This is a genomic window from Actinomycetota bacterium, assembly GCA_013152275.1.
Classification (GTDB): domain Bacteria; phylum Actinomycetota; class Acidimicrobiia; order Spongiisociales; family UBA4744; genus BMS3Bbin01.
In genome coordinates this window covers 6161-58197 of the sequence record JAADGS010000021.1, presented here as the reverse complement: position 1 = coordinate 58197, position 52037 = coordinate 6161, and the positions used below count along the sequence as shown (strand labels likewise).

Sequence of the window (52037 nt, the reverse complement as noted above, 5' to 3'; positions counted from 1 at the left end):
TTGAGACCCTGCTCGGGCCAGGCGAGTCGGGTCCGGAGGCGCTTCGCAACGCCCTGAGTTCACTCGCCAGAGAGCTGTTCGAACGCGCCAACGGCGGACGTTCAGACCCCAGCCCGATCCTCCAGCGAGCCTGGGAGGCGGAAGGTCGCGTCCAGACTCCACCGGATCCACTGCAGGCATTCCTCGACACGCCTGCTGAGAGACGTCAACTCGTCCTGCCCGAAGACCTGCCCGCCGGCGCCGTGGAGGCACTCGACCTCGTCGAGTTTCGGGCGCTCGCCATCGTTCCGCCTGGCTTTGTCCGCGACCACCGGGCGGTGGGCTTTCGCACGCCTGCAGGGTTCATCGGCCCGTATTCCTTGGGCGAGAAGTTCCCTTTCGTCGATATCAACGCCGTACGTCCTCGTCACGGAACCCTGCAACTGATCGCCTGGGACAGCGAACCTGCCGACGACTCCCACCTTCCGGCTGCAGCACGGTTTATCGACGTCCCGAAGCTCGCCCAAGCGGTGTCGTCACTCGCGCAAGGCCAAGCACTCATCATCGACATCGACCAAGGAACGGTCAACGTGGCATCGGACGCTGCAGCAGACGGCATCGTCACGAATCTCCTGAAGTAGAGGTCGTCGGCGATGTCCACAGGGGCCACGTCGATGAGTGCGTGCCAAGCCGGTCGGTGCGATCAGATTCGACGGTCCGAGTTCCACAACATCCGGAGCACCAACGGGCGCATCGTAGGTCGCGGACTACAGACTGGCGCTCGTACTGCCGCTATCTGGGTGAAGATCCCAACCGGACGGAATGCAGCCACGCATGATCACACCGACCGAAGCCTCACCGACCCACCCCGCAGCATCCTCAACCCGACCACTCGGCGCTCCCCGCTCGAGGTCTGACAGTGTTGGGATCGGACTTGGTTGTTCCTGACTGAACCGGTCCGGGTTCATCGGAGACCGATGTTCCCCGGGTTTGGTGGAGTCGGGATAGTTGAATCGGCAGTGCTCGATCCGGACGACCGAATCGAAGGGCCGGCCGTAGAGGGCGAAGAGCTGGTCGTGGTGGGAGGGCGGAGCCGTCCGAAGGTGACGTTCTCTCGGTGTGACCCTGGGGACCTTCCGCATCCACGACTTGAGACACATCGCTGTCGCGTTGATGGTCGCAGCGGGCGCTCATCCTGAGCACATCAACCGTCACCTCGGCCACAGGTCGGTCGCCGTCACCATGGACCTGTACGGTCGCCTGTTCCCCTCGGAGGTGGCCACTATCGTGAAGCGTCTCGATCAGATGCTGCGCGATTCTCAGACGGACAAACGACGGACAGAACCGCTCGAATTGGCCTCGTGGAGCGGTCATGAACCCCCTGGCACCTGACCAGGGGGTATTCGGGTGGGCCCGGCAGGGCTCGAACCTGCGACCTACGGATTATGAGTCCGCTGCTCTGACCAGCTGAGCTACGGGCCCCGGTACTGATTGTATGGCACACTTGAGCAGCTTGAGCCAAGGAAAGGTTCAACTGCGCGCGACACATTGTCGATAGCACGGTAACTGCATGTCGCCGGGGAAGGAACGAATGTGCAGGAGGTAGAAACCACGCAGCCACCGGAACCGCCTTCGTGGGAGCGGCGGCTTGCCTCGCGCCTCGAGGAGGCAGAGCGGGCCGACCGGGCCAAGTCGCGGTTCCTTGCGGACGTCAGCCACGAAATCCGTACGCAACTCGCCGGAATCATCGGGATGACCCAGCTCACCCTCGAGACGAAACTGACTCCCGAACAGCGTGAATACCTCGGATTGTCGGCGTCGTCGGCCAACGCCCTGTTGACGCTCGTGAACGATCTCTTGGACTTGTCGAAGATCGAGGCGGGAAAACTCGAGATCGAGACGGTGCCGTTCAATCTCTCCGATCTTCTCAACGACATCGCGGCGCTCTCCGCGGCCCAAGCCGAAGACCAAGGCATCGGTTTCGAACTCGAGGTTGGTGAGGACGTTCCGGAGGTGATCACCGGAGACCCCGGCCGTATTCGCCAGATCCTGCTCAACCTGATCGGCAACGCGCTGAAGTTCACTCGGGATGGCGCCGTCTCCGTGGCGGTGTCCACGGATGCTTCGGCCGACGCGGATCTTGCGCTTCATCTGCGGGTCAGCGACAGCGGTCCTGGTATTCCTGCGGAGCAGCTGGGTTCGATCTTCGAGGCATATGAGCAGGCCGGCGACGAGACGGCGGTGCGCAACAACGGCACAGGTCTCGGGTTGGCGATATGCCGCCGGCTCGTGGAACTCATGGGCGGCCGTATCTGGGCGGACAGCAAACTCGGACAGGGCTCCGACTTCCATGTGATCGTGCCGATCGGCGTGTACAAAGGTGCAGTGAGCATCAGCGAGGGGGGACGCTCCGAGCTGGAGGATCTTCCGGCGCTGGTGATCGCCAAGAACAAGTTCGTGCGCGAAGGGTACGTGGATGCGATCGGTGCCATCGGGCTTTCTCCGGTCGGTGTGGAGAACGCGACAGAAGCCGTCGGTGCACTGGGAACTGCGGCTGCAACGGACCATCCATTCGCTCTGGCCGTCGTGTCATTGAACGGTGACTCGCTCGAGTTCGCAGCCAAGCTTCGACAGAGAGCGGATCTGGAGCAGATGCACATCGTCGTCGTCACCTCCGTCGGGCAGCGGGGTGACGCCGTTCGGTGTCGTGACCTGAACATCGCGGGTTACCTGACGAGACCGTTGACCGACGACGTGATGCAAGGAGCGATTCGGGCCGTGTTGACCGGGCCGTCCCCGGTCGACCTCTCGACGCTGGTCACCAAGCACTGGCTTCGAGAGCGACGTCGCCATCTCAGCCTGTTGGTGGTTGACGACAGCGCAACACATCGGATGGTGGCCAAACGTATCCTCGAGCGTCGTGGTCATCGTGTCGATGTCGTCGACTGTGGACTCGATGCTCTCAAAGCAGCGGGCGAGCACCGCTTCGACGTCATCCTTCTGGATCTGTGGCTTCCCGACATCGGGGGCATGGAAGTTGCGGCCGAGATTCGCCAGGGCGAATCCGCTCGAACGAGGGTCCCGATCATCGGCATGGCAGCCGAAGGCGCCGGCGACGTTGCAGACCAGGTGCTGCGGGCAGGGATGGATGCGTTCGTCGCGAAGCCGTTCCAGGTCGCCGAGCTGTTGCGGACGATCGAGTCTGCAGTGGAGGACGAGGTGCCGGTCACGACGAGTTGACCACGGCGGCCGGCATCGGCTCGGCGGAATGGCGCTCCTGTCTCGGCGGCGGCTTCGGACTCGATAGAGTCGAATGGCCCTTGTCGCGGTGGCCTGCGACTGATATGTAGTACGCACGGTTTGGCACCCCGAGAGGCAGCGGCGCGGAGACCGGATGCGCAATCCGATGCTTGGTCGTTCGGGGTGCCGCCTTGTGTCAGGAGCCGCGTTCGGCTGCACCGTCGAGGCACTCGACAACCTGCGCATCGGTCGTCTGCCGAAAGTCCTCGTAGCACTGGCCGACCGCTCTGAACCATCGGGGGACTTCGAGGCACACGATCTCGTCGACTTCTCCCCTGAGATCGTGGACCGTATCAGGTGCACCCACCGGTACCGCAAGCACGATTCGCCCTGCGCCACGGGCGCGCAGCACCCTCGCAGCCGCCTTGGCGGTGATACCGGTTGCGAGGCCATCGTCGATCAGCAGCACCGTCTTCCCTGCAACCGGGAGTGGTGGGTTGCCACGACGGTACCGCGCCTCCCGACGTCGAAGCTCTGCTCGTTCCGCCTCTCTGACGGCGTCGAGTTCGGCCTGGGTGATGCCGAGCATGCCGATGAGGTCCGGGTTGAGCACTTCGATGTCGTCCTCGCCGATCGCTCCGATACCCAGCTCGGGCTGGCCCGGCGCGCCGAGCTTGCGGACGACGAGGACATCGAGCGGAGCGCCGATCGCCGCCGACACTTCGGAGGCGACGACGACACCTCCTCTGGGGAGGCCGATGACCACCGTTTGGGGACCCGCGAAGTTCCTCAAGCTCTCTGCGAGGCGCCGACCTGCGTCATTGCGATCTCGAAAGATCATGTGCGTAGCTTTCTCGCGTTCGCGGCGGTGTATCGGGATCATTCTGATCGTAAACCGTCTGCTAGCTTCCTGGCAAGACAGGGAGGGAACTGTGTGCGTGCTCGTCTGTGAGGGCCTTCGCAAGTCTTTCGATGGCCTCGTGGCCGTGGACGACGTGAGTATTCGGGTCGCGCGGGGCGAGACCTACGGGCTGCTCGGTCCGAACGGTGCAGGTAAGACGACCACGATCTCGATGATTGCCGGGTTGCTCTCGAGCGATGCGGGGTCGGTGACCGTCGCCGGGCAACCGGTGACGACACGAAGCGTCAAGGCAAGGGCCGCGATCGGTCTGGTCCCGCAAGAGGTTGCCGTCTATCCGGATCTCACCGCCAGGGAGAACATCCGCTTCTTCGGCAGGTTGTACGGGCTGTCCTCGTCTCACCTCGCGTCCAGAACCGATGAAGTGCTGGAGATCATCGGCCTTTCCGAGCGGGCGGACGACCGCGTCGAAGAGTACTCGGGAGGCATGAAACGGCGCCTGAACATCGGGATCGGCCTGTTGCACGAGCCGCAACTCCTCATCCTCGACGAGCCCACCGTCGGCGTCGATCCGCAGAGTCGCAATGCGATTCTCGAAAACGTCGAGCTTCTCGGCCGTGAGGGCATGGCGGTCATCTACACGACCCACTACATCGAGGAGGCCGAGCGCCTGTGCGACCGCGTGGGAATCATCGACGCAGGGAAGCTGGTCGCAGAAGGAACCCGACATGAGCTGGTCGGTCTGGTCGGCAGCAACGATCGGATTCGTTTGCGGGCCTCGGGGGATCTCGACGCCGCCATCGGAAGGGTTCGTCGTATCGAAACCGTCCGGGAGGTGGGGCGCGTCGACGACGGCATCGACATCATCGTCGAAGACGCGGGTGAGGTCATCACCGAGGTCCTGTCGGTCGTGACCGGGTCGGGCGTCACCGTGGCGACCGTCGAGATCGACGAGCCGAACCTCGAAGACGTGTTCCTGCACCTCACCGGCAAGGCTCTGCGGGACTGATGCGTCCTGCATTGCTCATCGCGGGCAAGGATCTTCGCAGGCGCTTGCGCGATCGCTCCGCCTACATCGTCGGGATCATCGCTCCCCTGGGGCTGGCAGCCATCTTCAGCTTCGTCTTCAACCCGATCGCATCGACACACTTCGCTGCGACCTTTGGTGTCGTGGACCAGGACGGAGGGGAGATCGCCGCCGCATTCACGGACCAGGTACTCGCCGGTTTCGCCGCCGGGCAGGAGGGGATCAGGATCGTGTCGGTCGGGTCCGTCGACGAAGCACGCCGGCGGGTGGAGGTTGGAGGCGATTCCCTCTCCAATTCCGAGGATGGCATCAGCGCCGCCTTCGTGATTCCCGCCGGATTCTCTGCCGCGGTGCAGCATGGCGAAGCCACAACGCTCGAAGTCATCGGCAGTCGAGCCTCATGGACCGCCACCTCGATCGCCGAGGCACTCGCGACCCGCTTCGCGGATGAGGTGACCGCCGTCAACCTCGAGATTCGGACCTATCGGGTAGCCGGCGGATCGATCGGTCCGGGCACGGTCGCCGCGGCAATGGGGTATCCCGCGCCGGTCACGGTCGGCAGCGTGCCGGCCGCAACCCGCCGGCTCGATGGGGCGACTTCGATGACGGTGGGGATGGCGGTCCTGTTCTTGTTCTACGTCACTCAGCTTGGCGTCCTGGGGCTGTTGGAGGAGCGTCATGACGGAACGCTCGACCGCCTGCTGGTCGCCCCGATCGGGAGAGGCTCGATTCTCGGTGGCAAGGCGATCGTGGCGTACGTTCTCGGCGTCGTGAGCATGACCGTTCTCGTGGTCGCCTCCACGTATCTGCTTGGAGCGCACTGGGGGAACCCCGTCGGAGTGGCGATCCTCGTCCTCACCGTGACGTTCTCGGCGGTCGGGATCATGGCCGTCGTGTCGGGCATCGCCAAGACCGACGAACAGGCCCATGCGTACACGGCAATCGTCGCCATCGCGTTGGCCATTCTCGGTGGGTCCTTCTTCCCGGTGGCGCAGGTCGGCGGTCTCCTGGCCGTCGTGAGCCGGTTTACGCCGCACGCATGGTTCTTGCAGGGGCTGGGTGACCTGGCCGCAGGTCACGTCTCCGACGTGCTGCCGGCTGCAGCCGTCCTGATGGGGTTCGGCGTGGCGTCGGGCGCACTCGCATGGGTGCTGTTGCGCAAGGTCGTGAACCGATGAAGGTGTGGACGATTGCCGGAACGAATGTGCTCCGCATGATGCGGGATCGCCGCTCATTCTTCTTCATCTTCGTCCTTCCACTTCTGCTCACCCTGGTGCTCGGGGCCGTGTTCGGTGGCAGTTTCTTGCCTCGTCTCGGTGTCGTCGGCGGTGATGACGGTCCGCTCGCCCGGTCGCTGATGGCCGATCTGCAGAACCAGGCCACCATCCGCGTCACGTCCTATGCGGACCTCGACCAACTCCTCCTGGCCGTCGAGCGTGGAGAAGTGGAAGCCGGCCTCGAAATACCGAAGGACTACGACGAGAGGGTCAGAGACGGCGTCGAGCTCGGTTTCATCGCTCGATCCTTGCAGGAAGAGGCCGTACTTCGAACCATCGTGGGGAGCGTCGTCGCCGAACAGAACAGGGTGCTGCGAGCGGCCAGGTTCGTTGAAGCTCAGGGTCTGGCCGATTTCAATGTTGCGCTCTCCATAGCGAGGGCCGAGCAAGCCGGCCTGGCAGGTATCTCCGTCGGCACGTCGTTGGTGGGAGAGCCGGTCTCATTCACTCAGGTCGGACGCTTCGATCTGGGCGCGCACTCCCAGTTGATCCTGTTCATGTTCCTCACCTCCCTCGCCGGGTCTGCCGCACTGATCCGCTCACGAATGTTGGGCGTCAGCCGTCGCATGGTGGCGACGCCAACACCGATACGAACCATTGTTGCCGGGGAAGCCATGGGAAGGTTCGGGGTCGCGATGGTGCAGGGTCTGTTCATCGTTCTCGGCACGTGGCTGATATTCGGCGTCGATTGGGGAGACCCGCTGGGAACCGGCGCCGTCCTCGTCATGTTCTCGCTCGTCAGCGCCGGTGCCGCGATGCTGATAGGGTCGCTGTTTCGCAACGATGCGCAGGCCGGCGGAATCGGTGTGCTGCTTGGGCTCGGATTCGGGGCGCTCGGAGGATGCATGGTTCCCTTGCAGGTATTCCAGATCTTCTCGCCGGGATTGTTCACGGCGGCCCACATCACTCCGCACGCGTGGGCTCTGGAGGCGTTCATCGAGATGGTGCAGCGGGGAGGAGGACTTGTCGACATCCTCCCCGAGCTGGCGATTCTCGGCGGGTACGCCGCGGTGTTCCTCACTCTTGCCTCGTGGGCGCTGCACCGGTCGTTGACGCGTCCGTGAGCCGGAAGCGACGCCGAAACACGCTTCACGCTCGACCGTCGACCACGTCCTCGTCGAGAGCGATGTGCGCCAGGTTCTCCAACGACAGCGATCCGGTTCGGTAGTACGCCGAGTGGGCGTTCCACAGCGGGCCTTCACCGGTCGCGAATACCTTGGCGCCGAACATCGGACCGTGCGGGTCGGTACCGAAAACCAGGTCGGTCGAACAGCGGGGCGAAGGATCCATGCAGTCTGGGCGAGCAAGCCGGATCGGGTCGAACAGTGTGAGGCCGGACCACACCGTCGTGGAGGGAGGAAGACCCAGCTCCGCGACGTTGTCGGCCCCGACACCAGGACTGCCTATGAACACCAGTTCGTCCGGAACGAGCAGACCTTGCCGGGCTGCGAGCCCAGCGACGAGTGATCCGTAGGAGTGAGCGATGACCGTCGTATGGACCGGACCGAGCCGTCTGACGAAGTCTCCGAGGGCGGCTGCGCCCCGACGGGCAGGTCCGCGCGAGATTGCGCCCACAATCGTGTCGGGAGGGTCATAGCCCAGCCAGGCCACAACTGCCGTGTCCGTGTCGCCGAGACGCTCCGCAAGGCGGAGCGCATCGACACGCAGGGTTCGCTCATACGACGAAAGGCCATTCCCCATGCCCGGGACGAGAACGACGACGTGTCGAGCCGTCTTCAGATCGCCGATCACTTCGACGATGCGCCCATCTCCGGACGGGTCGAAGAACAGCAGATTCCGGTCTGCCCATGCCCTTCGATCGGCGACGGCACGATCCAGTCGGGCAACCGCCCGGGTCAAGCTCGATCGGAGGCTCTGCAGCGGCTCCCCAGGCACCCATCGAAGGAATCCGTTCAAGAGATCGAGATGCGTCGACAGAAGGGTTCGCCTCTCCTCGAGCTTCGAGAGGTCCGCGAGCACAAGGTCCCTGGGCGGGTCCGGTGCCGAGATCGTCGGTCCCCACGTCTCCGGGACGGGGCAGGCGTTGCCCATGTCGACGGCGTCGGCGCGTAGGCGCAATCTGGCGGCCTCTTCGCCCCACCAGTTCGTCGACGCCCGGGCTCTTGCAGCCGTCACCGTCGTTCCCCCCACCGTGCGCAGCAGCGTGACGGCCGCTGCCATCTGCGCGGAGAGTTCTCTCTCCAAGGTCTCCATGTGTGCCGCCGTCCGGCGTGCGACGGTCGGGTCGATGAGACGAACCATGCACGCCGAGGGTACGGCGTGGGAGCGTCGGTGAGAAGGGGGTGGCCGGCGCCGGCACCGTCAGGTCGAAGACTTGGTGCGGAACTTGGCGATCGCGTAAATCGGGCACCAGCCGACCACTCCTGTGATCAGGGGGACGAAACCGATGATCTTGAGGAAGATACCCCATCCTCCGGTGACGACATTTGCCCACCCCAGATAGAGGAGCACCCCACCCAGCACGACACGGGCGACCCGGTCCCAGCTTGCTTCGTTGATCTTCATGATTGCCTCCTTTCAACTGGTATGTCGCGACTGGAGGCAGATCGGTCACATTTCGAGAAGCCGGCGGAGGCGCTCGCGCGTTTCGTCGGTGAGGTGCATTCTTCCGTGCTCGCGATAGAGCCGGTTGATGTGCTCGAGGTCGTCAACGACGATCCGACAGTCGTTGCACGTGGCGAGGTGCTCCAGTGCAGCATCTCTCTCCTCCTTGCTCACCTGCCCGTCGAGGAGTTCAGGAAGGAGGGCGTCGAGGTCGTCGCAGTTCATCACAGGTATCCCTTCAGCCTGGAGCGGAGCGCCTTTCGCGCTCTCGCGAGGCGCATCTTCACCGAGGACGCGGAGATCTCGAGTGCCTGCGCAACCTCTTGTGTGGAGAGCCCTTCGATCTCGCGCAGGACGAAAGCCGCTCCGAGTGGGGGAGTCAGCGCGGAAATCGCCCGGTCCATGGCGACGAGGAGTTCGCGCGAGATCACAGTCCGCTCAACGTCGTCGGTCGCGTGTCCGACCAGATCGATCATATCCGCCGGATCCGTCGGCAGATCTCTCCGCTTCCTCTGCTGCGCGATTGCACTGCGATACGCTATCCGATACAGCCATCCGGCGATCGGGCCCTCTTCGCGGTAGGAGGCGATGCCTCGAAGGACCGAAAGGAACGTCTCTTGGACGACGTCTTCCGCGAGATGTCGATCACCGAGGAGGCGGTACCCGAGTGTGAAGACACCATCCGCGTAGCGGTCGAAGAGATCGAGAATCGTGGCGGACGGGCCGTCGCTCATCGCACGAGGTCCGCCCGGCGAACGGCCGGCGAATCTCCCCGGCATCGGGTGGTGGCATCAACGACACGATGCTCTTGAGGGTCTGGAGAGTCGTTGCCGGATGCCGAGCATCGAAACGACGTCACTAGAACCCTGCCCGCCGACCAGTGGCGAGGGCCGCGATGGAATCGATCTTGGCCAGCACATCCTGGATCTCTGAAGCGAAGGTTCGGCGCTTCGCCTCACAGTCCGGATCATCGATATCGAGGAGACCCCTGTTCCCGGCGAGTTTGAAGGCCGAGGTGAAGAGCACCTGCGAGATCGACTCGTCGGTGTGGATGCGCTGCTGGAGCCGATACTGTCTTCCGAGCGCCAGGCACTCGCCCATGAACTTCTTCTCGTTGATCTCGACATACGGCGGATGCAGGACGAGAGCATCGGCTACGACCTGGTATGCCTCGAGATACGGCCGAAGAACCCAGTAGCTGGTGAGCGGCCGCAGGTCTCGGAGCAAGGTGCGGATCTCCTCTGCTCCCTGCAGAACGCGCTTGGGCCAGCGAGGGTCCTGGTGAAGCAGCTCGTTCCAGACTTGCTGGCGGAACTCGTCTTTGTCCGCGAAGAAGAACTCGAACTTCAACAGGTCTCTGAGTCGCATCACCTCGTCCCAGAAGGCTTCCGGACCGGCCACCTGGGCGTTCGCGGCGGTGAGGAGTGCGAGCTCGGCGATGGCCGCGTTGACGAAGAAATGAACGATCGTGTTGCGGTAGTAGGCAGCAGTGAGACGCTGCTCGGAACCGATCATGTACACGGTCTCGGGTCCGGCGTCGAACGTGGCGACGATGCCCTGGTCGTCGAGGCGCTGCAGGATCGATTCGATCTGTTCGGCGTTCTTGCACTCCACGCGTTCGGTGATCGGGATGTCGCGCGAACGGATGTATTCGCACAGTTCGGAGATCTCCTCTCGGAGCTGATCCAACGTGAATGCCCGATCTTCTGCGGTCAGGAGGGCGATTGTGAGCAGCGCGGTCGGGGTGACGGGTGTGACGTCGTTGATCCGCGTCGACACCTCGAACGCGATCTTTTGAACGTCGATGGGAGCGATCGCCGCTCCTTGCTCGAGATAGTCGGACAGGGCGAGCGGTTCGCCGAAACGCAGGTGGATGTCGCCGTACCGTCGGCCCAACGAATGGATGGTGCGGATCAACCATCCGAAGCTCTCGCGTTCCTTGCGTTCGCCGCGCTGTTCCGCGGCGTACGCGCTCACATCCTGGATATGGTCGTACGTGATCGAAAGCGGGATGAGGAAGACGTCCTCACTCTTTCCTCTTCTGAACGCATCGGCGACGTAGGTCAACATCCCGTAACGAGGGGGAAGCAGCTTTCCGGATCGGGAACGTCCCCCTTCCAGGTACCACTCGAGTGGGAACCGCTTCTCGATCAGATAGTCGAGGTAGCTCTGCAGGACGAACTTGTAGAGGTTGTTCTTCTTGAACGTGCGGCGGATGAAGAACACGCCGGTCCGCCTGATGATCGGCCCGAGGGGAAAGAAGTTCAAGTTGATGCCGCCCGCGGTGTGATTGGGAGGCGCGTCGTTCTCCCACAAGACGTACTGCAGCGCCAGGTGGTCGAGATTGGACTTGTGTGACGGAAGGAAGACGAGGGGATACCGCTGCCCGATCGACAGGACATTCGCGAGGTCTCCGGGTGAGTACAGGATCGCCCGATAGCCGCGGCGGTACAACCACCGGATCGCGTTGGCGACGAGGTCGATGAGGTATGGGCTGTGGGAAGCGGCGATCTCCTTGAGGTATCTGGATGCTCTCGTCATGGCGGCATCGGGAGATCGGTTCTCGGCTTCGGCGATGGCACGAACCTGCTCGACGAACGACGGGTCGGCGAGGATATCTCGGCGAACGAACCGTGGGACCTTGTAACGGTTTCCTCGCAGACGCCGTTCGGCACGTTCGAGAGCCAGTTGGGCGCGGCGGTGCACGAAGGCGACGAAGTCGCCGTCGGTGCCTTCGGCCTCCCAGCTTCGGTGGAGTGAGGAGGCGGTCGCCGGCTCGCCGACGACCACCCAGCAGCGGTCGGGGCTGTAACGAACGATGGCGAGCTGGCGAAGCGGATCCGGGACACGGGGATCCCTGAGCCGGAACAGGTCGACAAACGAAACCGACCGCCGGCCGTGGTGGTGAGGCGCCAGCCACGCGACACGCAGCGGGACGAACAGGGGATCGTCGGCGAGGAAGTCGCCGAGCCTGTGCTTGTCCGGACAGGGCCGCCGTGGCTTACGGGACGGAGGGATGCAGACAACCTCGTACCGAACGCCGGGCACGCGATTGCGGTCGATCCATCCGTGAAGGAGGCGCTGCTCGACGATGCTGGAGGCGTCGACGAGGAAGACCAGCGGACGACCGTTTCCTTCAGGCCAGAGTGTCTCCATCAAGCGGGAGTCTACGGATGTTCAGTCGGCGAACACGGTCGAGCCGGACTGTCCCTGCACGGTCGTGTCCGTGTGCCTCTCCGGATCGAGCGATATCGGCAACGTCAGACGGAACACGGTGAGCACTCCTCGCCGTTCATAGGTGAGGTCACCGTCCATGAGTCGCGCCAGCTGTAGTGCCACGGCAAGTCCAAGTCCGACGGACTCGGTGAGCCCGATGGTGTGGTGCGCGGTCTGGTAGGGGAGGAAGATGCGAGTGGCATCGTCGGTCGGGATTCCGGGCCCGTCGTCACTCACCTCGATTGAGATCCTGTCGGCACTCTCCCCGGCGGTGAGCCCGACATGGTCGCCTCCGTAGCGTCTCGCATTCGTGAGCAGATTGCGGATGATCTGGCGCAGTCGCGTGGAGTCTGCCGTTGCCATCAGGGCATGCTTCGGAAGTGCAAGCCTGTCGGGCGGATGGCTGGCCACCACCTCGCGAATGATGGTGCGGACGTCGAGTCGTTCCGTGTGAAGCGAGATCGTTCCGATGTCTGCTCTGGCGGCGACGAGTAGATCCTCCACGATGTGACCGACGTCGGTCGCCTGTGTGGCGATGAGGCCGAGCATCTCATGCATCTCCTGCATCTGGAAACGCGGCAGGTGATCGCGTAGCTCGGCCGCGAGCCCGACCACGGTGGTCAGCGGCGTCCTGAGCTCGTGGCTGACCGAAGCCACAAAACGGTCTTTCGAATCGATGAGGTCTGCGAGGCGCCGCTGTGTCTCCTTGAGGGGTGTGACATCCGTGACCGACACGACGACATTGGAGAGATCGATCCGGCCGTTGATCCTCGGAGCCGACCAGTGGAGAATCCCCTGGATCGGATTCCCTTTGAACGTCAACCCCTCGACTTCCGTCGTGACGTGGTCCGTTCGCTCCCAGATGGCGATCAGTTGCTCGGTGAGTGACGCCAGTGTTTCCTCTGAGATGCTGGCAGGCTGCAGGGGACCGACGAGCTGTGTCGCATCGCGCGCCTCCAGCAAATCGATACAAGCCTGGTTCACCCCGCGTACGACGATGAGCCCGGTGGCTTCGCGGATCATGCCCGGTGTGAGGAAACTCCTGAGGTCGGTGACGCCTTCCGAGCGGAGTCCGTCGAGCCACTTTCCGACGGCCGAGAAGTCCTCTTCCCAAATCGAAATCGGAGCACGTTGCACGAGCGTGCGGTACCGCTGGTCCGCCTTGAGTTTCGTGGTTCGCACCCAGGCCGCAAGGGAGGCTCCGATGAGGAAGATGATGGCGAGACTCATTCCGTTCGCAAGTGTCTCCACGAGGTCGCCGGTGCGGTTCCAGGTGGTGTTCGCAATCACGATCAGTGAAGCGAAGGCAAGCATGTACATGGCCCATCGCTGTGCCGAGAGCATTACGGCGATCACGCCGAGCACGATGATTCCGCCGAGCCCGAGTATCCGATACTGGGTTCCATCGGTCAGGCCGATGTCGACGGCGATTGCCACGGCGGACCCCATCATGATCCACCCGGCAGGAACATGCATGCCCCGGAAGGTGACGAATGCCATGACCGCGACGAGCGACGGGGCGATGGCTGCAAGCAAGAGTACGGGATTGGCGAAGAAGGCTGCCGCTGCAGCCAACTGTGCGGCCACGATGATCGTGGCCACGCCGAACGCTCGGACCACGACCTGCTCGGGCGGGTCGATGGTTCTCGTCTTGGAAACCGCCATACGTCGTGTATCGGCGACCGCCGGGCGCGTATTGAGCGCTACATTGCCGACATGCGAGCAGTGATCCAACGCGTTCGAGAAGCGGCGGTGACGGTCGGTGGCAACCCGGTTGCCACGATCGGCGTCGGGCTCCTGGTACTCGTGTGTGCCGCCCGTGGTGATGAGCCCCGGGATGCGGAGGCGCTTGCCGACAAGGTCGTTGGTCTCCGGATCTTCTGCGACGACGACGGCAAGATGAACCGGTCGGTGGCCGATGTCGGAGGGTCGGTACTCGTCGTCAGCCAGTTCACTCTCTGTGCCGACATGAGAAAAGGTCGGAGGCCCTCGTTCACCGACGCTGCTCCCGCCGACGCCGCGGCGTTCCTCGTGGACATGGTGGCGAACTCCGTGGCGGCCCGGGGCGTTCCTGTGGCCTCGGGGGCATTCGGCGAACGAATGCTCGTCTCGCTCGCGAATGAGGGACCCGTCACCTTCGTCGTCGATGTGAGCGGTGGGAAGATCCTTTGAGCTCAATCCTGCCAGGTTGCTCGTTGCAGCAGGTCCTCGTAGATGGAGGGATGATCGGCCGTGATGATCGGGATCTCTCGCAACCGTGTCACCTCAAACCCCGGATTGGACAGCACCGTACCGTCCGGGAGGACAACCGTCGGACTTGCACCGACGGGGATTTCTCTTCCCTCCCTGATATCGGCGGTGATGGCGGGCCGGAACTCTCCGCTGTCGAGAGCCGAGGCCAGGGCACCGTCGTCCAGCCCTTCGGTCTGTGCCACGGCAAGAAGCTCATCGCGGATCCCGAGATTCCGCGAATGCAGGAAGAAGGAGCGTCGGATCGCGAGATCGAAGTGCTCGCCGACCTCCTGGCCGTACGAGTAGCCCCACTTCTGAGCCTCCGAGGCCAGTACCGACGAGACGGGTATCGCGCCTTCGTAGAGCGTGAATGCACTCGGTTCGCGTTGGGCGAGAGCGACGATTTCCGCCCGCCTCCGGCTTGTGGTGGGCGGCCGATGCGTGACGTCGAGCGGCCATGCCCGAAAGTCGAACGAAACGGAATCTGCACCGAGTTGATCCCGCATCTTCCTCAGACGGAGACCGGCTACGTATCCCCATGGGCAGAGCATGTCGCTCCATACCGTGATCACTGCCATTCGAGTACTCCTTTCGGTTTCAAACCTACCGTGGACTGGTGCCAACGTTGTCCTGGTCTTGGAGGAATGCTCGTCCCGACGGACAAAAGGTGAGAAAGTCGCACCATTGGCACTGCGGCGACGGAGTCTCGACGAACCTGCCTTCGAGGATCGCTCCGGTGAGGGACTCCAAATGCTCGTGTGCAGCCCTCAGCCATGTCTCGTCCACGCGTTCGGTCACCACGTCGAGCCCATCGCCGAGGTAGGCGAAGACGACCTCGATGGTTCGTGGTGGATCTGTCGCGAGGTTCGCGGTCCGGGCCGCGATGGCGTATGCCTCGAGCTGCACTTCCATCGCGGGGTTTGCGGAGCGCCTGCCCGTCTTGAAGTCGACGATCTCCCAACTGCCGGGGGATCGCTCGTAGATCGCGTCGATACGTCCCTTCACGGTGACGGCGGGAGACAGCACGAGCTCGAAGGCGACTTCGACGAATCGCGGGCGCTGCGCCGCGAATCGCGAAGAGAGATACGCGGCAAAGGGATCGCCTTTTGGCGGGTGGTCGGCGGTGACCAGATCGTATCCTTCCGCATCCGTGAGCGGCACGGTGCCGAGGTTGTGCAACTCGATGCGCCGGTGTATCTCGATGCCGCGCCGGGCAGCGTACGAGGGGCGTCTCGGCAGTGGATCGACTGCCGTCCAGAAGTAGCGTTTCGGGCAGGTTGCATAGGTGACCAGGTTGGTGACCGAGACCTTGAGTCGTGGCTGCCGGGTGGCGAGTTGGGGGCTCTTCGGGAGTTCATCCAGGACGAGTTCGAACCGGCGCTGCTGCGCCGCAAACCCCTCGGGATCCTGGGACAGGCCCTCGAGCCATGCGGGGTCCGCGGCGGCGTTCTCGAAGGCTGCCTCCCATCCGTCTATGAACAGGGGATCGGGCGCGGGGGCACGCCGGGCGGTTCGCAGCGTCTCGGGCGGTGTTCCGGGATCGCCGACGGGAGGCTCGACGGTGACGCCATCGAGCTTTGCGACCGCATCGAAGAGGGCACTGGGTTTCTTGGCCCGACCGGTCGTGTACCAGTGGGCGCCGGTGAGTACGAGGCGATGCCTGGCACGGGTGACCGCCACGTAGGCGGCACGCCACTCCTGGGCGTCGTGGCGCGAACGCAGTGCTGCGGGACTGGTGTCGTCGCCCGCGTGATCGATACGCAGGGAGGAGGGCAGCGATTTCGGATGGCGCTGCGGATCATCGAGACCTCCATGCGCCGACGATGGGAACGTGCCGCTGCAGACTGCAGGGATGAACACCGCGGACCATTCGAGCCCTTTGGCCCGATGCACCGTCAGCAGGGAGACGGCGTCCTCGCCGCTGAGCGTTGCCGTATCGAGTTCCTCGGACGATGCGTCCTGCTGCAGGAGATCCAGGTAGTCCAGGAACGCCTCGAGCGAGGGGCGCCCCTCGAGTGGACTCCACTCCTCGGCGAGATCGAGGAACCGGTAGAGGTTGAGCCGCGTCGACAATCGCCGCGCCCCTGCGAGCGCCTCCACTTCGGCCCAGGTTCCGGTGGCATCGAGGATGTGGCGGGCGAGTTCGACGAGTGTGACCCCCTGGGCGAGGGTCAGAAGGGAGCGGTAGCGCTCACGGAACCGCCTGAGCCGACTTCGAGCTGTTTCCGGGAGTTCGGTCTTTTCCTCGTCGATGGTCATGAGCATCGTCGTGCCGCGTTCGCGACTTCTCCGGGCGAGCGGCACCAGGTCGCCCATCCCCAGCCGGTAGCGGGAGCCGAGAAGGATCCGAACGAGTGACGGCGCGTCGTCGGGATGTCCGATCAGGCGCATCCATGCGTGCAGATCGGCCACTTCGGGCACCTGGAGGAGGCCACCGAGCGCCGCGACCTCCACAGGAATGTCGAGTGCTTCCAGCGCTTCCCGCAGCAGAGGGATCGTCCGGTTCTTACGAAACAGCAGCGCCATGTCGCGCCACTGAACACCCTGAGAGTCGTGGAGCTGTCGCACTTCTCTGGCGATCCATGCGGCTTCGTCGGTCGCGGTGTGAAACCAGGCAAGAGAGACCGTGCCCGCACCTGCGTCCGGGCGAGCGACGAGCCGTTCGACGCCCTGGGCATCGCCGATCCTCTCCTTGACCGTGTTTGCCACGTCGATGATGCGACGGTCGGAGCGACGGTTCACTCCCAGTGTCAGGGTCTTTGCGCGTTTCCCGGCGACGGCGAAGTGGTCGGGAAAGGCGGCGAAGTTCTCCAGAGATGCCCCCCGCCACTCGTAGATCGTCTGATCCGGGTCGCCCACGGCGGTCACGGGGAATCCGTCTCCGAAGAGCCGTAGCAGGAGTTCGCGCTGCGCCGGGTTCGTGTCCTGGTACTCGTCGAGAAGCACGACCCGATAGCGGTCCCGGATTCTGCGGCCCACCGAAGGCACCGAGACGATCTCGAATCCGTAGCGGATCAGATCCGAGTAGTCGGCGACACCGAGCCTGCGTTTGAGTGTGTCGTACCGTTCGAGCACGGCGGCCATTTCGCGTCGGGCCGCGTCGACTTCGTTGTCCACGGTCAGAGCGAGAATGTCCGAGGGGGAGCGGAGGTGGTCGCCGAGTCGCGCGGCAAGGGCAGCGAGCTCATCCACTCGGCGGGCAGGAGAGGTCAAGTCGAGAAGCTCCGACGATCCGGCCGCGAGGGCCTCGCGGAGTAGCTCGCGTTGATAGCCGGTACCGATGACGGTGATGTCACGCTCGATGCCGACCATCGGACCGAACTCGTCGACGATCCGGTGAGCGAAGCCGTGATAGGTCGTGACCTCCACTTCGCGGCCCTCGCGGGCAAAACCGGGGAGATGGAGTCGGAGTTTGTCGGCCAGCTCCTCGGCGGCCTTGTTCGTGAACGTGATCCCGAGCGCGGCCTCGGGCTCGATGTCGGCCTCACGGACCAGCGCCGCCAGCCGCAGGGCAATCGTGGTCGTCTTCCCGGTGCCTGCCCCTGCCGCGACTCGCAGGGGCTCGAGCGGATGGTCGATGATCCGGCGCTGCTCGGTTGTCGGAGTGATGCTCATGGTCGAAAGGCTTCCCGTCCCTCGGGCCACTCCGGACAGACGAGCCGAACGCGGCAGTACGTACATGCCCGACCGGTCACAGGTGTCCAGTCTTCGGTTTGGATGCCGACGACGATATCTCTCATCGCTTCGATGATTGCATCCATCTGCCCCAGATCGAGTTTGCGGATGGGGACGGACTTCGCGTCCTTCTTGGCGGGATACCACATCTCTGCTCCGACGACAGGGCCCCGTTGCGACAACTCGGGGTCTGCCTCCACCGCCATGGCGTAGAAGCCGAGCTGGATGGAGACGGCAGCATCGGGGAGCGAGGGCAGGGTCGTTCCCGTCTTGTAGTCCACGACGACCAGGCCGTCGTCCGTGACCTCGATCCGGTCGGCCTTGCCGCGCCAGGGGACACCTCCGAGATCGAGCTCGACCCATCGCTCCAGAGCAATGGGCAGACCTGTTCCCGGCCAGTGCTCGTAGAGATGGGTGAGAATCCGTTCGGCTCGCCGGAACCAGGCCGCGGCCCAAGGCTCCCCTCCGAATTCCGAAGGGTTCCACAACGTGGAGAGGTGTTCGAGGGCTTCGCCGAGGTCGGCATGCCGGTCCCCTCGAGCCATGGCCGACTCTTCGGCTCTCTCGAGCGCCTCGTGCACGACGGATCCCAGCGAGGCGTGAGGGCCGGGCTCGTCGCCGACATGGAGGAGCCGCTCGAACGCGAACTTGCGAGGACACGTATGGTATGCCTCGGCTCTCGATGGTGACATGACCAGGTCGGTACCGACGAGACCCGTATCGGACCCGCGAGGGCAAACCCCGGCGAAGCGGTGCCACGGCCGGAGACCCCATCGGGGCCCTTCGAGGAGGAGCGAGAGCGCCGCGGTGCGTGTGGCCGAAGCTTCTCCCGGGTCACCGGCGATCCGTCGCAGCCACGCCTCCGCTTCGAGGGGCGTCACCGGGTGCGTCCGCTCCGGTGGCCGGGATACCGCGGCTTGGACCGTGGTGACCCCTGCCACGGCAGGGAGGAAGCGGCTGGGCATCCCTCGCCCTTCATCGAACCCGCGTGCGGTGCAGGTCCACACCACTCGCTTGCGTGCTCGACTGATCGCCGTGTAGGCGAGGCGCATCTCCTCCTGGAGCCGGAATCGAAGATAACCGGAGGTGTCATCGGGAATCGAGGGGGTGAGGTGTCTCGATCCGAGGAGCGACTCTCTGGACCGAAGATCAGGGAAGGTCCCCTCCACGGCGTCTGCCACGAAGACGAAATCGAATTGGAGGCCCTTCGACTGGTGCAGCGTGGTCAACGTCAGCCGGTCTTCCTCGGGCGCTCGGTACGACAGGAGAGGAGTCGCCTCGAAATCCTCCCGATCCGCCAGCAGCCGGTAGTCGTTCAGCGTCGTGGACGGGTCTCGTTCGGCGAGGCGGCCGAGGACCTGCCCGAGCGACGTCCATGCTGCACGTTCCTCCCTCCGCCGGGGATCGGTGACGATCTCGCCGATCTGCGGAAGCGATGTCCAGACATTCCAGAATCCGTCGACGGCAGGGATGCTCGTCGCCCAGCCGGGGTCCTCGAGGAGATCGGCGAGGAGATGCCCATCCTCGATGCCCGCCCGGATCGTGTCACTCCACGGAGCGTCCGTCTCGGCGCGCGAACGTTCGAGCTCATGGAGGCGACCGAGGGGGATGTGAAAGAGTGGGCCCAGCAGGAGGCGACGGACCGCACGGTCCTGTTCGATGCCGCCGGTGGTGGCGGCGATCACGCAGTCGAAGATCACCCGAACCGTAGGGTGGTCGGCGAGGCGGGCGTCGGGTTGATCGTGGGGGATCTCCCTTCGCTCGAGAGCGCGGGACAGCTCGGGCAGGAATCGCCGCTTGGATCGTACGAAGACCGCCATGGATCCAAAGGGGCAGCCCTCCTCGAGGTGCAGGCGCTGGATCTCGCGGGCCAGCCATTCGGCCTCCTCGCTTTGCTGCGTGAAGCCGTATACCTCGACGCTGCCGCTTCCTGGTGCAGGGTTCACCGGTCCGGCGGCTCCGGGCAGTGATCCACCGGCCGTGACACGTTCCGCCGCAGCCAGGATGTGTCTGGGTACTCGGAACGAAGTCGTGAGGATCAGACGCCGGGCGGTCCGATCGCCTGGTCCGGCGAAGAGTTCGGGAAAGAGGGCGACATTGCGGAGGTCGGCTCCTCTGAAGCTGTAGATCGATTGGTACGGATCGGCTGCAACCGTCAGATTTCGGCCGATTGCGGTCAGACGCCGCAGCAGTTCGACCTGTGCCGGAGTCGTGTCCTGGTACTCGTCGACGAGAACGAATCGGTACTGGTCGGCGACCGCATCTCTGGCGTGCGGGTCCTCCAGGATGCCTACCGCGTCGGCCAGCAGAGATCCGTAGTCGGTTCGACCGATCGTGCGGAGCCGTTCGCGGTACCGTTCGAGGAATGCGGGCAGGGCCTTCCAATCGGCGCGATCCGAGGCGATCGCAGCGAGACGGTCCGGGCCGATCAGTTGTTCGCTGCAGCGCAGCACGAAGTCGGTGACCTCGCGTGCGAAGGCGTCCGTCGTCAGGAGGGCACGAAACGGGAGCGGCCATCGTGCCGGATCTTCGGTCGCCAGGAGTTCGTGGACCAACGCGACCTGTTCCGGGCCGGTCAGCAGCGTCGGCCGGCTCGTCCAGCCGAGGATGTCCTGAGCGAATGTCTCCAGTAGACGGGAAGCGAGCGAGTGGAACGTGGACACGGGCACCGCGACGCCGGAACGTGCCAGGAGTGACTCCAGTCGCTCTCTCAGGTCTGTCACACCCCGTCGCGAGAACGACAACAGCAGGAGGTTCTCCGCCGGCACACCGTCTTCGAGCAGGTGGTGAGCCCTCCGCACGAGGAACTCGGTCTTGCCGGTCCCGGGTCCGCCTACGACGATCTGGGACCCTTCCGCGCGACGGATCGCGTCCGGCCAATCGGCGGGATCGATGCGCTGCTCATTCATACCCGACAGGCTAGGGGTCGGGTGTGACACATCGTTGAGAAGCCCGAGCCCGAGACTCTCAGAACCCGAGCGTCGGCTGGTGTGGTCTTGCCGACCCGTCGGGCAGGATGTGCACCACGCGCGCCCCCATGTCTTCGAGCCTTGGTGCGAGCAAGGTCGAGCGGTGACAACCGGTGGGTTCTCCCTCTGCGCAGAGGAGGGCGACGGGGGCAGTTCGTGCGAGCGAGATCACCTGGGTGATGGAGGCCAGAAACGAGGCGGGGTGCGGTGTCTCGTCGAGGCCTCCCAGCGTGTTACCGAACCACCGGTATCCGAAGCCGGCCGTCCGAGCGAGAGGAGACAGTGTCTCTCTGCGGAAATCGGGAGCATGCCGCGAATAGGGGCGAGATCGAACGTCGATCAACGTCGCGATTCGATAGTTGTCCAGCACGGCGGCGATGGCGTGAAAGTCCTTGGTGCCGTGACCGATGGTGTAGACGATGGGGTGTTGGTTCGCAGGCATGCGTTCGGTGTAGATTGTGGTATCCCAGGAGGCGTATGGAAAGCATTTCAAAGGGCGTCGAGGCGCGGGAGTGGGAATCGCAGATGTATCGCGAGGCGGTCGCACAGTTCGACCGTGTCGCGGAGATCATGGATTTGGACCGTAACGTCTGGCAACGCCTCAGATACCCGCAGCGGTCGCTTGTCGTGACATTTCCCTACCGGAGGGACAAGTACTCCGATGTAGAGACCCTCTTCGGGTACCGGGTCCAGCATGTGTTGACGATGGGACCGACGAAGGGTGGGATCCGGTACGCGCCGGATGTGAACCTGGGTGAGGTTGCCGCCCTTGCCATGCTCATGACCTGGAAGACGTCGATCGTCGGATTGCCGTTCGGGGGTGCCAAAGGTGGCGTTCGCGTCAATCCGTTGGAGCTGAGCTTTCCGGAGCTTCAGCGGGTTACCAGGCGGTACACGGTCGAAGTGATCAATTTCATCGGGCCCAACAAGGACATCCCCGCTCCGGACATGGGGACCAATGAGCAGACGATGGCCTGGATCATGGACACGTACAGCCAGGAGGTGGGTCATACGGAACCTGCGGTCGTCACCGGGAAGCCACCGTCGCTCGGCGGGTCGGTTGCCCGAAGAGAGGCGACGGGCCGCGGCGTCGTCAGCCTGCTTCCCTCGGCGGCCAATCACATCGGCCTGAACCTCTCGAACGCCCGGGTGATCGTCCAAGGCTTCGGCAACGTCGGACGCTACGCGGCGATCGCCGCCGCAGAGCTGGGATGTGCGGTCGTCGCCGTCTCGGACATTCACGGCGGGATTTACGATCCGAACGGGCTCGAAATCGGCAAGGTTGCGCGTTGGGTCGATGAACACGGGTTTCTCGACGGGTATCCGGATGCAGATCCGATCGGCAACGCGGAGTTGGTCGAACTGCCATGTGAGATCCTCATTCCTGCTGCAGTCGCCGGTGTGATCCACAAGGGCAACGCCGAGAGGGTTCAGGCACGGATCGTTGCCGAGGGAGCCAACGGCCCGACGACCATGGAGGCCGACGAGATCCTCGCGGACAAAGGGGTGTTCCTCATTCCGGACGTCCTTGCCAACGCCGGCGGGGTCACCGTCTCCTATTTCGAGTGGGTTCAGGATTTGCAGAACTACTTCTGGACCGAGAACGAGACGGTGGCACGGCTGCGCGAGATCATGAACAGGGCGTTCGACGAGGTGCTGTCCGTCAGCATCAAACGGAACGTCGACATGCGCACCGCAGCACTCATCAAAGGTGTACACAGGGTGGCCGAGGCGAAACTGGCTCGCGGCGTCTACCCGTAGGCGGCCTCAGGCTTCCGGTGGCTGCACCCACGCCGGGCACCGATTCTTGAATGAGCACCAGTCGCACAACGGTCCCCGCTTCGGCGGGAACCGTTCTTCGGCGATCGCCTGGTCGATGCGCTCCCACAGTGCACGGACCGCACTCTCCGCTGCATCGAGTTTCCGATCGTCGATATCGAGCCGGTACATGGTGGGTCCGTTCAGATAGAGGAGACGAACCTCGATCGGCGTGCGGCCCGTTCGCTTGCGGATGAGGAGCGCGTAGATCTTCAGTGCGAAGAACGCTTCCATGGCGTAGCGCTCAGGGGGGGCTTTCCCGGTCTTGTAGTCGAGGATGATGAGGTCGCCGTCGGCGGTCTCGTCGATTCGATCGAGGATGCCGCGAATGGTCATGCCGTCGAGCTGCTCGAGCATCTTGAGTTCCCGGTGCAGTGGTGATATCCGGGTCGGATCCTCGAGGGCGAAGTAGTTGCCGAGCAAGGCCATGCTCTCCATGCCCCAGCGGCGCTCGGCGTCGCCGTCCTCGAACAGTTCGGCGTACTCCTCATGGCCGCGCAGCTCGGTCCACGCCTGCCGAAACAGCTCATAGAGCCGCTCTGCGGTGCGCTCGGGTGCAGGGAGGTCGTAGAGGCGTTCCAAGGCGAGGTGGGTCGTCGTGCCTCGTGCCTGGTAGATGGTGGTCGGTTCCGGAAGCCGGTCGATTGCGCGAAACTTGAACAGCTGGGGACACGTTTTGAAATCGCCGGCCCTGCTTGGGGAGAGGGTTTCGAGACTCATGGTTGCGACCATAGCGACCGGGGGTGACACTTCGTGGCGTGAGTCGCGAAAACTCGATTCGTGATCGCGAAAACCAGACAGGCCTCGCGCTTGCATGTTGATGGAGGCTTCCGTAAGTTGCCGTTGCTGTGTTGGAGACGTTCGATGCAGTAAGGGTGAGCCGGCCGGGCGACCGGACGGCGAATCCGCCGACTTTCCGGTCGGTGCCCCGAGAGGGGCCGTCCTTCGAGAGAAGGCGTATCGTGAAGCCTTCGGGTTTCACGGTCAGATCGGGAAGCGGATCCTTCCGGTGACGGAGGGAGGCTTCCTTCGGGTTTCGACTCGGAGTGGGGCGACGCTCGGACTTTGGTTGGACTTCGGTTCTGCCAAGGCGAGAGTGGTCCGACGGGCCTCAGGGTTCGTGGGACACCGCAGACTGCGGCACCCGGAGTTGGTTTCCGGCTTCGGGCCCGGCGGTCCGGTGTTTCGACACCGGGTTCGGCGGGACGGGAAACCCCGAGAGGGCTGACGTTTCGACAGAGGCTCCTTCGGGGTTTTCTCGCGTCGTGGATGTCATGGTCGCGAAATCCGGGTTCGTGGTCGCGAAGCTCGGGCAGGATTCGGGGTTCTCTCGCGTCGTGGATGTCGTGGTCGCGAAATTCGGGTTCGTGGTCGCGAAATTCGGGCAGGATTCGGGGTTGCGTTCGGTGGCCGACGGCGGTAATAATGGGGTCGCGCAATGGAGGTAACTTCGTAGCGCACCCGAGAAGGTCGAGAGATCATCTTGGGGCTCCCATCGGGAGACCGTTTCTTTCGGGGAACGGAGTTCCAGTGGGACAGAAACCCCGAGAGGGCCGACGTTTCGACAGAAGCTCCCTCGGGGTTTTCTCGCGTCCTGGCCCGCTGCGCGGCCGTTCCTGGTACCTGGGTCCGGTCGCGAAATCCGGATTCGTGGTCGCGAAATCTGGAGAAGGTTCTGGGTTGCAGATGATGGCCGACGGCGGTAATAATGGGGTTGCGCAATGGAGGTAACTTCGTAGCGCACCCGAGGCGGTCGAGAGATCATCTTGGGGCTCCCATCGGGAGACCGTTTCTTTCGGGGAACGGAGTTCCAGTGGGACAGAAACCCCGAGAGGGCGGACGTTTCGACAGAAGCTCCCTCGGGGTTTTCTTGTGCTTGGACATCCCGGAAACATGGGCGTCATCGTGTGTCTTGCGCCGTCGCTTCGGGGAAAGGGCACGAGGAGTGACCGTACGCTTCGCGGAGGCGGATCCGATGAGTCATGTCGAGACCGTGGCGAACATGACGGAACCCGCCCGAAAGCTGAGCCATCCCGGTTCAGATACGGTACCCTGATGAGGGTGAGTGTTGGTTGAGGAGAGGGTCGTGTACGAAGCCGTTCAATACGTAGAGGAAGAAGTCGATGGGCTTCCGACCGGCGTATCGCTCGAAACACACCTCGGGACGTTTGCTGCCGAGAAGGAAGCCATCGCCGCCGCCAGGGCGGCGCGTGATGCCTACGCGGATCGTCATGAGTACGCGTGGTGGATCGTTCGGCGCCAGGGTGAGCGAGTCGCTTTGTGGATCGCAGATTCCCGCAGCGGTCGTGAATTCGTGATGGACCTCTCGAAGGAGCAGATCGTCGATCTCTCCTGAGTGCAGCCGTCCGGCGGCATGAGATCGTGCCCGGCGGGCGGCGAAATCCACGGAATCGTTGCCATCGTGCTGTAGCGTGCCGACGCGGTACGGAGTAGGGGCGGTCAGGAGACTGCCGTGTTCGAGGCCATCGAGTACATTGAAGAGGAGGTCGCGGGTCTGCCGACGGGCTTGGTCGTCGAGAGGGCTATCGGGTCGTTTCTCACCGGAGCCGAAGCGGTTCTTGCCGCCCGTGCCGCCCGTGCTTCCCATCAGACGCGTCAAGAGTATGCATGGTGGGTCGTTCGACGCGAGGGCGAGCAGCTCGCCTCGTGGATCGCAGATTCGAGAAGTGGCCGGGAATTCGTCGTAGACATTTCCAGTGGAAGGGTCGTCGACCTGGTGTGACGGCATATCGCCGGCGAGGTAACCAACTCCATGGCGTCGGGCACCAAGTACCGTGAGGCGACGAGATGTCGAATAAGGTGGGCTCATGTTGTTGGCAAGGAAACGGTTTCTCATCACCGGAGTGCTCACCGACGACTCGATCGCGTGGCACACCGCCCGAGTGGCGCAAGAAGAAGGCGCGGAGGTGCTGCTCACCGGTTTCGGTCGCGGGCTTCCGCTCACGCAGCGGTCTGCCCGGCGACTTCCCAGCCCACCCGACGTCATCGAGTTGGACGTGAACGATCCCGCCCATGTCACGGCGCTCGCCGACGACATCTCTTCCCGGTGGGGAAGCCTCGATGGGGCACTGCACGCGATCGCCTTTGCTCCCGACGATGCGCTCGGCGGCAAGTTTCTGAGCACCCCGCCCGAAAGTGCTCAGACCGCGTTCATGACGTCGGCCTTCTCCTTCAAGACGATCGCGGCCTGTCTCGCACCGCTCATGCCGTCGGGCGGTTCGCTCGTCACACTCGATTTCGACAACCGCCAAGCCTGGCCTGCGTATGACTGGATGGGCGTCGCGAAGGCGGCGCTCGAGGCGGTGACCCGGTATCTCGCCCGTGATCTCGGCCCGGAGGGGATTCGAGTCAACGCCGTTGCCGCAGGTCCGCTCGGGACGGTGGCGGCGCGGTCGATTCCCGGCTTTGCGAGGTTCGATGAGGTCTGGAAGGAACGGGCGCCACTGGCGTGGAATGTCGAGGACCCGACTCCCGTGGCACGAATGGTGTGCCTGCTGCTGTCAGACTGGACGTCGATGACGACCGGGGAACTCGTCCATGTCGACGGAGGATTCCATGCCATCGCAGCCGGACCCGAATAGGGGTTTCGCGTCGGTCGTGTGCTTGCGCCGTGCGGATGGCGCATCCGGTGGAGCCTTTGGGATACGCACCTGGAACGTTGCGCCGCCACCGGGTGTGTCTTCGACATGAACGGTGCCGCCGATCGCCTGTACGAGACCGCGAACGATGGCGAGTCCCAGGCCCGTTCCTCCCTGTTTCCTGGTGGAGATCGGGCCGAGTTGTATGAAGCGCTCGAAGATCCGGTCGCGCAGCTCGGCCGGTATGCCGGGTCCGTGATCGACGACGGAGATGGTGACGGCTTCGTCGTCCTCGGAAGCAGTCACTTCGACGGCCGTGTCGCCGGCATACCGGAGGGCGTTCTCAACGAGATTGATGACGATGCGCTGGAGATGGTCGGGATCGGAACGCAGTGAGATCGGCCCGCACTCGACCGACACTTGTTCCGTGTCGGGGATATCGGCCACCGCGGCTGCGAGGAGCGTCGGGAGGTCGATGCGTTCGGCTTGGGTCGGAAGTGCCCTTCCTTCGATTCGCGAGACGATCAGGAGATCTTCGATGAGACGACCGAGCCTGGCTGCCTGTGAGCGTGCAGAGTGGAGCAGGTCGCGCGCCATCTCGTCGGTGGGCTGGAACTCGGGGCGTGTGAGCGTTGCGAGTGAACCGATGATCGATGTGAGCGGCGTTCTGAGCTCATGACTGACCACAGACACGAAGTCCGTCTTCATCGCCGCGAGCTCTTCCATCTTCCTGCTGGTCTGCGCCGCTTCTTCGATCCGTTCGAGTTGGGCGATCGCCAACGCGGTCGGCGTGGAGAGTGAGACCAGGGCCTGGACGTCATCTTCGGTGAACGTCCCGTCCACTTTGTCTGCCAGCACCATGACGCCCAGCGTTCGGTCCTCCACTTTCATCGGTGCCGCGATAGCGTTGTGGACGCCGAGCTCGCCGAGCAGTCCATGGACATCCGGGTCTTTGTCGATGTCGTGGAAGATCGCGGGAGAGCCCGACATGTACACGCGTTCGAGGTCGCCGGCGTTGCGAAGCGGGATCTGGTAGCCGTCCACCTCCAACGCGTTCCCGACCGTCCAGATGGGACTCATGACGTTCAGGCACGGCCGATTGGGGTCCCGCAGCAGCAGAGCACCCACCTGCGCATGCAGGTACTGGCCGATCCTGCCAACGAGGACCGGGAGGGCCTCTTGAACGGTCTCGGCGGCCGACGTGGCGGTCGAGACGTCATACAGCCTTGCAAGGTCCACCTCGCGGGCCTTGAGGGTCGCCAGCCGCTCGGCGGCCAGGCGGCTCTCCCGACGAAACCCGCGAGTCAGCATGCCGACGGCCAGCGATACCCCGGCGACCGCGACCAGGGGAACGATGATGTCCGCCGGATGCTCGCCACTCGTCAGCACAACGGCGAAGTAGGAGGCCGCGACGAGAGCGCTGATGATCGTGTGCGCGACGAGGCCGGTCATCACCGCAGAGAGGGCGACGACCGCCAGGTCGGCCGCGAGGACCGCAGACTGGAGTTCCGGAATCGTTCCGGCTGCGGTCAGGCTCGCGATGACGACGGCGAAGAAGAGCCACAGCAGCAGCTTCCCCAACCAGCGATGCTGGAGTTTTGTCCACTGCAACAATGTCAACAGGACGACGGCGAGAACCGTGAGGATGGCCGGTCCCCAGACCCGGATGTCGGTGATGACACCGTTGAGATACGCGGTCACGACCAGTGCCAAGATCAGCAGCGTCAGGATGCGCATGCCGAGCACGGCCGTCCTCGTTCTGAAATCCTCGTGATGAGTGTGATTCACAACCTCCAGTATGGTCGGCGTCGAGGATCTTGAGCGGTAATCTCTCGCTGAAGCGATGCAGGGTGCGACGGTGGCGTTGACAACAATTGCCGGCATGTTCGGGGAACGCTACGGCGGCCGTCGACCCGTCGTCCTCGCCCTGCACGGCTGGGGGAGGGACCATTCGGATTTTGCAGAAACGCTGCGTGACATTCCTTCGATCGCGCTCGATCTCCCCGGCTTCGGTGCCTCTACGGCACCGGAGTCTGCGATGGGGACCGATGGCTATGCCCGGGCGGTGGAGGCGGTTCTCACGGAATACTCCTCACCTCCGGTCGTGGTCGGGCACTCCTTCGGAGGGCGGGTCGCGCTCAATCTCGCAGCGACTCGACCGGTCTCCGGGCTCGTGCTGGTGGGGGTCCCGCTGCTCCGCACGGCACGGGCCCGCCGGGCCCCGCTCGGGTACCGGTTGAGGAAGTCGCTCCGGTTCCTTCTTCGGGAGGACCGACTGGAACGCGCCAGGCATCGGTACGGATCACCTGACTACCGGGCGGCGAGCGGGGTCATGAGGGACATCCTGGTCGCTGCGGTCAACGAGACCTATGAGGATCTTCTGCCGACGATCGGGTGTCCCGTCCGGCTCGTGTGGGGCAGTGAAGATAGCGAAGTGCCGCTCGACGTGGCCGAGGCCGCCGTCGAACTCTTTCCCGACGCTCACCTCAGCGTGGTGCCCGACATCGGACACCACCTTCTGATCCGTGCACCAGAGATCGTGCGAGCAGAGATTCTGGAACTGCTGTGATCGACGTTCTCACATCCGCAGCGGCCGTTGTCGCCTCGGTGGTGTCGATGCTGCGCTGGATACGTGTGGCCCAGCGTGAGCATTACCTGCCCGGTTCCGTCGTCCGATTCGCCGTGCGGTGGTGGGGAAGCCGTGCCGTGAACCTTGCCGGATTCACGCTTGCGCTGGCCGGAGCGATCGGGTCGATCTGGGTGCGGCCGGTGGGCCTCGTAACGGCGGCCATCATCGCCTTCTTTCCGCTCGGGCTCGGCGTGCGCGGTCGGACTGCACCACTCGCATGGACCCCCCGCCTACGTCGCACGGCCGGGGCTGCCGTCGCACTCTTCGCCCTTCTGCTCGCCATCGGTGGTGCCGGACTGGCGGCGGTCCTGCTGGCGCCTGTGATACCTCTGCTCGTCGATGCCGCGTTGTGGTTGCGATCGCCGCTGGAGGCTCGATCCAGTGCCCGCTTCGTCGATGAGGCTTCACGGCGCCTGGTCTCGGTCGCTCCGACGGTTGTCGCGATTACCGGCTCGTTCGGCAAGACGACGACGAAGGCCTATGTCGGTCGACTTCTGCGGAACCGCCGCCAGGTGGTCGTGAGTCCTGCGAGCTTCAACAACCGTTTGGGACTGGCACGTTCCATCAATGAACAGCTCGCGCCCGGTACCGAGATCTTCGTCGCCGAGATGGGTACCTACGGTCGAGGCGAGATTCGGGCGCTGTGTGAGTGGATCCGTCCGACGGTCTCGGTGATCACCGCCATCGGCCCCGTCCATCTCGAACGATTCGGTACCCTCGACGCCATCGCCTCGGCGAAAACCGAGATCGTCGATGGCTCGCGGGCATTGGTGCTGAACGTCGATCATCCGCAACTCGAGGAGCTTGCCGATGCCGAGGAAGGGCGCAGGCAGGTCATTCGATGCTCTTCGAACTCTTCACGGGCCGACGTCTATGTCGGGCCGGACTCGACGGTGTATGTCCATGGTCGGGCCATCGGTCCGATCTCCGACGAGGAGGCATTCCCGGGAAACGTGGCATGCGCCGTCGGAGTGCTGGTGGCGCTCGGTATGACACCAGACCCGGCAGATCTGGCCTCACTGGAGCGTCCGGCGCATCGCCGGCAGGTGGCGACCGCGCCGAGCGGCGTGGTCGTCATCGACGACACCTACAACGCGAATCCGACAGGGGCACGGGCGGTCCTCTCGATGTTGCGGCACCATGCGTCCCCCGGAGGAAGGCGCGTCGTCGTCACCCCCGGCCTCGTGGAGTTGGGCCGACGGCAGTATGCGGAGAATGTAAGTCTCGCCGAACATGCCGCGAGAGAGGCGACGGACATCGTGATCGTCGGGCGCACGAACCGGCGGGCGCTGTTGGAGGGATCGCACGGCGTGCCGTCCGTTAGGGTTGTTGACTCCCGGGAGGAGGCCGTCGCCTGGGTGCGACGAACGCTCGGTCCCGGTGATGTGGTCGTGTACGAGAACGACCTGCCGGACCACTACCCGTAAGGAGCAATCTGATGAGCAACCCGGCAGTGGTGTTTGGGGGCCCGTCCCCCGAACACGACATCAGCATTCTCACCGGTCTGCAGGCGTGCAGGACGCTGCTCGACACAGGTCGCAGCGTGGAGGCGGTCTACTGGGCGAAGAGCGGTGCCTGGTTCTCGGTGGATCCGTCACTGGAGGCGGCTGACTTTGCCGACGGTGTGCCACGGCGTGCGAAGCCGCTTCGATTCGTGGCCGAGACGGGAGCCGGGTTCATTGCCCGCAAGAAGCCGCTCGACATCTCTGCCGTCGTGAACTGCTGTCACGGTGCTCCGGGCGAGGACGGAACGCTGCAGGCGGCGCTCGACCTCGCCGGGATTCGTTACACGGGGCCGAGCGCCGCAGGGTCCGCCCTCGGGATGGACAAGCTCGCCTTCGGAGCCGTCGTGCAATCGGCGGGCCTTTGCTCCGTGCCACGCAGACTTCTCGAACCGGGGATCGAGTGGGACGCAACACCGCCGTTCATCGTCAAACCGCGGTTCGGCGGATCTTCGATCGGAATCGAGGTCGTGGACGGAATGGAGACTGCACTCGCACTCGCCGCGTCGTCGAAGCACTTGCAGGGCGGTGCAGTCATCGAACCGTTCCTGGAGGGCAGCCGGGACTACAACATCGCCATTCGAACGTATCCCGGCCTGCAACTCAGCGCCATCGAGGCACCGGTCAGAGATGCGAAGAGCAGTGCCATCTACAGCTACGAGCAGAAGTACCTGGCCGGTGGTGGTCTCGAGGGGTCGGCGCGCGAGATCCCGGCCAAACTTCCGGTGCAAGTGGCAGAGTCGATCCGGCAGGCTGCCATGATCGTGTCGGGTCTCATCGGTGTCCGTTCCGTCGCCCGCGTCGATTTCCTGGTGCGGGGCGACAACATGTGGGTCAATGAGATCAACACGATTCCCGGGAGCCTGGCAGCCTATCTGTGGGTGGATCCTCCACTCGACAGGCGTGAGCTGCTGACCGACATGGTCACCGAGGCCGAGAAACAACCGGTCCGACGGTTCGGGACCATCGGCTCGGACGGCACGGCGCTTCGCAACGCCGGCTCGATCGCAGCCAAACTCGGCTGATGCCTACGGATTGATCAGGCTACAGGTTGACGATCGGGCAGGTCAGCGTTCGGGTGATCCCTTCGATCGACTGGATGCGGGCGACCACGAGCTTGCCCAGCAGATCAACCGTCCCGGCCGAGGCCTTGACGATGACGTCGTACGGGCCGGTCACATCGTCGGCATGTTCCACACCCTCGATGCGGCGGGCTTCGTCGGCCACCTTCGCGGCCTTGCCCACTTCTGTCTGGATCAACACATACGCTTCGACCACCGGAACCTCCTCGGAGTGTCTCTTGATGCGATCATACCCGAGCAGGTTCCCGTCCGGGGGTCGAACTTGGGGCTGCCGAGCGGTGGCCGTCTCGTGGGCGTCGCGCCGTCAGGTGCCTTCGGAGCCGACACGAATGTGCCGTGCCGTGGCGCTCCCCTCGATGTCCTCGATGTCGAAGATGATGCGTTGACCCTGCCGCAGGTTCCGGAAGATGCTTCCGTCCAAGGATGCTCCATCGAGGAGGAGCTCGGTTCGGTCCGTGTCGGATACGACGATGCCGAGTCCGGTGGAAGGATCGAAGATCTTCACAACGCCTTGCATGGGACGTGAGTGTAGTGGCGCCGGGCCGAGCCGAGGCATCACTCGAAGTTGCCGGTCCTAGGCCTTGTCGACCTTGCCCGCCTTCAGACAGGAGGTGCAGATACGCATGCGGCGGGTGTTGGAACCGTGGCGCACGCGAACACGCTGGATGTTGGGGACCCAACGTCGACTCGAGCGCTTATGCGAGAAACTGACTTGTTTCCCGAACCAGGGCTCTTTTCCACAGATCTCACAGCGATACGACATGGCGACCTCCTCGGGCCGGTGAGCGAGGTTAGCACCGCGAGGGAGCTGCACGGAATCGTATACTCGTCGCCGGTCATGGATCCGCGAATGTACCTTACTGCCAAACACCTGAAGCATGTCGCTTCGCGCCATTACGATCGATCGGCCGTCCGTCGTGATACGGGCCGAGGCGATCGTGGACTCCCGACTTCGTTCATCGGGCGACCGTCGATGCCCGTGGTGGCCGTCGGGGCCCACGGCCATCCGGGGGCAGAGCATCCGTCGAACGCGCTCGAGATCGAGGATGGGGGACAGTCGCTCCACCCCTGCCTGATCTCCGCGAAGTGAGCAGCCTGGCCCATCTGTCGGAGGTGGGGGTGGAGCAGGTGAAACTCCTGTCCGGCCGGCGCGCCGAGAAGCTCCGAAACGTCGGGATCGAATCCGTGGCCGACCTCCTCCAGCATGTTCCCCGTCGGTACATCGATCGGTCCCGGACGGAAAAGATTGCCTCGGTTCCCGTCGGTCGAGAGGTCACGATCATCGGAACGGTCCAGCGGATATCCACGAGGAGGCCCCGGCGCAAGCTCACGATCACCGAGGCGGTCATCTCCGACGAGAGTGCACGTCTCACCGTCGTGTGGTTCAACCAGGCGTTCCGCGAACGTCAGCTCTCCGTCGGTGCGGAGGTGGCCCTGTCGGGAAAGATCGAGTCGTTTCGCGGAAAGCTCCAGATGAAGAGCCCGGATGTCGACCTGATGCGGTCCGCCACCGAGAGTCTGGTCACCGGCCGGGTCGTGCCCGTCTATCCGTCTGCAGGTGGTTTGTCATCGGGATACCTTCGAAGGGCCATTCACAATGCGCTCCGGAGGGCGCGGCCGATCGATGACCCGCTTCCCGAAGAGATGGTGCGCAGGCTGGGGCTGATCGATCGCGATCGGGCCGTCTCCGACATCCACTTCCCCGAGACTCCCGAAGTCGTCGCGGCCGCCCGTCGCCGGCTCGTATTCGACGAGCTGTTCCGACTGGAGGTGGCCCTCGCCCTTTCGAAGCGAAGGATGATCGAAGAGGCGGTCGGGATTGCCCACCATCCGGAGGGTCTGCTGCTCGGACGCTTCATCGATGGGCTTCCGTTCGCCCTGACTTCTGCGCAGCACCGGGTCATCGAAGAGATCGGACGCGACATGCAGACGTCGCATCCGATGCACCGGCTCCTTCTCGGCGAGGTCGGATCGGGGAAGACGGTGGTAGCCGTCTCGGCGCTGATGACCGGTGTCGAAGGAGGCTATCAGGGAGCCGTGATGGCTCCTACCGAAGTGCTCGCCGTCCAGCACTATCTCTCGATCACGGCGCTTCTCGAAGGAGCGGGGTTGGCTCCGCCGCCCGATGACACCCCGAACCTCTTCTGCGGTGAAGGTACCGGTGTGACGCTGGCGCTGTTGACCTCCTCCAACGCCGAGGTGAACTTCCGGCCCAGGGCGACACGCGACGAAGTCGTCGGGCTCGTTGCAGAAGGCGCGGTCGACATCGTCATCGGGACACATGCGCTCATCCAGGAAGGCGTGCGTTTCGCCGCGCTCGGAGTTGCCGTCATCGATGAGCAGCATCGCTTCGGAGTCCACCAGCGCGTGCGGCTCAAGGAGAAGGCGGGTGATGCGGATCCCGATCTCCTGATCATGACCGCCACGCCCATCCCGAGGACACTCTCGATGACGCTCTACGGGGATCTCGATGTTTCCCTGCTCGACGAGATGCCACCCGGCAGGCCCGAAGTCCACACGGTGGCGGTAGGCCCGGATCGGCTCCACGAGGTCTACGATCGGATTCGCATCGAAGCATCCGCCGGCCGTCAGACATTCGTCGTGTGTCCGCTCGTCGAGGACAGCCCGAAGGTGCAGGCGGCTTCGGCGACGGCCGAGTACGAGCGTCTCCAAGGGGTCTTTCCCGAGCTGCGCCTCGGGCTGCTCCACGGCCAGCTGCATTCGGCCGACAAACGGTCGGTGATGCAGGCCTTTCGCGACGGGGCTCTGGATCTGCTTGTCACCACCACGGTCATCGAGGTCGGCATCGACATCCCCAACTCGACGATCATGGTGATCGAAGATGCCGATCGCTTCGGACTGAGCCAACTGCACCAGCTTCGCGGCAGGCTCGCCCGCCATGCGGGTCCGAACTGGTGCTATCTGGTTGCCGATCCATCGACGGAGGAGGGCAGGGCACGTATCGAAGCCATGGTGGCGAGCGACGACGGATTCGAGCTGGCCGAGGTCGACCTGCGGATTCGCGGCCAAGGAACCGTGTTCGGTGCCAGGCAGTCGGGCCTGTCCGATCTTCGTCTGTCGGACATCCTGCGGGACAAGGATGAGTTGATCGCGGCTCGGCGTGAAGCGTTCACCCTCGTGGGTGGGGATCCGGACCTCGGTGAACATCCGGAGATACGAACGGAGGTGAGAGCGTTGCTCGGGGATGCCGTCGAATGGCTCTTGCGATCATGAGGATCATCGCCGGCATGGCAAAGGGCCGCCGCCTCTCCGGACCTTCGGGATCCGGTACCCGTCCGATGACGGATCGCGCCCGAGAGGCGCTGTTCTCGTCGCTGGGGGATAGCGTCGTCGATGCCCGCGTGTTCGACCTGTACGCGGGATCGGGTTCCATCGGCCTCGAGGCCTTGAGCCGCGGCGCAGAGTCCGTCGTGTTCGTGGAGAGGGCGCGACCGGCGCTCTTGGCACTTCGCCGTAATATCGACAGTGTCGGGTTGGGCGGAACCGTGTCCACGCTGGACGTTGAGCGCTTCCTGGACGATACGGACATCGACGCAGATCTCGCATTCGTTGACCCACCGTATGGGCTGTCGCTAGCGTCTGTAGAGAAGGTCTTGAGCAAACTGGTTCCGAGGCTGACCGCCGGAGCGGATGTGATACTCCATCGCAGGGTGGGGGAGCGGCCGCCGAACGTCGGAGGTCTCGCGCTGGTCGACCGCCACAGATACGGGGACACCGTCCTGTGGCGCCTGAGGAAGGAGGAGGCGTGACCGTTGCCCTGATCCCTGGGAGCTTCGACCCGCCGACCAACGGACATCTCGACGTCATACGCCGATGCCTGGCGGTCTTCGGTGAGGTCGTGATCGCCGTGGTGGCCAACCCCTCCAAGACACCGCTCTTCGACGCCGGAGAGCGAGTCGCCATGCTCCAACGGCTGTACGATGGTGAACGTGTGGGCGTGGAGAGCTTCGATGGTCTGCTCGTCGACTTCGCCCGGTCGAGGAACGTCGATGTGATCGTCAAAGGCCTGCGCGCCGTCTCCGATTTCGAGTACGAGCTACAGATGGCACAGATGAACGAGAGCCTCTCCGGTATCAGCACACTGTTCCTTCCGACGAACCCGGTGTACGGATTCCTGTCCTCTTCCCTCGTCAAGGAAGTCGCTCGGTTCGGCGGTCCCGTGGAAGAACTCGTACCGGCGAGCGTGAACGAAGCACTCAAGAAGAGGTACGGCAATGACTGACGGTACGGACAACATCCCCGAGGTCGGTGAACTCGTCGAGCTGCTCGATCAGATGGAAACCGCAGTCCGGGATGCGAAGGCCATTCCGTTGTCGGGCAGCGTCCGGGTCGAACGCGAAGAACTACTCGAAATGATCGGCCGGCTGAGGGCGGCGCTCCCCGAAGAGCTGAGGGCGGCACGATGGATGGTGCGAGAGAGAGAGGCCTTCATCGCCAGAACCAACGAGCGTGCCCGAGCCATCGTCGAGAAGTCCACGGCGAAAGCCGCCGAGATGGTCAGCGAATCGCGGGTTCTCGCCGAAGCGGTCGAGGAGGCGAACGCTCTGGTGCGGAGGGCCGAAGGGGAGGCACGGAGGATTCGGCTCGAAGCGGAGGACCTTGCCGATAATCGGCTCGAGCACCTCGAGATGCTCTTCCGTAATCTCCTGGGTCAGATCAGAAGTGTGCGGTCGCAGTATCATGAGGCACGGCCCGCTCCACCACCGGTTCCCGAGTAACAACACCATCCACCATGTCCCCTTTCATCTTGAACGTCTCCGACCTGCTCGGGCATCCGGGTGCGCGCCGGGCGGTGGTGCTCGACGGCCCGCTGGACATCAGGCTCGACCTGGCCCGGGTACTCGCACCGGTGCACGCCGATCTGGTGCTCGAGGCGACGGTCGACGAGGTCGTCGTTCGCGGAACCCTGACGTTCACGGCCTCGTTGCGATGCAACCGGTGCCTGATGGAACGGGATGACGAGATGAGTGTCACGATTCTCGAAGTGTTCGGTCCCCGGCCGGTGGATGACGGTCCCGTCATCGGACGCGGCGGATCTATCGACCTCGAACAGACCCTGCGAGACGAAGCCTCACTTGCCCTTCCGATCGCACCACTCTGCAAGTTGGACTGTCTTGGACTTTGCCCTACCTGCGGAACCGACTTGAATACGGATCCCTGTTCCGGGCACGCCGACGAGAGTGCGTCTCCGTTCGGCGCCCTTCGGTATCTGCTGGAACCTTGAGAGGAGCCCCTTATGGCCGTACCCAAGAAAAAGATGTCGCGGTCACGCACGAGGCGGCGCAAGGCGGGTTGGAAGCTCAGCCTGCCGCGCATGTCCACCTGTCCGCAGTGTCACGCTCCCAAACTGCCGCATCGGGCCTGCCCGACCTGTGGTACGTACCGGGGCCACGAGGTCACCGCCGGAACCGAATAGTGTGTTAGCCCTCGACGCGATGGGGGGCGACCATGCACCCCGAGAGACGATCGCCGGAGCCGTGGAGGCCGTCCGCAGGGGGATCGACGTCGTCCTCGTCGGCGATCGAAGACGGCTCGAACCGCTCTGTGAAGATGTCGATGTGGATCTGCCCATCGTTCATGCCGGCGATGCCGTCGAGATGGGTGAAGATCCGGTCCGTTCGATTCGAGAGAAACCCGACGCATCGATCAGCGTGGCTGCGCGACTCGTCCGTTCGGGTGAGGCCGACGGTCTCGTGTCGGCCGGATCGACGGGGGCGGCACTTGCTGCAGCGACGATCATCATCGGGAGGATTCCCGGTGTGCTCCGGCCGGCGATCGCCACCGTCATCCCGACCGACCCTCCCACCGTCCTCGTCGACGCCGGGGCAAACCCGATGGTGGGCCCCAGACATCTCGTGCAGTTCGCGATCATGGGCTCGGTCGTCTCCGAATTCTCGCTTGGAGTGGCGGACCCGTCGGTCGGCCTCCTCTCGATCGGCCAGGAAAAGGGCAAGGGGAGAGATCTGGAGAGGCAGGCGGCCGTATTGTTGGAGGACGCGCTGCCACGATTCGTTGGAAACGTCGAAGGGCGTGATATCACCGCGGCGACCGTGGATGTCGTGGTGACGGACGGGTTCACCGGTAATACCGTTCTCAAGGCCATCGAAGGGACCGTCGCCTGGGTGGCCTCGTTGGCGGCGGACGCCGGGGAACCGCTCCCGGCGACGGTCTTGGCCGGGCTCGACTATGAGACCACGGGTGGCGCTCATCTCGTCGGTACCCGAGGCGTCGCGGTCATCGCCCACGGATCATCGTCGCGAGTTGCGATCCGCAGCGCGCTCGAATGGGCATCTCACGAGGCCTCGGGAGGCATGGTGGAAGAGATAGGACGGCGGTTTGCATGACCGGCATCGAAGCGAGGCTCGGATATCACTTCCGAAACCCGGCTCTGCTCGAGATGGCGCTCACCCATCGGTCCTTCACCGCGGAGCACGACCACGTCGAACACAATGAGAGGATGGAGTTCCTGGGTGATGCGGTCCTCGGTCTCGTCATCACCGACGTCCTCTTCGGGCGCTTCCACGATATGCGAGAAGGCCAGATGGCGAAGCTGCGAGCCTCGCTCGTCAGCAGGCCGGCGCTCGCATCGGTGGCGCGCACCATCGGACTCGGAAGCGGTCTCCGCATCGGACACGGCGAAGAGGTCTCCGACGGTCGCGACAAAGACTCGATTCTCGCCGACGCATTGGAGGCCGTCTTGGCGGCGGTGTACCTGGATGGGGGGCTCGAAGAAGTGCGTCGCGTGATCATCGAGCATTGGGAGGCGCAGGTGGCGGCGCTTTCGGTGACTCCGGGCTCCATGGACTACAAGACCCGGTTGCAGGAAGTGCTTGCCAAGGTGCAACTCGAACCCGTGTACCGGGTGCACGGTGACGGGCCCGATCACGATCGGACATTCAGGGCGACGGTGGAGATCGACGGGGTGATCCGCGGCGAGGGAGAAGGTCACTCGAAGAAAGAGGCCCAACAGGCGGCTGCCAGGGTGGCTCTGGAGGGTCTGGCGGATTCACCGTAGCGTGTCCGACGTGTCGCACGTGATCCGAGTCAGGGCAGTGGTGCGTGGCCGCGTGCAAGGGGTCGGGTTTCGTTACGCGACGCTGGCACGAGCCAGGATGCTCGGCGCCGTCGGGTGGGTCCGCAACCTGCCGTTCGGGGAGGTCGAAGTCGAGGTCCAGGGTTCACCCGAAGTCGTCGAGAACCTCATCGAGTGGCTACATGTGGGGCCTCGATCGGCCGTCGTCACCGATGTCCGGGTGACTCCGGCAACCGTCGACCCCGATGCCGACACGTTCATGATTCGATGAACGGCCGCCGTGCTGTGATAGCCTCATTCCGCCAAATCACAAGGGTGTCATTCAGTGTATGTGAAGTCTCTGCGGCTGGTCGGCTTCAAATCGTTCGCCGATCGGACTCGGCTCGAGTTCGAGCCCGGAGTGACGGTCGTCGTCGGACCCAACGGTTCCGGCAAGTCCAATCTCGTCGACGCCATCGCCTGGGTCATGGGAACACAGTCGACACGCTCGTTGCGAACCCAGCGGATGGAAGACGTCATCTTTGCGGGGACGGCGACCCGGCCTGCGTTCGGCCGGGCGGAGGTGACACTGGTGCTCGACAACGGCACACGTACGATGCCGCTCGATCTCGACGAGATCTCGATCACCCGGCGGTTGTATCGTGACGGCTCCAGCGACTACCAGATCAACAACGTCGACTGTCGGCTCCTCGACATTCAGGAGCTGCTGTCCGACGGAGGGGTTGGACGGCACCAGCATCTCATTGTCGGTCAGGGGCGGATCGACGATCTTCTGAACGCAAAACCGGAGGATCACAGGGCGGTGATCGAAGAGGCCGCCGGGATCCTCAAGCACCGACTTCGCAAGGAACGGTCGGTGCGTCGTCTGGAACGCACCGACGCGGACGTGCTCCGGCTCCAAGACATCCTTCGCGAGCTCAAGCGGCAGATCCGACCGCTGGAGCGGCAGGCAAAGTCCGCAGACCGCCAGGCCGAACTTCGGCGCGAGTTACGTGAGTTGCGCCTCTACGTCGGCGGAGAAGCGATGCGCGCCATCCGCGATCGGCTCGCCGAGGCCGAAGGCGCCGAGGCTCGGTGGAGCGCCAACCTCGAGGCGGTGCAACTCGAGAGGGTCGAACTCGAATCACGGCTTCCGGATCTCGGTAGTCGGGCCGGAGCGGCCGGCCGTGCGCTGGATGCGGATACGGCGGCGGCGGCTCGGTTGGAGACGACCGTCGAGCGTTTGCGGCGCATCGCCCAGGTCGCCCACGAACGGCGCAGATCTGCCCAGGCCCGTCTCGAGGGCGTGGGGGAGCGGCGCAGAGATCTCGAGATCGAAGCTGCAGAGCTGGGTGTGGATCTTGCCGGTAGCGGAGCGACCGAGAACGCCGCGCGCAGGGATGTCGAGCGCGCCGAACAGGTGTTTCGCGAGCTGGAAGACGAGGCGCGCTCCCTGGCCGAACAGGACGCTCTCCCCGTCGAAGGAGCACTCGCCGTAGTACGCGGAGAACTCCGCTCACTGGAAGCTGCCGTCGATCGTGATGAGCGCGAGGCACACGATCTCCGGCGCAGGCTCGATGTCCTGGCCGCGAAGGTAGCGGAAGAATCCGCCGAGATCGATGAACTGCAGGATGCGATTCGTGGTGTCGATCGGGCAACGGCCCCTGCGCAGGAGGCGTACGAACGTAGCCGGCGCGAGCGAGAACGTCTCCAACAGGCATGGGAGCGAGCGGAGGAACATGCCCGACGCGCACGACTGACGCTTGCAGGCGCAGAGGCCCGCAGCGAGGCGATGGCAGAAGCCATGACCACAGATTCGGCGGCGCGTGAACGAGCCCTCGCCAAGACGGGGGTGAGCGGCTCTCTGACGGCGCTCCTGGCAGTGCCTCCGGAGTGGGCCGCGGCCGTCGATGCCGCGCTCGGTCCGTGGGCGGGAGGCGTCGTCGCGCGATCGCGCAGAGACATCCAGGAAGCCGCCGCCGAACTCAAGGCGAACGGACTCGGCGGAGTCCCTCTCGTTACCGCCGCCACTCCTGCTCCGGCATCCCCGGCCCGGGACGTCGCAGCCAGATGGGGCATCGAGACGCTGGTCGATCTCCTGGGTCCCGGCGCCGACCTGGACCTCGCCGCTCAACTCCTCGGGGATGTCGTGGTGGCCGAAGGGTGGGCGACGGCCTGGCGGATCGTGGCCGATCATCCGGACGTGCGCGCCGTCACCCCGGAGGGGGACCTGATCGACGCCAACGGCATGTGGATCGCCCGGACCGACGGGGCTACTCCCGCAATGCTCGAGACGGCCCTGGTTGCACTCGAGGATGCCGAGATCGGCGCGGCTCGGGCCGAGAGCCTCCTGACCTCGGCGAAGCGGGCGTTCGACGGTGCCCGGCGGGTCGAGCGTGAGGCACTCGAGGCGCTCGAGGCACTCGAGGCCAAGCTTGGAGGGATGACCGAGGCGCTGCGTCTGAGAGACCGGGCTCGAACGGCTGCCGAAGAAGAAATCGAGAGGCTGGAGGAGCGGCGGTCTTCGGTTGTCGAGGGCGCAGGTGACCGAGAGGCCCGCATCGAGCGGCTGCGAGCCCGATTGGCGGATCTGGAAGGTGAGGAAGCCGAGCGCCAGCGGGCTTGGGAGCAGATGGCGCAACGGAGACGGGAGGTCGAACTCCGCCGCGAGCAGGCCAATCACGCTCGCCAGGAGGCTGCCGCCGCTCTCGGGGCGATCATGGAGCGCAGGAGGATGCTGGAGGACCGCCTGAGAGTCGTGAGAGGCGAGCTCCAGTCCGCGGTCGTTCGACCGGTCGACCCCGCTCGCGTGATGCGGCTGCAGGTCGTCGAGGGTCAGTCGGTGAAGGCCCTGGAAGTGGTCAGAGCACATCTCGCAGCGCTTCGAGAACGTCAGAGAGCGTTGCGGCGAGAAGCCGGAGATGCCGGAGCTCGCCTCGCGACGGCTCGAACGCGACTCGAGGAGCTTCGGAATGCAGGCGAGATCGCCCGTCAGGAGATCTCCGCCGCAGCCGTGGAGATCGCCGAACTTCGGGTGCGTGAAGAATCCGTGGCCGAAGGTCTGCGTAGGGACGCGGACGCCTCGGTCGAAGAGGCGCTCGGGGCGCCTCGACCGGATGTCGACGAGGATCTCGAGTCGCTCCTCGCGAGCCATGAGGCAGAACTCAGGCGGCTCGGTCCGGTGAATCCGCTTGCTGCACAGGAGTATCGAGACCTCCAGGAACGATATGATTTCCTTGCCGCCCAGCTCGACGACCTCGCCTCGTCTCGAGCGGAGCTGCGCAAGGTGATCTCGGCGCTCGACGAGCGAATCGTCGAAGAATTCACCGCCGCTTTCGAGGAGGTCGCCCATTACTACCAGGAGTACTTCGGAGTGCTGTTCCCCGGCGGCAAGGGAAGGCTCCGGCTCGTGAACGGGTCGGATCCGCTCACCTCGGGTGTGGAGGTCGAGGCAATGCCGCTCGGCAAGAAGGTGAGCAGGTTGAGTCTGCTGTCCGGAGGTGAACGGTCGCTTGCCGCACTGGCGTTCCTCTTCTCCGTGTTTCGAGCCAGGCCGGGACCGTTCTATATCCTCGACGAAGTCGAGGCAGCGCTCGACGACGCAAACCTGCGGAGGTTCCTGCGACTGGTCGACCGGTTCCGCTCACGCGCCCAGCTGTTGATCGTCACCCACCAGCAGCAGACCATGGAAGTTGCCGACATACTGTACGGTGTCACTCTCGAACGTGGCGGGTCGTCCCAAGTGCTGTCCCGCCGAATCCGTGAACGGTCACAGTTGGCATGACATCGACACAATTGATTCTCCTTGGCGCAGCGGTACTCGTTGTCGCCGTCCTCCTGTTCATCGTGGTTCGCCGCGGACGAGACGGCGAGGACATCGCTCTTCAGCCGATCCTTGCCGATCGTCTCGAGAAAACCCGAACGGCCCTCGGAGGAAGACTGCACCGGATCTTCGGATCCGGCCGCCTCGACGACCGCTTCTGGGACGAGCTGGAGGAGGCACTGATCGCTGCGGACGTCGGCGTGCTCGCGACCGGCGAGATCATCGCACGTGTTCGAGAGCAACATCCGAGCGGCCCGCAGGAGGCGAAAGGCGTACTGTGCGCAGAGCTCATCTCCGAGTTCGGCGATCGCCCCCGCGATCTTCACCTGTCGGGTGCTCCGTCGGTGGTGATCGTCGTCGGGGTGAACGGAACGGGCAAGACCACGAGCATCGCGAAGCTCGCAGCGTATCTCGTCGCAGAGGGGAGATCCCCACTCCTGGGCGCCGCGGATACGTTTCGCGCCGCGGCGAGTGTCCAGTTGCGCACGTGGGCGGAGCGCGTCGGCGTCGAAATCGTCTCCAGCCAGGAAGGAGCAGACCCCGCTGCGGTTGCCTTCGACGCATATGAGGCTGCCAGAGCCCGGGGTCACGATGTCCTCATCGTGGACACGGCCGGCAGGCTCCACTCCAAGCACAACCTGATGCAGGAACTGGGCAAGATCGTCCGGGTGCTTGGCCGGGCTGCGGGTGAGGTGGACGAGGTGCTCCTCGCCATCGACGCGACCAGCGGGCAGAACGCCCTGGTACAGGCGCGGACGTTCACCGAGGTGGTAGGGGTGACCGGAGTCGTGTTGACGAAGCTCGACGGGACCGCACGCGGCGGCGTCGCCGTCGCCATCGAGCGAGAGCTGGATCTGCCGGTCAAGTTCATCGGGGTCGGCGAGGGGGTCCATGACCTGATCCCGTTCGTTCCCGCAGAGTTCGTCGATGCGATGTTGGAGGATATATGAGTCCCGAAGAGCTGCTTGCCGAGGCGCGTACAGTCGCCGAGAACGCCTACGCCCCCTATTCGGGGTTCCGTGTGGGTGCCGTCATCGTGGCCGATGACGGGTCGGTCCACCGGGGTGTCAATTGGGAGAATGCCGCGTACCCGTCGGGAACCTGTGCCGAGGCGAGCGCCATCTCGTCGGCCGTCACCGCCGGCAAGACGACGATGAAGACCGTCGCTGTCGCGTGTATCGATGCCGGCACGGAGGCAGAGACATTTCCGTGTGGGCAGTGCCGCCAGCGACTCTATGAGTTCGGTGTCGAGCGTGTTGTCGTGTCCGGTCCCGACGGAGCCGCAGAGACGTACCCGCTCGACGAACTCCTCCCGCACGGGTTCCGTCTCGAACATTGAGAAGCGGCCCGGAACGTCTCCGGGCCGCTCCGGTTTCAGTGTTCGCGGGCCTCGAGCGCCTCGATCAGCCTCGGCAGGACCTTGTGGACGTCCCCGATCACACCAAGGTCCGACAGTGAGAAGATCGGTGCCTCTTCGTCCTTGTTGATGGCGATGATGACCTTGGAATCCTTCATCCCCACGACGTGCTGCATCGCCCCCGAGATGCCACAGGCGATGTAGACGTCGGGCTTGACGGTCTTGCCGGTCTGTCCGACCTGCAAAGAGTAGGGGACCCACCCGGCGTCGACGACCGCGCGCGTGGCACCCATGGCTCCGCCGAGAAGATCTGCAAGTCGCCTGGTCAGGTCGAGGTGCTCGGCCGAGCCGAGCCCGCGACCGGCGGATACGACGATCGACGCCTCTTCCAACTGTGGGCCCTCGCGCTCTTCCACGTGGACGTCGGTGATGACGGCGGTGCCGGCCGCGCCGACATCGGGAAGGGCAACCTGGACGACGTTCGGCGTCGATGGTCCTGTGGGCTCCGGTGGGAACGATTTCGGTCGGACGACCACCAGATGCGGCTTCTCGGCCAGAAACGCGGTCTCGATGATCTCGGTGCCACCGAAGATCTCGTTGACGGCCGTGAGCGTGTCACCGTCGACGTGGACGTCGATGACGTTGGAGATGACCGGACGTCCCATTCGGGCGCTGAGGCGTCCCGCGACGTCCCGGTCCGTCGGGGTCAGGCCGAACATGATCAGATCCGGTCGTTCGGTGTCGGCGAGGTCCGCCATTGCCGCCGCGGCGGCGGCGGTCGGCAGATGATTGTCCGGAGTCATGTGGTAGACGGTGTGCGCCCCATGGCTTCCGAGGAGATCGAAGATCTCCTCCGATCCGGCTCCCAGATAGACGGCGGCCGGCGAATCGGCGAGCGTGCGTGACTTGGAGAGCATCTCGAGCCCGATCTGGGCCGGGTTGCCCTGGGACTCTTCGACGAATACCCAGGCTTTCATCAGATCACCTTCGCTTCCTCGAGCATCTCGATGATCCGCAGATGTGCATCGCCCTCATCTTCGATGATCTCGCCGGCGGCGCGTTGCGGTGCAGGGCGGACTTCGAGGATCTCCTGGGTTGCCATCGGTGTCACCCCGAGATCGGAGACGCCGATCTGTTCGATCGGCTTCTTCTTGGCGGCCATGATCCCCTTGAACGTGGGATAGCGGGGTTCGACGACGCCGGAGGTCACGGTGACCAGTACCGGTATGGGTGCTTCCACGACGTCGTATCCATATTCGGTCTGACGCTGGATGCGGATCGTGTCGCCGTCCTGCTCGAGATGCTTCGCAAAGGTCAGCGACGGTACTCCGAGTAACTCTGCGAGCTGCTGGGGGAGCACGCCGGTGGAACCATCGGTGGACTCCGTACCGGCGATCACCAGATCGAACGCTTCGTCGCGGATCGCTGCCGCCAGGACCTGGGCCGTCACCCACGAGTCGGCTCCTCGCAGCGAGTCGTCTTCGATCACGATGGCCTTGTCGGCACCCATCGCCAGCGCCTGGCGGATGCCCTGGAGATTCCCTGCGGGCCCCATCGAAACGAGGGTCACCGAGCCTTCGGACCGTTCGGCGACCTGCAGACCCATCTCGACCCCGTAGCGATCGGTGTCATCGAGGATCTGGTCGGTCGGCCGTTCCAGAAAGTGTGTCTCGGGATCCAGGTGATAGGGAGCCGCGGGGTCTGGAATCTGTTTGGTGCAGACCACCACTTTCATGGGTGGGCACTCCTCTCTGATTGGCGTTCGCGAATGTTAGCAATCGGTGTGGGTGCTTCGCCCTCACAGAAGCGGGAGCAGGTTGTCGAGCAGGCCGGTAAAGCGGGTGCGGGCTTTGGTGGCCGTCTCCTGAACCTCCTCATGGGAGAGCGGCGTATCCGAGATGCCGGCCGCCAGATTGGTCACCAGGGAGATTGCGAGTACCGCCGCCCCCATGTGGCGCGCCGCGATCGCCTCCGGAACGGTCGACATCCCGACGAGGTCGCCTCCGAGGCGCGCGACCATCCGGATCTCGGCCGGTGTCTCGTAGGAAGGGCCCGTCAACCAGGCGTAGACACCCTCTCCCAGACGGACTCCGGCATCTCGAGCCGCTCGATGTGCGATTTCGCGCAGGGCGGGCGAATACAGGTTCGTCAGGTCGGGAAAACGGGGGCCCAGGCGAGTGTCGTTGGGGCCGATGAGGGGGTTGTGCCCGGTGAGATTCAGATGATCACGGATGAGCACGAGGTCGCCGGGTTCGAGGCCTTTTCTCACGCCTCCGGCGGCATTGGTCAGCACGATGGTCCTGCAACCGGCGGCGATCGCCACCCTGACACCGAACACGACTTCGCCCAGGGATCGGCCTTCGTAGAGGTGCGCCCTGCCGGAGAGGATCAGGACAGGGCCGTTCACGTCGGCCGAGTACAGGGTTCCGTGATGTCCCTCCACCGTGGGAAGGGGCCATCCGGGGATGTCCGCGTAGGGAATCGCAAGCGCTCCCGGGACTGTCGACGCGTATTCACCAAGTCCTGAACCGAGCACGACGGCGACCTCGTGCACACCGCGACCGGAACGCTCGGCGATCGTCGCGGCGGCTCCCATGATCGCTTCGTACTGCATCAACGCACCTCTTCGAGAACGTGGGGGAGCGGTTCCGGGGGTTCGTCGCCGATCTCCCATGCGTCTGCCAACAGTCTGGTCGCATCCTCCAGGCGGCCTTCATCGTTCCAGGCGACAGCCGCCAGTGGTTCACCGACAGCGACCACATCTCCCTCCTTGGCCAGGACGGTGACTCCGACCGCGGGATCGATCACATCCTCCTTCCGTTCCCTCCCTGCGCCCAGGTGCATCGCGCCAACGCCGATCTTGAACGCGTCGCACCGGGTGACGACACCGCCACGGGTGGCGGGCAGATACGTCCGGTGGGCCGGCTGGGGCAGGATGTCGGGGTTCTCGACGACTCTCGGATCACCGCCCTGGGCCTCGATCACCTCGGCGAACTTCGTCAGGGCACTTCCGCTCGAGATGGTGGCTTCCAGTGTGTTTCGAGCCTCGCGGCGATCCTTCGTGATCCCACCGAGGATCAGCATCTCCTCCCCGAGGCGAAGCGTGATTTCGGTCAGGTCCCGCGGGCCTTCACCTCTGAGCACGGCGAGAGATTCGACGATCTCGGAGGCGTTGCCGACCTCCCTGCCCAGAGGTTGCTCCATCGGAGTCAGCAGTGCGACGACCGGGACGTCGTGGGCCGCTCCGATGCCGACCATCGTGCGCGCCAGCAGTCGGGCCCGTTCCCTGTCGCGCATGAATGCGCCACGGCCGACCTTCACGTCGAGGACGAGACCATCCAGGTCTTCGGCAAGCTTCTTCGACATGATCGATGATGCGATCAGCGGGATCGACTCGACCGTTCCCGTGGCGTCTCTGAGGGCGTAGAGCTTGCGGTCTGCGGGCACGAGCGTCTCCGACTGGCCGGCCAGGACGAGGCCGTTGCGGGCGAGAAGAGCGGCGAAGGTATTCGGATCGAATTGCGTCGTGAATCCGGGGATCGTCTCGAGCTTGTCGAGGGTGCCACCTGTATGCCCGAGACCGCGGCCGCTCATCATCGGCACTCGGACACCGGCGGCGGCGACCATCGGCGCAAGAGGAATCGAGACCTTGTCTCCGACACCGCCGGTCGAGTGCTTGTCCACTTTCTTGCCGGGGATCACGGCAAGGTCGAGGACCTCGCCCGAGTGGAGCATCGCTTCGGTCCACGTGGCGAGTTCATCGGAGTTCAGGCCGTTGAAGAAGATCGCCATCGTCATGGCGGCCATCTGATAGTCGGTGACGGAGCCATCCGTGTAGTGGTCGATGAGCCAAGTGATCTCCGCCGGGGACAGTGCCGTACCATCTCGCTTGCGTCGGATGAGCTCGACCGTGTTCATGCGATTCTTCCGCGGTCCGCCGGGTGGGTCACGACACGTCCGTCTCGAACCGTGACTCCTTCCGCCTCGAGCTTGCGGGTCTGCTCGGCCTGGTGCCCGGGGGTGAGCCGACCGGTCGAAGTGACCACTCTCCACCACGGGAGACCTGTTGAGTTGCTCAGGATGTTGCCGACAGCGCGCGCAGCGCCGGGGTGGCCGACCTGGGCGGCGAGCTCCCCGTAGGTGACAACCTCACCTGGAGTGAGGCTCTGGAGCGCCTCGGCGACGTGGTCGGCGAAGCCGGACATCACAGCGTCCCGAAGAGACGGTCGCCCATGTCGCCGAGACCCGGCTGGATGAAGTAGCTGGAACTGAGGTCTCGATCCAGCGACGCCGCCACGATGTGCACGTCGGGATGATCGCGTTCCATGCGTTCCACACCGGCGGGAGCCGTGACGACACAGAGGGCCGTGATGTTTCTCGCACCGTGTTCCTTGACCTTGTCCACCGCCCACGACAGCGATCCGCCGGTCGCGAGCATGGGTTCCAGGATCAGGACGTTGGTGTTCGCGAGGTCCGGGAATTTCGTGTAGTACTCCAAGGGCTCTGCAGTCTCTTCGTCCCGCTGAACGCCCGCATAGCCCACCCTGACCGCCGGAAGGAGGTCGAGGACGGCATCGAGGAGTCCGAGCCCTGCTCGGAGGACGGCCACGGCGACGATGGCGCGATCCAGCCGGTGCCCGATCGTCTCCTCGAGCGGCGTCTCGACGGGGATCTCGCGGAGTGGGATGTCGGTGGTGGCCTCGATCAGGAGCGTGTAGGCGAGGCGTCGGGTGGTCTCCCGGAAGCGCTCGGTGGACGTGCTGCGATCGCGTAGGACGGTGAGGTAGTGCAGTGTGAGGGGGTGTTGGACGATCGTGAGGCTCACAGAGGTTCCTTCCGGATGACTGCTCGTAGGCTACTCGCGCCCGGGAGCGGTGCTCATCGACCCGAAGCGGGGCTGGAAGATCCTGCTCGCCCGTGGTGGCCGCAGCTCCGTTCGGTGCCGCGCTCGGGGTGTTTCTCCTTGGCCTCACGGTTCGGTGCACGTTCGACTCCTGCTGTTTGACCGGCCCCGGTAGAATCCGCTCGTGTTCGAATCCCTTTCCAACCGCCTGAACGACGTCTTCTCCCGGCTACGCGGAAAAGGTCGGCTCGGTCCGGCAGACGTCGATGCGACCCTGCGTGAGATTCGCCTCGCGTTGCTCGAGGCAGATGTCAACGTCACGGTGGTCAAAGCACTACTCGCGCGGGTACGCGTCCGGGCGGTCGGTGCGGAGACCAGCAAGAGCCTCACCCCCGGCCAGCACGTCATCAAGATCGTCCATGAGGAACTGATCACGACGCTCGGCGGCGCGGCGGTACCCTTGCGGAAGGCCGATAGGCCACCCCTGACGATTCTCATGGTCGGCCTCCAGGGATCCGGAAAAACAACCTCCGCGGCGAAATTGGCACGCCTCCTCAAGCAGCAAGGCCGACGACCGCTGCTCGTGGCAGCCGACCTTCAGCGGCCGGCGGCCATCGAGCAGCTCATCACGCTGGGCGAGCGCATCGGCGTGCCCGTTTCCACGAATCGCAAAGCCAAGCCACCCAAAGTGGTCAAGGCGGCACTGAAACGGGCAACCAGTGATGGCGCCGACGTTGTGATCGTCGATACGGCAGGCCGTCTCCAGATCGACCGGGAACTCATGAGCGAGCTCGAAGACATCGAGAGGGTGGCGGACCCCGACGAAGTCCTGCTCGTGGTCGACGCGATGACCGGACAGGATGCGGTAAACGTCGCAAAGGGATTCCTCGACCGGGTGGGGCTGACCGGGATCGTTCTGTCGAAGCTCGACGGCGATGCGAGGGGTGGAGCGGCGATCTCCGTGCGTGAAGTCACCGGGTGTCCGATCAAGTTTGCCGGCGTCGGTGAGAAACTCGGAGACTTCGAGCCATTCCATCCGGACAGGATGGCATCACGAATCCTCGGTATGGGAGATGTGCTGACACTCATCGAGAAAGCCGAGGACGCATGGGACGTATCCGAGGCCGAAGCGATGGTGGACAAGCTGCGCACCGCTTCGTTCACCTTCGAAGACTTCCTTCAACAGTTCCAACAGATCCGTCAGATAGGTCCGCTCGACCAACTGCTTGCTATGCTGCCGGGCGCCGGTTCGATGTTCCGCAATGTTCAGGTGTCGGATGACGACCTGGGCAGGGTCGAGGCGATCATTCGTTCCATGACTCCGGAAGAGCGACGGAGCCCCAAGCTGATCGACGGGAGCCGCAAGCGGCGGATAGCCGCCGGTTCAGGATCGTCGGCGCAGGCGGTCAACGGACTGTTGAAGCAATTCAACGAAGCACAGAAGATGATGAAGATGATGGCGCAGGGGAAGTCGATCCCCGGCCTGAGGAAGATGAGGTGACGACATGGCGGTGAAGCTCCGCCTGATGCGGATGGGGAAGAAGAAGCAGCCGACCTACCGGGTCGTCGCTGCCGATGTTCGGTCGCCTCGCGACGGGCGCTTCCTCGAGATCATCGGTCGATATGATCCTCGTCAGGACCCGTCCCTGATCGAGATCGACAATGAGAAGGCACTGGCCTGGCTCCGGAACGGGGCGCAGCCGACCGACACGGTACGGCGACTCCTCGAAAAATCGGGCGCATGGTCGATGTTCAAGGTGGCAAAGGGCGAGATTCACACGGTTGGAGATGAGGAATGAGTAGAGGTTCTATCGTCGAACGCGTTGTCGGGTACGTCGTCACGCAGATTGTCGACCATCCCGACGAGGTCGATCTGACACTCGTCGAGGAAGGTCCTGAGGATGTCGTGGTCGAGGTCCGCACCGTGAAATCGGACATGGGTCGTGTGATTGGACGCCGTGGCCGCGTCGCTCGAGCCGTCCGGACCCTCGCCCGGGCCGCCGGTGACGAGGAAGGTCTCCACGCAGGAGTCGAGTTCATCGATTGAACGTTCGCGTCGGACGGATTCTGAAGGCTCATGGGATCAGGGGCGAGGTCGTCGTCGTGTCCGAGTCGGACAGTCCGGGGCGGTTCGTCCGACGTGCCATGTTCTCTACGGAGTCCGATACCACACTGACCGTGCGCAGTGTTCGGGTTCACAAAGACGGGATGATCGTTGCGTTCGAGGGGGTCACCGACCGCAGCGCCGCCGAAGAACTGCGTGGCACGATACTCTTCATCGCCGCCGACGAACGACGCGAGCTCGAGGACGGGGAGTTCTGGCCGGAGGATCTCGAGGGACTCGAGGTCCGAGATCCGCAGGGCCGTCCTCTCGGGACGATCGAAGGCGTGATTGTCGGAGACGCGCAGGACCGGCTTCTGATTCGTAGCGGTGAGCGGACCGTCGAGGTCCCGTTTGTCGCCGAACTCGTCCCGGAGGTTCGGCAGGAATCGGGATTCGTCACCGTGGTTCCGATCGACGGCCTGTTCAGTTCAGAACCAGATTGATCGCCACATCCTGGTCGGCGCCGTCCCCGACGGTGAGTTGCAGCTCGCCTTGGGGACCCGTCTCGAACGTCACCGTGAACTCTCCCCAGGCGCTCAGGTAGTCGGTTGCGGTAGTGACACGTTCCTCTGCGACGACCCGTGCCTTGGTGAGGCGCACAACCACGTTGGCTTCGAATGTTCGGGAGTAACCGGTGACGATGAGTGGATAGTCGGCATTGCCCTCCCTGGGCGTGAGCACGACGACCAGATCGCTGCGCGGCGCAACGGGCGGGAGAGGGGGACCGCCCGGATCCAGCTCCACGATGATCCGTGCCGGCGATTCGGTCACCACGGTGCGGGCCATGGCCGCAGCACCGAGATGTGCGTCGACGTACAGCGATCCGTCGGCCGATCGCACGACGTACGCCCGGTCGATGATCGGGAGTTCGAAGACACCGTCGGTGATGTTCGTGTCGGTGACGTCGGGAAGGAACACTCGTACGATGCCGAGGTCTCGTAGGAACACCACTCGTGTGCGACCGACCGAAGTGGCCGGTGCTCCCGCATCGGTCGCAAGGCTGATGATGAACCGCTCGCATCCTTGATCCTGGACGCCGTTCAAACCGGAGATGCGCGTGGCATCTCCGTCTTGAACGTCCAGGGAGAAGAACTCACCGTCTTCGGAGAACGTCTCCCCGCTTCCACACGACGACGCTCGCGTGGTCGATGTGGTCGACGGCGCCGACGAGGAGGTGGTGGCCGTTGTGGGCGTCGTGGGTGTCGTGG

The 52037-nt window shown here is 64.3% G+C and carries 54 protein-coding genes and 1 tRNA gene (1 of these 55 cut by a window edge); 31 read left to right on the top strand and 24 right to left on the bottom strand.

Features of this window, described 5'->3' with window-relative positions:
* Nucleotides 1-620: hypothetical protein (locus GXP34_02385; protein ID NOY54813.1), on the top strand; the 620-nt coding region annotated here is incomplete at its 5' end.
* Between the two features lie 478 nt (nt 621-1098).
* Nucleotides 1099-1371, top strand: coding sequence for an integrase (locus tag GXP34_02380; GenBank protein ID NOY54812.1), 273 nt, complete (start codon nt 1099-1101; stop codon nt 1369-1371).
* A gap of 16 nt (nt 1372-1387) precedes the next feature.
* Here GXP34_02380 and GXP34_02375 read toward each other — a convergent pair.
* A tRNA-Ile gene (locus tag GXP34_02375) sits at nt 1388-1461 on the bottom strand.
* 111 nt (nt 1462-1572) lie between these two features.
* Between GXP34_02375 and GXP34_02370 the strand changes: the two genes are divergently transcribed.
* The gene (locus GXP34_02370; GenBank protein ID NOY54811.1) at nt 1573-3219 is read left to right on the top strand and encodes a response regulator; all 1647 of its coding nucleotides are present in this window, start codon (nt 1573-1575) and stop codon (nt 3217-3219) included.
* Between the two features lie 196 nt (nt 3220-3415).
* On the opposite strand, the gene GXP34_02365 is transcribed toward GXP34_02370, so the two are convergent.
* A complete protein-coding gene (locus GXP34_02365) occupies nt 3416-4060 on the bottom strand; it encodes a phosphoribosyltransferase (GenBank protein ID NOY54810.1) in 645 nt (214 codons plus the stop codon).
* On the opposite strand from GXP34_02365, the gene GXP34_02360 reads away from it, so the two are divergent.
* The 3 genes from GXP34_02360 to GXP34_02350 are packed head-to-tail and all read left to right on the top strand — an operon-like array spanning nt 4059 to nt 7446.
* Entirely contained in the window at nt 4059-5087 is a 1029-nt protein-coding gene (locus GXP34_02360; GenBank protein NOY54809.1) for an ABC transporter ATP-binding protein, read from the top strand. The genes GXP34_02365 and GXP34_02360 overlap by 2 nt on opposite strands.
* Nucleotides 5087-6283, top strand: coding sequence for an ABC transporter permease (locus GXP34_02355; protein NOY54808.1), 1197 nt, complete (start codon nt 5087-5089; stop codon nt 6281-6283). The genes GXP34_02360 and GXP34_02355 overlap by 1 nt, the downstream gene beginning before the upstream one ends.
* Complete coding sequence (locus GXP34_02350; GenBank protein ID NOY54807.1) at nt 6280-7446, top strand: ABC transporter permease; 1167 nt, start codon at nt 6280-6282, stop codon at nt 7444-7446. Before GXP34_02355 ends, GXP34_02350 begins: the two co-directional genes overlap by 4 nt.
* Before the next feature lie 25 nt (nt 7447-7471).
* Here the strand turns inward: GXP34_02350 and GXP34_02345 are convergent, their stop codons facing one another.
* The 6 genes from GXP34_02345 to GXP34_02320 form a co-directional block, all read right to left on the bottom strand.
* Nucleotides 7472-8644 (bottom strand): hypothetical protein, encoded by a 1173-nt coding sequence (locus tag GXP34_02345; protein NOY54806.1) that lies wholly within the window; start codon nt 8642-8644, stop codon nt 7472-7474.
* Nucleotides 8645-8704: 60 nt separating this feature from the next.
* Nucleotides 8705-8908 (bottom strand): DUF2892 domain-containing protein, encoded by a 204-nt coding sequence (locus tag GXP34_02340; GenBank protein ID NOY54805.1) that lies wholly within the window; start codon nt 8906-8908, stop codon nt 8705-8707.
* Between the two features lie 45 nt (nt 8909-8953).
* Nucleotides 8954-9172, bottom strand: coding sequence for a zf-HC2 domain-containing protein (locus GXP34_02335; GenBank protein NOY54804.1), 219 nt, complete (start codon nt 9170-9172; stop codon nt 8954-8956).
* Nucleotides 9172-9681, bottom strand: a complete 510-nt coding sequence (locus tag GXP34_02330) for an RNA polymerase sigma factor (GenBank protein ID NOY54803.1) — start codon at nt 9679-9681, stop codon at nt 9172-9174. Before GXP34_02330 ends, GXP34_02335 begins: the two co-directional genes overlap by 1 nt.
* A gap of 124 nt (nt 9682-9805) precedes the next feature.
* On the bottom strand, nt 9806-12103 hold the full coding sequence (locus tag GXP34_02325) for a glycerol-3-phosphate 1-O-acyltransferase (GenBank protein ID NOY54802.1): 2298 nt from the start codon (nt 12101-12103) through the stop codon (nt 9806-9808).
* A gap of 21 nt (nt 12104-12124) precedes the next feature.
* Entirely contained in the window at nt 12125-13828 is a 1704-nt protein-coding gene (locus tag GXP34_02320) for a HAMP domain-containing histidine kinase (GenBank protein ID NOY54801.1), read from the bottom strand.
* A 51-nt stretch (nt 13829-13879) separates the two neighbouring features.
* Between GXP34_02320 and GXP34_02315 the strand changes: the two genes are divergently transcribed.
* Nucleotides 13880-14335 (top strand): D-tyrosyl-tRNA(Tyr) deacylase, encoded by a 456-nt coding sequence (locus GXP34_02315; GenBank protein NOY54800.1) that lies wholly within the window; start codon nt 13880-13882, stop codon nt 14333-14335.
* A 2-nt stretch (nt 14336-14337) separates the two neighbouring features.
* Here the strand turns inward: GXP34_02315 and GXP34_02310 are convergent, their stop codons facing one another.
* The 4 genes from GXP34_02310 to GXP34_02295 are packed head-to-tail and all read right to left on the bottom strand — an operon-like array spanning nt 14338 to nt 21481.
* A complete protein-coding gene (locus GXP34_02310) occupies nt 14338-14973 on the bottom strand; it encodes a hypothetical protein (GenBank protein NOY54799.1) in 636 nt (211 codons plus the stop codon).
* A gap of 25 nt (nt 14974-14998) precedes the next feature.
* The gene (locus GXP34_02305) at nt 14999-18010 is read right to left on the bottom strand and encodes an ATP-dependent helicase (protein NOY54798.1); all 3012 of its coding nucleotides are present in this window, start codon (nt 18008-18010) and stop codon (nt 14999-15001) included.
* Nucleotides 18007-20979 carry an ATP-dependent helicase gene (locus GXP34_02300; protein NOY54797.1) on the bottom strand — a complete coding sequence of 991 codons (2973 nt, stop codon included), beginning with the start codon at nt 20977-20979 and terminating at the stop codon, nt 18007-18009. The genes GXP34_02305 and GXP34_02300 overlap by 4 nt, the downstream gene beginning before the upstream one ends.
* A 58-nt stretch (nt 20980-21037) precedes the next feature.
* Nucleotides 21038-21481 carry a DUF488 domain-containing protein gene (locus tag GXP34_02295; GenBank protein NOY54796.1) on the bottom strand — a complete coding sequence of 148 codons (444 nt, stop codon included), beginning with the start codon at nt 21479-21481 and terminating at the stop codon, nt 21038-21040.
* Nucleotides 21482-21564: 83 nt separating this feature from the next.
* On the opposite strand from GXP34_02295, the gene GXP34_02290 reads away from it, so the two are divergent.
* The gene (locus GXP34_02290) at nt 21565-22800 is read left to right on the top strand and encodes a Glu/Leu/Phe/Val dehydrogenase (protein NOY54795.1); all 1236 of its coding nucleotides are present in this window, start codon (nt 21565-21567) and stop codon (nt 22798-22800) included.
* A 6-nt stretch (nt 22801-22806) separates the two neighbouring features.
* Here the strand turns inward: GXP34_02290 and GXP34_02285 are convergent, their stop codons facing one another.
* Nucleotides 22807-23577 (bottom strand): PD-(D/E)XK nuclease family protein, encoded by a 771-nt coding sequence (locus GXP34_02285; protein ID NOY54794.1) that lies wholly within the window; start codon nt 23575-23577, stop codon nt 22807-22809.
* 545 nt (nt 23578-24122) lie between these two features.
* On the opposite strand from GXP34_02285, the gene GXP34_02280 reads away from it, so the two are divergent.
* From GXP34_02280 to fabI, 4 genes are all read left to right on the top strand, one after another.
* Nucleotides 24123-24305: a hypothetical protein gene (locus GXP34_02280; GenBank protein ID NOY54793.1), complete on the top strand. Its 183-nt coding sequence runs from the start codon at nt 24123-24125 to the stop codon at nt 24303-24305.
* A gap of 617 nt (nt 24306-24922) precedes the next feature.
* On the top strand, nt 24923-25213 hold the full coding sequence (locus GXP34_02275; protein ID NOY54792.1) for a hypothetical protein: 291 nt from the start codon (nt 24923-24925) through the stop codon (nt 25211-25213).
* Between the two features lie 117 nt (nt 25214-25330).
* On the top strand, nt 25331-25600 hold the full coding sequence (locus tag GXP34_02270; GenBank protein NOY54791.1) for a hypothetical protein: 270 nt from the start codon (nt 25331-25333) through the stop codon (nt 25598-25600).
* 85 nt (nt 25601-25685) lie between these two features.
* The gene (gene fabI, locus GXP34_02265; GenBank protein ID NOY54790.1) at nt 25686-26459 is read left to right on the top strand and encodes an enoyl-ACP reductase FabI; all 774 of its coding nucleotides are present in this window, start codon (nt 25686-25688) and stop codon (nt 26457-26459) included.
* Here fabI and GXP34_02260 read toward each other — a convergent pair.
* Nucleotides 26379-28202, bottom strand: coding sequence for a GAF domain-containing protein (locus tag GXP34_02260; protein ID NOY54789.1), 1824 nt, complete (start codon nt 28200-28202; stop codon nt 26379-26381). The genes fabI and GXP34_02260 overlap by 81 nt on opposite strands.
* 112 nt (nt 28203-28314) lie before the next feature.
* Here GXP34_02260 and GXP34_02255 point away from each other — a divergent pair, with 112 nt between their 5' ends.
* The 3 genes from GXP34_02255 to GXP34_02245 are packed head-to-tail and all read left to right on the top strand — an operon-like array spanning nt 28315 to nt 31612.
* The gene (locus GXP34_02255) at nt 28315-29025 is read left to right on the top strand and encodes an alpha/beta hydrolase (protein ID NOY54788.1); all 711 of its coding nucleotides are present in this window, start codon (nt 28315-28317) and stop codon (nt 29023-29025) included.
* On the top strand, nt 29022-30512 hold the full coding sequence (locus GXP34_02250) for a UDP-N-acetylmuramoyl-tripeptide--D-alanyl-D-alanine ligase (protein NOY54787.1): 1491 nt from the start codon (nt 29022-29024) through the stop codon (nt 30510-30512). Before GXP34_02255 ends, GXP34_02250 begins: the two co-directional genes overlap by 4 nt.
* Before the next feature lie 11 nt (nt 30513-30523).
* Entirely contained in the window at nt 30524-31612 is a 1089-nt protein-coding gene (locus GXP34_02245) for a hypothetical protein (protein ID NOY54786.1), read from the top strand.
* A 19-nt stretch (nt 31613-31631) separates the two neighbouring features.
* Here GXP34_02245 and GXP34_02240 read toward each other — a convergent pair whose 3' ends face one another.
* The 3 genes from GXP34_02240 to rpmB form a co-directional block, all read right to left on the bottom strand.
* Nucleotides 31632-31865, bottom strand: coding sequence for an Lrp/AsnC family transcriptional regulator (locus tag GXP34_02240; protein NOY54785.1), 234 nt, complete (start codon nt 31863-31865; stop codon nt 31632-31634).
* 108 nt (nt 31866-31973) lie between these two features.
* Entirely contained in the window at nt 31974-32186 is a 213-nt protein-coding gene (locus tag GXP34_02235; protein NOY54784.1) for a cold shock domain-containing protein, read from the bottom strand.
* Between the two features lie 57 nt (nt 32187-32243).
* Complete coding sequence (gene rpmB / locus GXP34_02230) at nt 32244-32432, bottom strand: 50S ribosomal protein L28 (GenBank protein ID NOY54783.1); 189 nt, start codon at nt 32430-32432, stop codon at nt 32244-32246.
* A 323-nt stretch (nt 32433-32755) separates the two neighbouring features.
* Here rpmB and recG point away from each other — a divergent pair, with 323 nt between their 5' ends.
* The 12 genes from recG to GXP34_02170 are packed head-to-tail and all read left to right on the top strand — an operon-like array spanning nt 32756 to nt 43864.
* Nucleotides 32756-34903, top strand: coding sequence for an ATP-dependent DNA helicase RecG (gene recG, locus GXP34_02225; GenBank protein NOY54782.1), 2148 nt, complete (start codon nt 32756-32758; stop codon nt 34901-34903).
* Nucleotides 34900-35439, top strand: coding sequence for a 16S rRNA (guanine(966)-N(2))-methyltransferase RsmD (gene rsmD, locus GXP34_02220; GenBank protein NOY54781.1), 540 nt, complete (start codon nt 34900-34902; stop codon nt 35437-35439). The genes recG and rsmD overlap by 4 nt, the downstream gene beginning before the upstream one ends.
* Nucleotides 35436-35912 (top strand): pantetheine-phosphate adenylyltransferase, encoded by a 477-nt coding sequence (gene coaD / locus GXP34_02215; protein ID NOY54780.1) that lies wholly within the window; start codon nt 35436-35438, stop codon nt 35910-35912. Before rsmD ends, coaD begins: the two co-directional genes overlap by 4 nt.
* Nucleotides 35905-36408, top strand: a complete 504-nt coding sequence (locus GXP34_02210; protein ID NOY54779.1) for a hypothetical protein — start codon at nt 35905-35907, stop codon at nt 36406-36408. The genes coaD and GXP34_02210 overlap by 8 nt, the downstream gene beginning before the upstream one ends.
* A 29-nt stretch (nt 36409-36437) precedes the next feature.
* Nucleotides 36438-36914 carry a hypothetical protein gene (locus GXP34_02205; protein NOY54778.1) on the top strand — a complete coding sequence of 159 codons (477 nt, stop codon included), beginning with the start codon at nt 36438-36440 and terminating at the stop codon, nt 36912-36914.
* Between the two features lie 12 nt (nt 36915-36926).
* Nucleotides 36927-37106 (top strand): 50S ribosomal protein L32, encoded by a 180-nt coding sequence (gene rpmF / locus GXP34_02200; GenBank protein NOY54777.1) that lies wholly within the window; start codon nt 36927-36929, stop codon nt 37104-37106.
* A 19-nt stretch (nt 37107-37125) separates the two neighbouring features.
* Nucleotides 37126-38034 carry a phosphate acyltransferase PlsX gene (plsX, locus tag GXP34_02195; GenBank protein NOY54776.1) on the top strand — a complete coding sequence of 303 codons (909 nt, stop codon included), beginning with the start codon at nt 37126-37128 and terminating at the stop codon, nt 38032-38034.
* Nucleotides 38031-38705, top strand: coding sequence for a ribonuclease III (gene rnc / locus GXP34_02190; GenBank protein ID NOY54775.1), 675 nt, complete (start codon nt 38031-38033; stop codon nt 38703-38705). Before plsX ends, rnc begins: the two co-directional genes overlap by 4 nt.
* Nucleotides 38706-38724: 19 nt before the next feature.
* A complete protein-coding gene (locus tag GXP34_02185) occupies nt 38725-38994 on the top strand; it encodes an acylphosphatase (GenBank protein ID NOY54774.1) in 270 nt (89 codons plus the stop codon).
* Nucleotides 38995-39054: 60 nt separating this feature from the next.
* Nucleotides 39055-42486: a chromosome segregation protein SMC gene (smc, locus tag GXP34_02180; GenBank protein NOY54773.1), complete on the top strand. Its 3432-nt coding sequence runs from the start codon at nt 39055-39057 to the stop codon at nt 42484-42486.
* Nucleotides 42483-43475, top strand: coding sequence for a signal recognition particle-docking protein FtsY (gene ftsY / locus GXP34_02175; protein NOY54772.1), 993 nt, complete (start codon nt 42483-42485; stop codon nt 43473-43475). The genes smc and ftsY overlap by 4 nt, the downstream gene beginning before the upstream one ends.
* On the top strand, nt 43472-43864 hold the full coding sequence (locus GXP34_02170) for a cytidine deaminase (protein NOY54771.1): 393 nt from the start codon (nt 43472-43474) through the stop codon (nt 43862-43864). The genes ftsY and GXP34_02170 overlap by 4 nt, the downstream gene beginning before the upstream one ends.
* Before the next feature lie 35 nt (nt 43865-43899).
* Here the strand turns inward: GXP34_02170 and GXP34_02165 are convergent, their stop codons facing one another.
* The 6 genes from GXP34_02165 to upp form a co-directional block, all read right to left on the bottom strand.
* Complete coding sequence (locus GXP34_02165) at nt 43900-44859, bottom strand: electron transfer flavoprotein subunit alpha/FixB family protein (protein ID NOY54770.1); 960 nt, start codon at nt 44857-44859, stop codon at nt 43900-43902.
* Complete coding sequence (locus tag GXP34_02160) at nt 44859-45617, bottom strand: electron transfer flavoprotein subunit beta/FixA family protein (GenBank protein NOY54769.1); 759 nt, start codon at nt 45615-45617, stop codon at nt 44859-44861. The genes GXP34_02165 and GXP34_02160 overlap by 1 nt, the downstream gene beginning before the upstream one ends.
* Nucleotides 45618-45680: 63 nt before the next feature.
* Nucleotides 45681-46496, bottom strand: coding sequence for a purine-nucleoside phosphorylase (locus GXP34_02155; protein ID NOY54768.1), 816 nt, complete (start codon nt 46494-46496; stop codon nt 45681-45683).
* Entirely contained in the window at nt 46496-47800 is a 1305-nt protein-coding gene (locus GXP34_02150) for a thymidine phosphorylase (protein NOY54767.1), read from the bottom strand. Before GXP34_02150 ends, GXP34_02155 begins: the two co-directional genes overlap by 1 nt.
* Nucleotides 47797-48087 carry an MGMT family protein gene (locus GXP34_02145; protein ID NOY54766.1) on the bottom strand — a complete coding sequence of 97 codons (291 nt, stop codon included), beginning with the start codon at nt 48085-48087 and terminating at the stop codon, nt 47797-47799. Before GXP34_02145 ends, GXP34_02150 begins: the two co-directional genes overlap by 4 nt.
* Complete coding sequence (upp, locus tag GXP34_02140; GenBank protein NOY54765.1) at nt 48087-48707, bottom strand: uracil phosphoribosyltransferase; 621 nt, start codon at nt 48705-48707, stop codon at nt 48087-48089. Before upp ends, GXP34_02145 begins: the two co-directional genes overlap by 1 nt.
* A gap of 202 nt (nt 48708-48909) precedes the next feature.
* Between upp and ffh the strand changes: the two genes are divergently transcribed.
* The 4 genes from ffh to rimM are packed head-to-tail and all read left to right on the top strand — an operon-like array spanning nt 48910 to nt 51272.
* Nucleotides 48910-50226 carry a signal recognition particle protein gene (ffh, locus tag GXP34_02135; GenBank protein NOY54764.1) on the top strand — a complete coding sequence of 439 codons (1317 nt, stop codon included), beginning with the start codon at nt 48910-48912 and terminating at the stop codon, nt 50224-50226.
* Between the two features lie 4 nt (nt 50227-50230).
* Nucleotides 50231-50524, top strand: coding sequence for a 30S ribosomal protein S16 (gene rpsP, locus GXP34_02130; protein NOY54763.1), 294 nt, complete (start codon nt 50231-50233; stop codon nt 50522-50524).
* Between the two features lie 11 nt (nt 50525-50535).
* A complete protein-coding gene (locus GXP34_02125) occupies nt 50536-50772 on the top strand; it encodes a KH domain-containing protein (GenBank protein NOY54762.1) in 237 nt (78 codons plus the stop codon).
* A complete protein-coding gene (rimM, locus tag GXP34_02120; GenBank protein NOY54761.1) occupies nt 50769-51272 on the top strand; it encodes a ribosome maturation factor RimM in 504 nt (167 codons plus the stop codon). Before GXP34_02125 ends, rimM begins: the two co-directional genes overlap by 4 nt.
* On the opposite strand, the gene GXP34_02115 is transcribed toward rimM, so the two are convergent.
* Nucleotides 51253-52037, bottom strand: the 3' portion of a protein-coding gene (locus tag GXP34_02115) for a hypothetical protein (GenBank protein ID NOY54760.1). Its footprint extends 76 nt past the window's final position; only the last 785 of its 861 coding nucleotides appear in the window; its start codon lies off the right edge, out of view; its stop codon occupies nt 51253-51255. The genes rimM and GXP34_02115 overlap by 20 nt on opposite strands.

Bases quoted from the DNA above. Each gene is read 5' to 3' on its own strand.
- GXP34_02360 (NOY54809.1), top strand. From the start codon at position 4,059: ATGTGCGTAGCTTTCTCGCGTTCGCGGCGGTGTATCGGGATCATTCTG.
- GXP34_02365 (NOY54810.1), bottom strand. From the start codon at position 4,060: ATGATCTTTCGAGATCGCAATGACGCAGGTCGGCGCCTCGCAGAGAGC.
- GXP34_02355 (NOY54808.1), top strand. From the start codon at position 5,087: ATGCGTCCTGCATTGCTCATCGCGGGCAAGGATCTTCGCAGGCGCTTG.
- GXP34_02350 (NOY54807.1), top strand. From the start codon at position 6,280: ATGAAGGTGTGGACGATTGCCGGAACGAATGTGCTCCGCATGATGCGG.
- GXP34_02345 (NOY54806.1), bottom strand. From the start codon at position 8,644: ATGGTTCGTCTCATCGACCCGACCGTCGCACGCCGGACGGCGGCACAC.
- GXP34_02340 (NOY54805.1), bottom strand. From the start codon at position 8,908: ATGAAGATCAACGAAGCAAGCTGGGACCGGGTCGCCCGTGTCGTGCTG.
- GXP34_02335 (NOY54804.1), bottom strand. From the start codon at position 9,172: ATGAACTGCGACGACCTCGACGCCCTCCTTCCTGAACTCCTCGACGGG.
- GXP34_02330 (NOY54803.1), bottom strand. From the start codon at position 9,681: ATGAGCGACGGCCCGTCCGCCACGATTCTCGATCTCTTCGACCGCTAC.
- GXP34_02325 (NOY54802.1), bottom strand. From the start codon at position 12,103: ATGGAGACACTCTGGCCTGAAGGAAACGGTCGTCCGCTGGTCTTCCTC.
- GXP34_02320 (NOY54801.1), bottom strand. From the start codon at position 13,828: ATGGCGGTTTCCAAGACGAGAACCATCGACCCGCCCGAGCAGGTCGTG.
- GXP34_02315 (NOY54800.1), top strand. From the start codon at position 13,880: ATGCGAGCAGTGATCCAACGCGTTCGAGAAGCGGCGGTGACGGTCGGT.
- GXP34_02310 (NOY54799.1), bottom strand. From the start codon at position 14,973: ATGGCAGTGATCACGGTATGGAGCGACATGCTCTGCCCATGGGGATAC.
- GXP34_02305 (NOY54798.1), bottom strand. From the start codon at position 18,010: ATGAGCATCACTCCGACAACCGAGCAGCGCCGGATCATCGACCATCCG.
- GXP34_02300 (NOY54797.1), bottom strand. From the start codon at position 20,979: ATGAATGAGCAGCGCATCGATCCCGCCGATTGGCCGGACGCGATCCGT.
- GXP34_02295 (NOY54796.1), bottom strand. From the start codon at position 21,481: ATGCCTGCGAACCAACACCCCATCGTCTACACCATCGGTCACGGCACC.
- GXP34_02290 (NOY54795.1), top strand. From the start codon at position 21,565: ATGTATCGCGAGGCGGTCGCACAGTTCGACCGTGTCGCGGAGATCATG.
- GXP34_02285 (NOY54794.1), bottom strand. From the start codon at position 23,577: ATGAGTCTCGAAACCCTCTCCCCAAGCAGGGCCGGCGATTTCAAAACG.
- fabI (NOY54790.1), top strand. From the start codon at position 25,686: ATGTTGTTGGCAAGGAAACGGTTTCTCATCACCGGAGTGCTCACCGAC.
- GXP34_02245 (NOY54786.1), top strand. From the start codon at position 30,524: ATGAGCAACCCGGCAGTGGTGTTTGGGGGCCCGTCCCCCGAACACGAC.
- GXP34_02235 (NOY54784.1), bottom strand. From the start codon at position 32,186: ATGCAAGGCGTTGTGAAGATCTTCGATCCTTCCACCGGACTCGGCATC.
- rpmB (NOY54783.1), bottom strand. From the start codon at position 32,432: ATGTCGTATCGCTGTGAGATCTGTGGAAAAGAGCCCTGGTTCGGGAAA.
- rsmD (NOY54781.1), top strand. From the start codon at position 34,900: ATGAGGATCATCGCCGGCATGGCAAAGGGCCGCCGCCTCTCCGGACCT.
- GXP34_02210 (NOY54779.1), top strand. From the start codon at position 35,905: ATGACTGACGGTACGGACAACATCCCCGAGGTCGGTGAACTCGTCGAG.
- rpmF (NOY54777.1), top strand. From the start codon at position 36,927: ATGGCCGTACCCAAGAAAAAGATGTCGCGGTCACGCACGAGGCGGCGC.
- plsX (NOY54776.1), top strand. From the start codon at position 37,126: ATGGGGGGCGACCATGCACCCCGAGAGACGATCGCCGGAGCCGTGGAG.
- rnc (NOY54775.1), top strand. From the start codon at position 38,031: ATGACCGGCATCGAAGCGAGGCTCGGATATCACTTCCGAAACCCGGCT.
- ftsY (NOY54772.1), top strand. From the start codon at position 42,483: ATGACATCGACACAATTGATTCTCCTTGGCGCAGCGGTACTCGTTGTC.
- GXP34_02170 (NOY54771.1), top strand. From the start codon at position 43,472: ATGAGTCCCGAAGAGCTGCTTGCCGAGGCGCGTACAGTCGCCGAGAAC.
- GXP34_02165 (NOY54770.1), bottom strand. From the start codon at position 44,859: ATGAAAGCCTGGGTATTCGTCGAAGAGTCCCAGGGCAACCCGGCCCAG.
- GXP34_02160 (NOY54769.1), bottom strand. From the start codon at position 45,617: ATGAAAGTGGTGGTCTGCACCAAACAGATTCCAGACCCCGCGGCTCCC.
- GXP34_02155 (NOY54768.1), bottom strand. From the start codon at position 46,496: ATGCAGTACGAAGCGATCATGGGAGCCGCCGCGACGATCGCCGAGCGT.
- GXP34_02150 (NOY54767.1), bottom strand. From the start codon at position 47,800: ATGAACACGGTCGAGCTCATCCGACGCAAGCGAGATGGTACGGCACTG.
- GXP34_02145 (NOY54766.1), bottom strand. From the start codon at position 48,087: ATGTCCGGCTTCGCCGACCACGTCGCCGAGGCGCTCCAGAGCCTCACT.
- rpsP (NOY54763.1), top strand. From the start codon at position 50,231: ATGGCGGTGAAGCTCCGCCTGATGCGGATGGGGAAGAAGAAGCAGCCG.